Here is a 56402-nt window from a genome sequence, read left to right on the forward strand (position 1 = left end):
GCCTCGGTGGACGCGGTGGTGCGCTGCAGGCGCGGCCCGAGCAGGACGTTGCCGATCTCGACGCAGCCGTTCGCCCGGTCGATCCGCATCAGGGCGACGAGTCCGCAGGCCACACCGTCGCCGTCACGGACGACCACCTCGACGGTGTCGGCGGCCAGCCGCCCCGCGATGTACTCCGCGAAGGGGGCCGCCTCGGTGATCGGCTCCTGCCCCAGCCAGGTCCACAGGGAGGCATTGCGCCGGCCGCCGACCTCGGCGAAGAGCTCGGCGGCGTGCGCGGGCGTCAACGGCTCGAGGGTGCAGTGGTCGCCGGTGACGGTGCCCGTCTCCGGGCGCGGTGGTGGGGCCCAGTCGAGCACCTCGGGACCGATCGGCTGGTCGTGCTCATTCGTGCGCACCTCGTCCCGGCTCGCGGGCGGCAGCACGACCTGACCGATGGGCCCGGGGTTGTGGGCGACCTCCCAGCGGAACCCGTCCGGGTCGGCGAAGTACCCGGTGTAGCCGCCCCAGTCCCGCTCCTGCCCTGCGGAGACATCGCCGGATCCCGCCCGGCGGGCGAGGTCGAGGACGGCATCGACGTCGGCCGGGGTCGGGACGTTGTGCGCGAGGGTGACCGGGGCGATCCCCGACCCGCCACGGATCGCGCCGACCTCCCCCTCGAACGCGTCCTCGTCCCACAGCGAGAGCACGAGGTGCTCACCGACGCGGATCATGAGCACCTCGCCCGGGACCTCCAGCTCCGCGGTCCACCCCAGTCCGTCGAGGTAGAAGCGAAGCGTCGCCGTCAGGTCCGCGACGGCGAGGGTGACGAAGCTGATCCGCTGGTCCATGGCTCTCCTCAGGGTCCGCTGTCGCGAGCGGCCTTCTCCTGCACCTTGATCGACTGCCACTGCGCCTCGATCTCCTCGAGGGTGCCTGCGCTCGCGTCCCCGAAGACGTGCGGGTTGCGGCGCACGAGCTTGTCCACCAGGGCAGCGGCCACGTCGTCGACGTCGAAGGGGTCCTGCGCGTGGTCCGCGGCGACCCGGGCGTGGAAGAGCACCTGGAAGAGCAGGTCGCCGAGCTCGTCGGTCAGCTCCGCCCGCCCCCGCGGGTCGTCGGGGGCGGCGATGACCGCCTCGAGCGCCTCGTGGACCTCCTGCGCCTCCTCCAGGACGAAGGGGGCCAGGCTCGCGTGGTCCTGTGCCGCCACCCAGGCGCACCCTCCGGGTGCGCGCAGCCGGTCCATGACCGCGACGGCGTCGAGGAGGCGGCCGCCCTCGACGTCCCACGACCCCACGAGGACCTCGACCTCGGGTCCCTCGTCGAGCCGGGAGACCTCGGTGGCGATCGCGTCGCTCAGCCCGGGGTCCCCGTCGGCCGAGCCGAGCCAGATCGTCTCCCGCGCCCCCGCGGACTCCACGAGCAGGCGTGCCCGCTCGGTCGCCGACTCGGGGCCGACCGGTGTCACCGCGATCCCGTCATCGGCAAGCGCCAGCGCCAGGTCCTCCGTGACGTCGGCGGCCAGGACGAGGTCGGCGCCGTCGAGGGCGCGCCATGCGTCCCGGCTGAGCAACCCCGCCGGGACCCGTGGGCTCGATGCCAGCAGGATCAGGTGCGGCACCGTCAGGGCATCTCCGGCGTGGGGCTCGGGGACTGCAGCCAGTTGGGGCTCTCGCCGTCGGGGCGGTAACGCGGGCTGATGCTGACGTCGAGGTCCCGGACCTGCTGGGCGACCTCCTGCTGCTGCTTCTGGTCCAGCTGCGAGTACACGGCGTTGGCCCGGAAGAAGTCCACCGTCGTCTCGGAGGGCGTCGGGACGGCCTCGTCGAGCTGCTTCTCGATCGTCTCGCCGGACGGGACCGGGATGTCGTTCTGCTCGGCGTACTCGAGCAGCGTCGGCACCTGGATGAGGCTGCCGATCAGCTGGTCGGGCCCGACCTCCTGCGGCGGCTGCCCGCTGGCCTCGGCCTGCGCGGCGACGACCTGCCCCACCTCGCGACTGCTCTGCTGGGCCTGGGCGACGGTGATCTCGTGACCTTCGACGATGGCGGCCGGCGCGGTGATGCCGGGGTCCTCGATCCCGTCGGTGCCACCGCAGGCCCCGAGGGTCAGGGCGCCGCCGACCACCAGCACTGCGATCGAGGCGGAACGTCGTTGTCTGCTGCCGGGCACGGGCTGTCCTTTCATCACGTCCTCAGCGGGAGCGCGAGGTGTCGCGGGGCGGGTTCGCCCCAGTGTCCACGATGACATTGTCGAGCATGACCTGATTGACCAGGTCGGTGGCCCACTGCAGCACCTCCGTGTCGCGAAGGGGGCTGCCTCCGACCCGCGCGGTCATCGGCTTGGGGACGAGCACCGTCTGGGTGCCCTCCTTGTAGCTCGACTTCGGGTACAGGCGGGCCAGGCGCAGCTGCTGGCTCTCCTTCAGCTGTGCCGGGGCGAAGCGCACGTTCTTGCCCTGCACCACGACGTCGCTGAGACCCGCGGCGCGCACGACGATGCGCAACCGGGCGACGGCGACGAGGTTGCGCACCGGCTCGGGCGGCTCGCCGTAGCGATCGGTGAGCTCCTCCACGATCTCGGTGAGGTCCTCCTCGGTCTCCGCGGAGGCGAGCTTCTTGTAGGCCTCGAGGCGCAGCCGCTCGCCCGGCACGTACTCGTACGGCAGGTGGGCGTCCACGGGCAGCTCGATCTTGACCTCGGACGGCGCGGCCTCCCCTTCGCCCTTGAAGTCGGCGACCGCCTCACCGACCATCCGCACGTACAGGTCGAACCCGACTCCGGCGATGTGGCCGGACTGCTCACCGCCGAGCAGGTTGCCGGCACCGCGGATCTCGAGGTCCTTCATCGCGACCTGCATGCCGGAGCCGAGGTCGGTGTTGCTCGCGATCGTGGTCAGGCGGTCGTGCGCCGTCTCGGTCAGTGGCTTGTCCGGCGGGTAGAGGAAGTAGGCGTAGGCCCGCTCCCGGCCACGACCGACACGGCCACGCAGCTGGTGCAGCTGGCTCAGGCCGAACTTGTCCGCCCGGTCGAGGATGAGCGTGTTGGCATTGGAGATGTCCAGCCCGGTCTCGACGATCGTCGTGCACACGAGCACGTCGAAGCGCCGCTCCCAGAAGTCCAGGACCACCTGCTCGAGCCGGTGCTCCCCCATCTTGCCGTGGGCGGTCTCGACGCGGGCGTCCGGCACGAGCTCACGGATCCGGGCGGCGGTCCGCTCGATCGTGCTGACGTTGTTGTGCACGAAGAAGACCTGCCCCTCGCGCATCATCTCGCGGTGGACGGCCGCGGCGACCTGCTTCTCCTCGTACGGCCCGACGAAGGTGAGCACCGGGTGGCGTTCCTCCGGCGGCGTCGCGAGCGTGGACATCTCGCGGATGCCGGTGACGGCCATCTCGAGGGTGCGCGGGATCGGCGTCGCGGACATCGCCAGCACGTCGACGTCGGTGCGCAGGGCCTTCAGCTGCTCCTTGTGCTCGACACCGAAGCGCTGCTCCTCGTCGATGATCACCATCCCGAGGTCCTTGAACTTCACCTCGTTGCCGAGGATGCGGTGGGTGCCGATGACGAGGTCGACGGAGCCGTCCTTCATGCCCTCCAGCACCGCCTTGGCCTCCGAGTCGGTCTGGAAGCGGCTGAGTGCCTTGACCGTCACGGGGTACCCGGCGTACCGCTCGGAGAAGGTGTTGAGGTGCTGCTGGACGAGCAGGGTCGTCGGCACGAGCACGGCGACCTGCTTGCCGTCCTGGATGGCCTTGAAGGCCGCGCGCACCGCGATCTCCGTCTTGCCGTAGCCGACGTCACCGCAGATGAGCCGGTCCATGGGGAAGGACTTCTCCATGTCTGCCTTGACCTCGTCGATGGTGCTCAGCTGGTCCGGCGTCTCGATGTGCGCGAAGGCGTCCTCGAGCTCACGCTGCCACGGGGTGTCCGGCCCGAAGGTGTGGCCCGGCGTGGCCATCCGGGCGCTGTACAGGCGGATCAGCTCACCCGCGATCTGCCGGACGTGCCGCTTGGCCTTCGACTTCGTCTTCTGCCAGTCACTGCCACCCATCTTGTTCAGCGCCGGCGCGTCACCGCCGACATAGCGGGTGACCTGGTCGAGCTGGTCGGAGGGGACGAAGAGCCGGTCGCCCGGGTGGCCGCGACGGGAGGGTGCGTACTCGATGACGAGGTACTCGCGGGTGGCACCGCCGATGGTGCGCTGGATCATCTCGACGAAGGACCCGACACCGTGCTGCTCGTGGACGACGTGGTCCCCCGGACGCAGCTGGAGGGGGTCCACCTGCTTGCGGCGGCGCGACGGCATCCGCCGCATGTCACGGGTGCTGGCGCCGGCGCCGCTCGAGCCCAGGAGGTCGGCCTCGGTGAGCACGGCGAGCCGGTGGTCCTCGGCGACGAAGCCGGTGCCCAGGCTGGCGCGGGTGATGGTGACGACGCCGTCGGCGAGCTCGACCGGCTCGCCCTCCTCGGCGACCCGGGTGGGGACGTCGGCACCGCGCAGCACCTCGGCGACACGCGCGACGAGCCCGGCTCCGTCGGTGGCGATGAGCACCCGCCGGCCCGCGGCGGTCCACTCGGTGAGCTGGGCGACCGCCGCCTCGGTGTTGCCCCGGAATTTCGGCGGCTCCGCCGCGGGGACCCGCAGCCCGACGTGGTCGTGCGCGACCCGGTCGTCCATGTCGGCCGCCAGCGCGTCGAGCTCCTCGTCCACGGCGAAGGGGGTGATGCTCCACCACGGCAGGCCCAGCTCGAGTGCGTGCTCGCGGGCCTGGGCGAGCGTCCAGTGGGAGGCGGTGCCGAGGACGCCCTCGAGGTCGATCGGCACCACGTTGCCGGCCGCAGCGTTGGCCCAGCTGGCCTGGAGGAACTCCTCGCTCGTCGAGACGAGGTCGTGGGCACGGGCCCGGACCTTCTCGTGGTCGAGGACGATGACGCCGGCCTCCTTCGGCAGCACGTCGAGGATCGACTCCATCCCGTCGACGAGAGCGGGCGCCAGGGACTCCATGCCCTCGACGGCGATGCCCTCGGCCACCTTCAGGAGCATGTCGGCGACACCGGGCAGGTCCCCGGCGAGCGCGGCGGCCCGCTCCCGGACGGTGTCGGTGAGCAGGACCTCGCGGCACGGCGGGGCCCAGAGGACCTCGGTCGCGTCGAGGCTGCGCTGGTCGGCGACCTTGAACCAGCGGATCTCGTCGACGGTGTCGCCGAAGAACTCCACCCGGATCGGGTGCTCCTCCGTCGGCGGGAAGACGTCGAGGATCCCGCCGCGCACGGCGAACTCGCCGCGGCGGTCGACGAGGTCGGTGCGCACGTAGGCGGCGTTGGTCAGGGCCTCGGCGATGTCGGTCAGGGGCCGCTCGTCCCCGACGCGCAGCGCCACCGGCTCGAGGTCGCCGAGTCCCTTGGCGATCGGCTGGAGGACCGCGCGCACGGAGGCGATGACGTAGCCGAGGGGACCGTGGCCGGCCCCCTGCTCCCGCGGGTGCGACAGGCGACGCAGCACGGCGAGGCGGCGGCCGACGGTGTCGCTGCGCGGGCTGAGCCGCTCGTGCGGCAGGGTCTCCCAGCTGGGGAAGGTCGCGATGAGCTCGGGGTCGACGAACTCGGCGAGCGCGGCCGAGAGGTCGTCGGCCTCACGGGCGGTCGAGGTGATGATCAGCTGGGGTGCGTCACCGGGGGTGGCCCCGCCGATCGTGGCGACGGTCGGCGCCCGCAGGCCGGTCGGCGCGACGATGTCGAGCTGATCGGTGGCGGTGCGGTGTCGGGGGATGTCCGCGAGGCCGGGCAGACCGGCGATCGCGCTCAGGAGCGGGGCGAGGGAGGAAGGCATGCTGGGGTCGATTCTGCCGTACGTTCACGACCGGCCGTGACCGGATCAGGATGCACCTGCTCAGCGCGGGGCGTGCACGACCTGCTGGGCGTCGGTCAGCCCCTTCTCGATGACCAGCTCGACCGCGTCGGCGGCGTCGTCGAGGAGGAAGGGCAGCTCCTTGCGCTCGGTGGAGGAGAAGTCCTTGAGCACGTACGCGGCCGCGTCCATCCGGCCGGGCGGACGGTCGATGCCCACACGCACGCGCACGTAGTCCTTCGTGCCGAAGGAGGCGGTGATCGAGCGCAGGCCGTTGTGGCCCCCTTCGCCCCCGCCCCGCTTGAGGCGCACCTGGCCGAAGGGGATGTCCAGCTCGTCGTGGATGACGATGGTCCGCTCCGGGGGGACGGAGAAGAAGGTCGCCAGACCCTTGGTCGCACCACCGGAGAGGTTCATGTACGAGTGCGGGATCCCGATGATCGTGCGGGTGCCGGGCACCGGACCCAGTCGGATCGACTCGGCGCTCGCACCGGCCTTGTGCGCCCGCAGGCGGACCCCGGCGCGCTCGGCGAGCAGCTCGACGACCATGGCCCCCACGTTGTGGCGGTTGCCCGCGTACTTCGGTCCCGGGTTGCCCAGGCCCACCACCAGCCACGTCTCGTCGGTCACGGGGTCACTCTAGGCAACGACGAAGGGCGGGACCCCCGGGTGTCGGGGATCCCGCCCCTCGGGACGGTCGGGTGGGTCACTCCTCGTCGGAGGACTCCTCGCCACCCTCGGCGGCCGGGGCCTCGGCGGCCTCGGTCTCGGGCTCGTCGTGCTCGACACCGGCCTCCTCCTCGGCCTCGGCGAGCTCGGCCTCGAGCGCCTCGGCGGAGATCTGCTGGGTGACGTTGACGACCAGGGTGTCCGGGTCGGAGACGAGGGTCGCGCCCGAGGGCATGGTGACGTCGCTCGCGTGGATCATGGTGCCGACCTCGGCGTCCTCGACGGAGACGACGAGGTTGTCGGGCAGGTCCATCGGGTCGGCCTCGATCTCGAGGGTCTGGGCGTCGACGGTGACGACGGTCTCCGGGGCGGCCTCGCCCTCGACGTGGACCGGGACCTCGACGACGACCTTCTCGCCCTTCTTGACGATGACGAGGTCGACGTGCTCGATGATCGGCTTGATCGGGTCGCGCTGGACGTCCTTGGCCAGGGCGAGCTGGTCCTTCTCGCCCTCGACGGCGATCGTCAGCAGGGCGTTGGGGTTCTTCAGCGCCTGGAAGGTGTCGTGGAAGGGCAGGGCGAGGTGGGTCGGGGCCTCGCCGTGGCCGTAGAGGACGGCCGGGACCTTGTCGGCGCGACGCAGCTTGCGGGCCGCGCCCTTGCCGAACTCGGTGCGCTTGTCGCTGGCGAGACGGATCTCGTCGTGCTTGGGGGCCATGGTGGAACTCCTTGTGGGGCAGGGGTGCCCGCGCAGGGAGCGGGCGTGTCTCGTGGGGCGGTGGCCTCGACGCGGGACACGGCGCGGACGGATGTCGACGCGCGGGCGAACCCACGGGGCGGCACCGCGTCGATCACGGACAGCTGCGACCGTGCAGCGTCCCTCGCCGAGGCAACCCGTTGATCCTAGTGGACCTCCTCGGAGGCACCAAACTCGGCGAGGACGGCGGGGTCGACGTCGTCGGCGGGCACCGGCCGCGCTGCCGGGGCCCTCCCTTCGCCCAGCTTGACCGCGACGACGCCGGCGAGGATCGCCACTCCACCGAGGACCTGGACGAGGGACATGGCCTGGTCGACGAGCACCCAGGCGAAGGCGATCGAGAACAGCACCTCGCTCAGGCCGACGAAGGAGGCGACAGTGCCCCCGAGCAGGCGGGCGGACGCGATGCCCGCTGCATAGGCGACCGCTCCCGCGACGACGGCGAGCTCGACGACCGCGACCCACCACGGCGCGGACCACCCCGACAGCTCGACGGGCTCGGTCGACGCGCTCATGGGCAACCAGCCGAGCACCGCGCCGACGACGAGCACCAGCGCACCGACGGCCAGTCCGGCGCCGGCGAACCCGATCGGCGGCAGGGCCTCCTCCTCCTGTGCGGAGACGAGGAAGAAGACGACGAGGCCGACCGCCGCGAGAACACCCCACACGACGCCGACGACGTCGACCCGCGCCCCGGAGAAGACGTCGAGGACGAGCACGAGCCCGACGAGGGCTGCGACGACGCCGAAGCCGGTCAGGCCCGAGGGGCGACGCCCGTGGCGCAGCCAGATCCACGCGACGATGAGCACCGGTGCCAGGTACTCCAGCAGCAGGGCGACGCCGACGGAGAGGCGCTCGACCGCCATGAAGTAGGCGAACTGGCACCCCGCGACCGCGAAGAACCCGTAGGCGATGATCCGGCCGGCGTTGCGGCGCGCCAGGTGCCAGTGCCCGCGCATGGCGAGCAGGGCGGGGACGACCATGAGCAGCGCCGCCCCGACGATCCGGGCGGTGACGACCGCGCCGGCACTCCACCCGGTCTCCATCAGCGCCGAGCCGAAGGTCCCCGACGAGCCGAAGGTCGCCGCCGAGAGGAGGGCGACCATCAGGCCGAGGACGAAGGGCGTCTGCCGCGGGGCGGACTGGATGGATGACACGGGCGGTCCTTGGATCATGAGTGAAGTAGCCTTTTGCCCATGACGCTAGACCTACCAAGGATCAGGAGTCAACATGACTTTTGCCCATGACACGGAGGTCGCGCTGCGGACCGCCGCGGCGCTGGTGAACACGGGCGGGGACGACGTCGACACGTTGGCCACGACGGCCGAGCTGGACGAGTTCTACGTGGCGTGGGGCTGGACCGGTCGCCACGACGGGAGCCCAACCGAGCTGGCCGAGGTGCGAGCACTGCGCCCGCGGCTGCACGAGATCTGGCTCGCGGCCGGCGACGTCGAGCGCACCGTCGGGCTGGTCAACGAGCTGCTGCGCACCGGCCGGGCCCTCCCCCAGCTCGTCGAGCACGGCGACTACGGCTGGCACATCCACGCCACCGACCCGGAGGCGACGCTCGCGCAACGCATGCAGGTCGAGGCGGCGATGGCCTTCGTCGACGTCGTCCGCGTCGGCGAGCTCTCCCGCCTGCGGGTATGCGCCGCCGCCGACTGCGACAACGTGCTCGTCGACCTCTCCCGCAACCGCTCGCGCCGTTACTGCGAGGGCGGCTGCGGCAACCGGCTCGCCGCGGCCGCCTACCGCTCCCGGCGTGAGGGCTGACCTGCGGAGCGGACGACAAGGTGGGGATGGGCACGACTCAGGCCAAAGCCCGGACCGCGGGGTCGAGGTGCGCTCGAACGTCGAGTCGTCCGGGCTTTGCGCCAAGTGCCCGCCCCAGCTTGTCGGCCGCGACGCCCGGGCAGCACAGCGAAGGGGCCGGTCACCGTGCGGCGACCGGCCCCCCTTCGCGCTCGTGGATCAGGTGAAGAGGCTGGTGACCGAGCCGTCCTCGAAGACCTCACGGATCGCGCGGGAGACGAGCGGCGCGATCGAGAGCTCGGTCAGGCAGTCGAAGCGCTGCTCCTCGGTGAGCGGGAGGGTGTCGGTGACGATGATCTCCTCGGCGGCGCACGCGTCCATCCGCTCGACGGCAGGGCCGGAGAAGATGGCGTGCGTCGCGGCGATGATCACGCCGGCGGCGCCATCGGCCATGAGGGCGTCGGCGGCCTTGGTGATCGTGCCCGCGGTGTCGATCATGTCGTCGACGAGCACGCACCACCGGCCCTCGACCTCACCGACGACGCGGTTGGCGACCATCTCGTTGGGCCGGTCGATGTCGCGCGTCTTGTGGATGAAGGCCAGCGGCACTCCCCCGAGCTGCCGCGACCACTGCTCGGCCACCTTGATCCGGCCGGCGTCCGGGGAGACGACGGAGAGCTTGCGGTCGCCGTACTTCTCGTTGACGTAGCTCGCGAGGATCCGCCGGGCCATGAGGTGGTCGACCGGCCCGTCGAAGAAGCCCTGGATCTGGTCGGTGTGCAGGTCGACCGTGATCAGGCGGTCGGCGCCCGCCGTCTTGAACATGTCGGCCATGAGGCGCGCGGAGATCGGCTCGCGGCCGCGGTGCTTCTTGTCCTGGCGCGCGTAGCCGTAGAACGGCATGACCACGGTGATCCGCTTGGCGCTGGCACGCTTGAGCGCGTCGACCATGAGCAGCTGCTCCATGATCGCCTCGTTGATCGGCGTGGAGTGGCTCTGCAGCACGAACGCGTCGCAGCCGCGAACCGACTCCTCGTAGCGGACGTAGATCTCGCCGTTGGCGAAGTCGTACGCGCTCGTCGGCACCAGCTCGGTGTCGAGCTCCGCGGCCACGGCGTCGGCCAAGGCCGGGTGGGTGCGTCCGGTGAAGACCATGAGGTTCTTCTCCGGAGTCTTGTGGATGCCGGTCACTGGGTGTCCTCGCTGCTGTCGGGGGTGGGTTCGGGCGAAGGGAGCTGTGCTGCGGCCTGCGCGGCGGCCGCGGTCGAGGTGCCGGCGCGTCGCAGGTCGACCCAGCCCTCGATGTTGCGCTGGCGGCCGCGGGCCACGCCGAGCTGGCCCGGGCCGACGTCGTCGATCACGGCGGAGCCGGCCGCGACGTAGGCGCCGTCCGCGACCTCGACGGGGGCGACGAGCACGGAGTTGGAGCCGACGAAGGAGTGCCGGCCGACGACCGTGCGGTGCTTGGCGACGCCGTCGTAGTTGGCGAAGATCGTACCGGCGCCGATGTTGGCCCCCGCCCTGATGTCGGCATCGCCGGCGTAGGTCAGGTGGGGCACCTTGGCGCCCTCGCCGATCGTCGTGTTCTTCGTCTCCACGAAGCCGCCGATCTTCCCCTTGGCACCGAGCACGGTGCCGGGCCGCAGGTAGGAGTAGGGGCCGACGGTGGCGCCGGCACCGATGACGGCGAGGGCGCCCTCTGTGCGCTTGATCTCGGCCCCGTCCCCGACCTCGCAGTCGGTGAGGGTCACGTCCGGACCGACGAAGGCCTCCGCGCCGATCGACGTCGCACCCAGCAGCTGCGTACCGGGCAGGACGGTCGTGTCCCGGCCGATGCTCACGTCGACGTCGATCCAGGTGGTGTCGGGGTCGACGATGGTCACGCCGGCGCGCATGTGGCGCTCGCAGGTGCGGCGGTTGAGCTCCTTGCCGAGATCGGCGAGCTGGACCCGGTCGTTGACGCCCTCGGTCTGCCACAGGTCGGTCAGGACGTGCGCGGCCACCCGGCCGCCCGCGGTACGGGCGAGCTGGAGGACGTCGGTGAGGTACTTCTCGCCCTGGGCGTTGTCGGTGGTCACGTTGGCCAGCTCGCGACGCAGGACCGCGGCGTCGAAGGCATAGATCCCGGAGTTGATCTCGGTGATCGCCCGCTCGTCGTCGGTCGCGTCCTTGAACTCCACGATCCGCTCGACGTTGCCGTCCGCGTCGCGCACGATCCGGCCGTAGGCCTTCCCGTCGTCGAGGACCGAGGTGACGACGGTGACGGCGGCGGAGGCCTCGACGTGGGCGCGGGTCAGGTCGGTGAGCGTCTCCGCGGACAGCAGCGGCACGTCACCCATGGTGACGACGACGGTCCCGGTGAGGTCGGCGGGCAGCGCGGTCAGCCCGCACTCGACGGCGCGGCCGGTGCCCTTGATCTCGTCCTGGTCGGCGATGGTGCAGGCCCGCTCGACCCGGGCGTTGAAGTCCTCGACGAAGGCCGCGACCCGGTCGCGCTGGTGGCGGACGACGACCACGGTCTCGGCGGCCCCGGCGGCCGAGGCCGCACGCATCGCGTGGCCGAGGAGCGGAGCCCCGCCGATGGGATGGAGGACCTTGGGGAGGGTCGACTTCATCCGGGTGCCCTCGCCCGCGGCGAGGATGATGACTGCGTCGGGGCGGACGTCGTTCACGCGATGTTCTCCGGGAGGTCGGGTGTGCGGCTGGACGTCTGGGCCGCCCAAGCCACTGTATCCGCCTCTCGGCGGGTGCCGGGCCACGGGGACCGCGGCCCGGGGTCCAGCGGCTCGCCGTACCGCTCGCCGCACGTTCGGGCCGAAGGGGGTGCCCGCCGCGGCGTACGGGAGGAGACTGGCTGTGACGCGCGCAGGGGAACGCGTTCCGCAAACGGGCTCGGGGGTTCGTCATGAATGTCACGCCGTGGTACCCACTCGGCGCCGGGGACGGGCGCTCCGGGCTGGTCACCGGGGTGCAGCACCTGCTGCGTCGCGCGGGGCACCCGCTCGTCGCGGACGGGATCTTCGGCCCCGCGACCGAGTCGGCCGTGCGCGACGTCCAGACGTCCGCCGGGCTGCCGTCCACGGGCGAGCTCGACCGGGAGACCTGGAGGCAGGTGGTGGTCCCGGCCGGCCCCGGGGACTCCGGTGAAGCCGTGATGGCGATCCAGGCGACCCAGCTGGGGTCGTTCATCGACGAGCCGCTGCTGCTGGTCGACGGGGACTTCGGCCCGGTGACGGCCGAGCGCGTCCGTCGCTTCCAGGAGATGTGGGGCCTGACCCGGGACGGTATCGCGGGGCAGGAGACCTGGAGCTTCGTCTCGGCTCCGCCGCGTGATCTGTGGCCGCTCGCCAAGGTCGGGCAGACCATGGCCGACAACTGGCGGGTGCGCGCGGTGCAGCACCTGCTCGTCCAGCACGGTGCCGGCCTCACCGTCGACGGCGACTACGGGCCCCTGACCGGCGAGGCGATGCGCCAGTTCCAGCTGGGTCTGAGAGCGCGGTACGTCAGCACCACGACGGGCCAGCTCGACTGGCCGGCGTTGGTCGTCACCGTCGGTCCCGGTGACACCGGCGCCGCCGTCGCGGCGGTGCAGTCCCTGGTGTCCGTCCTCGAGGACGGCGACTTCGGCCCCGTGACCGAGCAGGCGGTCCGGGACCTCCAGTCGGTCTTCGTCCCGCCTGCCGACGGGATCGTCGGGCCGCAGACCTGGCACGTGCTCGTCGTGCCGAAGTCGGAGTGACCCTCACCGCGTCAGCGCCTCACAGGATGCTCGTCAGCTCCGCGGCCGCCTGACCGACCACGGTCGCCCGGGCCTCCGAAGCGGTCCTGGCATCCCGTGCTGCGGCAGCCAACCGCCGGCAGTCCGGCAGCGAGTGCGTGGACAGCGCGAATCGGACCAGAGCCACCCTGCTGGGCGCCATCGACAGGCTCGAGACGCCGAGCCCCACGAGGACGAGCGCCAGGAGCGGGTCGCCGGCAGCCTCGCCGCACACACCGATGGGGGTCCCGGTCACCGCTCCCCCGTCGCACGCGGCGGCGACGACGTCGATGACCGCGGGCTGCCACGGGTCGAGGAGGTCGGAGAGCGCGCCCTGCATCCGGTCCGCGGCCAGCGTGTACTGGGACAGGTCGTTGGTACCGATGCTCGCGAAGTCGACGTCGGCGAGCACGTGCCGGGAGCGCAGGGCGGCGGCCGGCACCTCGATCATCACGCCGGCCTTGGGCAGTCCGTGCTCACGGACGCGACGGGCGAACCAGTCGGCCTCCTCGGCGGTGGCCACCATCGGTGCCATCACGCGCACGTCCGCGCCGGTGTCCCTCGCCGCGAGGGCGAGGGCCGCGAGCTGGGAGTCGAGCAGGTCGGGGCGCTCGGCGGACAGCCGCAGCCCGCGCCGCCCCAGGGCGGGGTTCTCCTCCGGACCGAGGTCGGCGAAGGCGAGCGGCTTGTCGGCACCGGCGTCGAGGGTGCGCACGACGACACGACGGTCGCCGAAGGGGGTGAGGACCCTGCGGTAGACCTCCGCCTGCTCGTCAACGGTCGGGGCCGTCGCGGCCGAGAGGAAGACGAACTCGGTGCGGAAGAGGCCCACGCCCTCGACGTCCTCGGCGGCGGCGGCGACCGCGTCCTCGACGTCGCCGATGTTGGCCAGCAGGGGGACGTCGTGGCCGTCGAGGGTGCGCCCCGGGCCGGACGAGCCGGCCAGCGCGGCGGTCCGGCGCTCCCGGCGGGTCGCCAGGTCGGCGACGAAGGCCTCGGTCGGATCGATCGTCACGGCCCCGGTGTCACCGTCGACGGCCACCGGCGTCCCGGCGGGCAGCTCGAGGGCACCCTCGCACTGGACGACCGCGGGGATGCCCCGCTGTGCGGCGAGGATGGCGGTGTGGCTGGTGCGCCCACCGCCGCTGGTGACGATGGCGAGCACGAGTGCGCGGTCGAGGACGGCCGTCTCGGCGGGCGCGAGGTCCTCGGCGACGATGACGCTCGGCCCGGTCAGTGGGGGCACGCCCGGCGCCGGGACGCCGAGGACGACCGCCACGGCTCGCGCCCCCACGTCACGCAGGTCGGCGACGCGTTCGGCGAAGTAGCCGCCGAGCGCCTCGAACTGCACCACGAACTCCTCGATCGCGGCCTCGATCGCGCTCGCCGGTCCCTTGCCCGCCGTGAGGTGCTTCCCGGCGGCCTTGTGCAGGCTCTTGTCGCGGGCGATGAGGGCGGTGGCGGAGAGGATCTGGGCAGCGGTGTCCTCCGCACGCCCGGCCCGCCCCTCGAGGTCGACGGCGACCGCCTCGAAGGCCACCTTCACCTCGGCGAGGGCGGCGTCCGGGTCGTTCGCCGCCGGCTCGCCCTCGGGTGCGCGGACCGGCGGGGCCACGAGGACCACCGGGCCGTATGCGCTGCCCGGGGAGACGCCGATCCCGCGGTGGGTGCCGCGACCCCCTTCGCCCATGGAACTCACTCCTGCGAGTCGAGGTCGGTCTCGAGGAGGGTGACGAGCCCGTCGAGGACGGCATCCGCGCCCTCGCCCTCCGCCGTGAGCTCCACCGTCTCCCCGTGCTTGGCGCCGAGCGCCATGACGCCGAGGATGCTCGTCGCGTCGACCGGCTCCTCACCCGGGCGGGCGATCTCGACGTCGAGGCCCGACTCGCTGGCCTGCTCGACGAAGAGCGCGGCGGGGCGGGCGTGCAGGCCGACGGACGAGGCGATGGTGGTGGTGCGACTGGCCATGGTTTCTCCTGGTGGTGTGGTGGTGGTCGGCAGGCGCCCGGGGTCCGTCGGGGACGTCCGGGATCCCACTCTGTCAGGCAGCGACCTGCTGCGCGCCGGCGTGGGCGGACGACGTGCGGGAGCCGATGGTCTTGAGGACGACGACGACGGTGGTCATGACGAGCACCCCGACGACGAGGGCGACGACGAACATCAGGAAGTTGCCCATCAGTGGCAGCACCCAGATGCCTCCGTGGGGAGCGCGGAGGGTGACCCCGGCCGCGAGGGCGATCGCACCGGTGGCGGCCGAGCCGACGACGGAGCCGACGATGACCCGGATCGGGTCGGCGGCGGCGAAGGGGATGGCCCCCTCGGAGATGAACGACGCGCCGAGGAGCCATGCGGCACGGCCGTTCTCACGCTCCGGCTCGGAGAACAGGCGCGGGCGGACGGTCGTCGCCAGGGCCATGGCGAGCGGGGCGACCATGCCGGCGGCCATGACCGCGGCCATCACCTTCAGCTGGATCGCGTCGGTGGCCGTGCCCGCGGCGGTGAGCCCGGTGGTGGCGAAGACGTAGGCGACCTTGTTGACCGGACCTCCGAGGTCGAAGCCCATCATTGCGCCGAGAACGAGGCCGAGGAGGAGCGCACTCGTACCGCCCATCCCCTGCAGCGCCTCGGTGAGGTTGTCCATGAGCCAGGTGATCGGACGGCCGAGGACGGTGATGAAGAGCCCGGCGGTGATGAAGGTCGACAGCAGCGGGACGACCACGACCGGCATGACGCCGCGGACGCCTGCGTGCACCTTCCACCCGGAGACCCAGCGGGCGACGAAGCCGGCGAGGAACCCGGTGGCGAGACCGCCGAGGAATCCGGCGCCCATGGTCGCGGCGATCCAGCCGCCCACGATGCCGGGGACGAGGCCGGGGCGGTCGGCGATGCCGAAGGCGATGTAGCCGGAGAGGATCGGCACGAGGAAGCTGAAGGCGGCGCCGCCCATGACGAACAGGAGGGCGGCCCACGAGGTGAGGCTGAGCGGGCTGAAGCTGTTGGCGATGTCGTACTCGCCCTCGGCACCCAGCGCGTACTTCGTGATCTCGATGGCGCCCTGCTCACCGAGCGCGACCTGGGCGAGCATGAAGGACAGCGCGATGAGGATCCCGCCCGCGGCGACGAAGGGGATCATGTAGCTGACCCCGGTCATGAGCCACTGACGGACCTTCGTGGCCGTCGACGCGCGCTCCTGCTCCCCCTCCGAGCGACTCGGCTGCTCGGACGACCCGACGCTCAGGACGTGCGACCCGTCGCGCGCGGCCGTCGCTGCTCGCTCGACCAGGGCGGGGGCGTCGGACACGGCCTTCTTCACACCCACGTCGATCGTGGGCTTGCCGGCGAAGCGTCCCTTGTCCCGGACCTCGAGGTCGTGCGCGAAGATCACCGCATCGGCACGCTCGATCTCGCTGCGCGACAGGGGCGTGGAGCCGGCCGAGCCCTGGGTCTCCACGGCGATGGTGTGCCCCGCCTCCTTGGCGGCGACCTCCAGCGCCTCGGCCGCCATGTAGGTGTGGGCGATCCCGGTGGGGCACGAGGTGACTGCCACGAGGTGCAGGCCGGGTGTCGCCCCCTTCGTCTCCTCGCTCGCCGGCTGCTCGTCGAGCGAGACGCGGGAGTTGACGATCTCGACGACCTCGGCCGGTGTGTCCGCAGCCTCGAGCGATGCGCGGAACTCCTTGTCCATCAACGCCTTGGCGAGCTTCGGCAGCATCTGCATGTGCGCGTCGCCGCCGCTCGCGGGGGCCGCGATGAGGAAGACGAGCGTGGCCGGGCCGTCCTTGGCGCCCCAGTCGATCCCCTCGGTGGGCCGACCGAAGACGAGCGAGGGCTCCGTGATCGCCGCGCTGCGCGCGTGCGGGATGCCGATGCCTCCGGGCAGCCCGGTTGCCATCTTCTCCTCACGGGCACGTACGTCGTCGAGGAAGGCCTCGACATCCGTCGCACGCCCGGTCGTCGCCAGCGTCTCTGCGAGCACGCGTGTGGCCGCGTGCCGGTCCGGTGCGGCCAGATCGAGCACGACCTGGGCCTCGTTGATCAGCGCCATCTCGGTTCCTTTCAGGGGGTGCTCAGTCGCGGACGGCGAGGGAGCGGTCGGGGGTCGTGGTCAGGGTGACGGCGATGCCGTCGAGGTCCGCGGGGCCGGGGACCCGGCTGCCGGGCAGCCGCACGGCTGCGGCTCCCCACAGGACCCCGGTGCGCAGTGCGCTCGCGGTGTCGGCCCCGGCGGACAGGCCGTGGAGCAGGCCGGCGAGCATGCAGTCACCGGCGCCGACGGTCGAGCGGGGACGCTCGATCGAGGTGCGGGCATGCACTGCGGTCTCACCGTCGACGAGCACGGCTCCGTCGCGGCCGAGGCTGACGGCGACCGTGCCGACGCCACCGAGGACGAGATCAGCGGCTGCGTCGACGACGTCACCGAGTGTGGTCAGGCTCGCCCCGACGAGCTCCTCGAGCTCGACCCGGTTGGGCTTGATCAGGTCGGGCGAGGTAGCCACCGCAGGACGAAGGGGGGCACCCGAGGAGTCCACGGCGACCTTCGCTCCGACCTCGCGGGCGGACCGCACGAGTCGCGCGTACAGGTCCTCCGGCGCACCGGGCGGGAGCGAGCCGCAGGCCACGACCCACACGTCCCCGCCCACGGCGGACTCGACGCCCGTCGTGACCGCCTCCAGGAGCACACGCAGCTCCTCCTCGTCGAGCCTCGGGCCCGGCTCGTTGAGCTTGGTCGTCGTCCCGTCCGGCTCGACGGCGGTGACGTTCAGGCGGATCGACTCACGGATCGGCACCCCGATCCGGTCCACGCCGGCATCGGCGAGGAGCTTCTCCATGAGGTGTCCCTCCGGTCCGCCGACCGGCAGGACGGCCGTCGCTGCGACGCCATGGGCGGTCAGGGCCCTGGCGACGTTGACTCCCTTGCCCCCCGGGTCGACGCGACTCGACAGGGCCCTGTTGACGGCGCCGCGGCGCAGCTCGGTGAAGGCGACCGTGCGGTCGATGCTGGGGTTGGGGGTGAGCGTGACGATCATGCCCGCACCACAGCCATGCCCTCGGCGGCGAGCTCGGCCGCGGTGTCGTCGTCCAGGTCCGTGTCGGTGACGAGCAGGTCGACCGACTCCGTGTCGGCGAAGCGGTGGAAGTGGTCGTCCCCGGCCTTGGTCGAGTCCGCGAGGACGACGGTGCGCCGGGCGGCACGGACCATGGTGCGCTTGGCCACGGCCTCGGCCTGGTCGGGAGTGGTCATGCCGCGAGACGGGGAGTAGCCGTTCGCGCCGATGAGCGCGACGTCGACGCAGACATCGGCGAGTGCGGAGACGAGCCAGTCACCGACGGTCGCACCGGTCCGGCCGCGGACGCGGCCGCCGAGGACGTATAGGTCGGTGTGCTCGTGCGACTGGAGGACGGCAGCGATGTCGATCGAGTTGGTGACGACCGTCAGTCCCGAGCGGTCGGGGAGCAGCTCGGCGAGCGCCCTGGTCGTCGTGCCGCCGTCGAGGAGGACGGTGCCCTCGGTGGTCACCTCGTCGAGCGCCCGGGCGGCGATGCGGCGCTTGGCCTCGGCGTTGCGGCTCGTGCGGGTCGCGAGCGGGGGCTCGACCTCGAGGCGCTCGACGGGCAGCGCTCCCCCGTGGACACGACGGACGGCACCCCGTCGCTCGAGCGCGGTCAGGTCGCGGCGGACGGTCTCAGTCGTCACCCCGAGGTCGGTGGAGAGGGCGAGCACCTCGACACGGCCCTGCGCACGCGCGACCTCGAGGATGCGCTGCTGGCGTTCCGGTGCGTACATCGCCCTGGACTCCTTCGTCCCGTGGACGCGCCGAGCGCCCGAGTGGATGGTGGTGCACCCACTCTAGAAGCGAAAACCACACAAGTAAATAGATATGAAGTTGGTTTTATGTTGGAACTTACTCCGTGGCGAAGAGGACGTCTCTCCCACTGACCTTCTCCGGCAGGGCCGCGAGGTCGAGCGAGTCGGCCGGGACGTCGAGCACCACGACGGGCACCTGGCGCGAGATCGCCTCTCCGGCAACCTCGTCCGGCAGCGCGGCAGGGTCCCAGGTGACCATCGGATCGCCGGCGGTCACCCTCGCTCCCTGGGTGGCGTGCACCTCGAAGCCGCGCCCCTCGAGGCGCACCGTGTTGATCCCGAGGTGGACGAGGACCCCGGTCGCACCACCGGCGATCACGAAGGCGTGCGGGTGGACCTTCACGACCGTGCCGTCGATCGGTGCGGTCACGGTGACCTCGCCGTCGGGTGGGTCGATGACGACGCCGGGCCCGACGAGCTGTCCCGCGAAGACCGGGTCGACGCAGTCGGTCACCGGCAGGACGCGGCCCGCGCAGGGTGCGAGGACCTCGCTCACATCAGGTCCTCGATGTCATCGGCCAGGGTGTCCGCCTCGGGACCGACGACGACCTGGACGACCTGGCCCTGGGCCATGACGCCGTGCGCGCCCGCGGCCTTGAGCGCGGCCTGGTCGACCTTCGACCCGTCGTGCACCTCGGTCCGCAGCCGGGTGATGCACGGCTCGATCTCGATGATGTTGTCCGCGCCGCCGAGTCCGGCGAGGATCTGCTCTGCCTTGCTGGCCATGATGCTTCCTCTCGTGTGGTGCCTCAGTGTCCGTCCGTCCGGGTGCCCTTGGCCAGCACCCGGAAGTGCTTGACACCTTCCTCCCTGCCATGGATCCTCACTGGTACGGACCAGACCGTACCAACGAGGCGAGGTGAGCGGAAGTGTCCCGGGAGAGGTTCACCGGCGCCCGACCGAAGCACGCCCAGCTGCGCGACCGCCTCGCCGACCACGCCGCCGATCTCGGCCCGGAGTCGGCGATCCCCTCCGAGCGCGAGCTGATGGCGACCTACGACGTCTCCCGCGCCACCGTGCGACGGGCCATCGAGGCCCTGATCGCCGACGGCCTGCTGCACCGCGTCCACGGCAAGGGCACCTTCGTCGCCCGGCCACGGGTGGAGAGCCGGCTGCACCTGGCCAGCTTCAGCCAGGACATGCGTCGTCGTGGTCTCGAACCCTCCAGCCGCCTGCTCGGGCTGTCCCGGGAGGAGGCCCCCTCCGAGGTCGTCGATTTCCTCGGCCCGGGCCAGGCATGGCGCCTCGACCGTCTCCGCCTCGCGGACGGGCAGCCGATCGCCCTCGAGCACAGCTGGTACTCGGGCAGCCTGCTGCCGGACCTGGACGCCCACCCCCTCGGGGAGTCGCTCTACGCGTTGCTCGCCGACCGGTACGGCATCGTCATCGACGCGGCGGAGCAGACGCTGTGGGGCGAGGCCGCCGACGACCGGACCGCCGACCTCCTCGAGGCCCCCGTGCACACACCCCTCCTCGTCTTCCGCCGCCTGTCCACCAGCCGGGGGCGACCGGTCGAACACGTCGTGTCCCGATACCGCGGCGACCGCTACCAGATCCACATGTCGTTGAGCCGGGACGACCTCCCAACGCCGGCGCCACAGGAAGGGACGACGCCGTGACCACAGCAGACGGCTCCATGGACGTGCCGGCGGACAAGCCCGGCCGCAAGAAGATGAACCTCGCTCCACTGCAGAAGTTCGGTCGCAGCCTGATGCTGCCGATCGCCGCACTGCCTGCGGCCGCCCTGCTCCTGCGGCTCGGCCAGCCGGACATGCTCGGCGCGGACGGCCTTGGGTGGGAGCGCGTGGCGGCCGTCATCGGCGCGGCGGGAGGCGCCCTCTTCGACAACCTGCCACTCCTCTTCGCCGTCGGCATCGCGATCGGCATGGCCCGCAAGGCCGACGGCTCCACGGCCCTGGCCGCGGTCGTCGGCTACCTGGTCTTCAAGGGTGTCGGTGACGCGATGTCGCCCACGGTCCTCGGTACGCCGGCAGAAGGAGAGGAGCAGGCCCTGGTCAACTTCGGGGTCCTCGGCGGCATCGTCATGGGACTGGTCGCGGCGTGGCTGTGGCAGAAGTACCACCGGATCAAGCTGCCGTCCTACCTCGCCTTCTTCGGTGGGCGGCGGTTCGTGCCGATCATCACGGCCACGGTCGCCATCATCATCTCCGTACCGATGAGCTTCCTCTACATCCCCTTCGACACCGGGCTCACCGCCGTCGGCGAGTGGGTGACGGAGAACTCGGTGCTCGGCGGCTTCGTCTACGGCACGCTCAACCGGCTGCTCATCCCGCTGGGTCTGCACCACGTGCTCAACAACCCGCCGTGGTTCCTCATCGGCTCCTTCACCACGCCGGACGGCAGCACGGTCACCGGCGACATCGAGCGCTTCCTCAGCGGTGACCCGACGGCCGGGGCCTTCATGACCGGCTTCTTCCCGATCATGATGTTCGCCCTCCCCGCGGCGGCCCTGGCGATCTACCACGAGGCGCGCCCCGCGCAGAAGAAGGTCGTCGGCGGCATCATGTTCTCGGCGGCCCTGACGTCCTTCCTCACCGGTGTCACCGAGCCGCTGGAGTTCGCCTTCATGTTCGTCGCGTGGCCGCTCTACTTCATCCACGCGCTGCTCACCGGGTCGTCGCTCGCGTTGACGAATGCGCTCGGCATCAAGGACGGGTTCGGCTTCTCGGCGGGCCTCTTCGACTACCTGCTCAACTTCAACATCGCCACGCAGCCGCTCCTGATCATCCCCATCGGCCTCGCGTACGCCGTGGTCTACTACGTCCTCTTCCGGTTCGTCATCCGCAAGTGGAACCTCAAGACCCCCGGTCGCGAGGACGAGGACCAGGAGTCCATCGTCACGGCGGACGACAGCGCGTGATCCTCACCGCGGACCGCATCATCACCCCGGGGCAGGTCCTTGCCCCGGGGTGGGTGCGCGTGGAGGGGGGTCGCATCGTCGAGCTGGACGAAGGGGGGTCCCCCGCCTCGCCCCCGATGGCTGAGGAGCGAGGGTCGTCCACGGCCGCAGCCTCGAAGCCACGGCACCTGGGCGGGACCCTCGTCCCCGGCTTCGTCGACGTGCACTGCCACGGCGGTGGCGGCGCGTCGTTCACCGTCGGCGATCCGGCCGAGGCGCGGCGCGTGGCAGCGGCGCACCTGCGGCACGGCACGACGAGCCTCGTCGCCAGTCTGGTCACGGACGAGGGCGACGAGCTGGAGCGCTCGGTGCGGGCCCTCGGCGACCTCGTCCGGGACGGTCTGCTCGCCGGGATCCACCTCGAGGGGCCGTGGTTGTCCCGCGACTACTGCGGTGCCCATGAGCCGACACTGGTGCGGCCCCCTTCGCGCCGGGAGGTGGACCGGCTGCTGGCGGCCGGCGACGGGACCGTGCGGATGGTCACGCTGGCACCGGAGCTCGACGGCGCGATCGACGCGGTGCGTCGCATCCGCGAGGCGGGGGTCGTCGTCGGTATCGGCCACTCCGACGCGACCTGGGAGCAGGCGCGCGAGGCGATCGACGCCGGCGCCACCGTGGCCACGCACCTCTTCAACCAGATCCGCGGGCTGCACCACCGCCGGCCCGGGCCGATCGCGGCCCTGCTCGAGGACGAGCGCGTGTGGATCGAGCTGATCTCCGACGGCGTGCACGTGCACCCGGCGATGCTGCGCCTGGCCCGCGCGGCCGCACCCGAGCGCATCATGCTCGTGACGGACGCGATGGGTGCCGCTGCCGCAGCGGACGGGGACTACCACCTCGGGCCCATCCACGTGCAGGTGCGCGACGGCGTCGCCCGCACCCCCACGGGTGCGATCGCGGGCTCCACGCTGACCATGGCGGGAGCGGTACGACACAGCGTGGCCAGCGGCTTCACCCTCGAGCAGGCCGTGGACGCCGCCACCCGGGCCCCGGCAGCCGCGTTGGGCCTGACCGACGTCGGCGAGATCCGGTCCGGTGCACGCGCCGACCTCGTCGCGCTCGACGACGAGCTGGCGGTGACGGACGTGATGCGCTCGGGTGTGTGGGCCACGCCCCGGTGACCGCGCAGCTGCTGCGCTCACGTGTGATCAAGCACCGCCATGAGCGGTTCGGGCACCTCGTCGAGCTCCATGGCCTCGACGAAGAGCTCGGCGTACTTGGCCTTGCGTCCCGACTGCGCCGAGAGGAACCGTCGCAGCACCGCTCCGGTGGGTCGCCCACGGTGCTCTGGCATGTGCGCGAGACGACGCAGGGAGCGACCCTCGCCCGCCCGCTCGACCACCGCCACGGCGTGCCCCACCCCGAGGGAGCGCACGAGCTCGTCCTCCAGGTCCACGATGCAGGCGTGGAAGCCGACCGTTGCCAAGGCGTCGATCTCACGCTCACGCGTCACGCCTGCGGCCGCGAGCCCGACCCGCAGCTGCTGCTTCTCACCGATGTCGTAGAGGCCGGCGAGGCGGAGGTCGAGCCCGTGCGGCCCGTACCTCGTCGCGAACGTGCGGACATTGCCGATGCCACCCATGGCGATGACCTCGACCCCCTCGCGCGCCAGGTCACGTCCCAGCCGCCGGGCAAGAGCGTGCAGGGCAGCCCGGTCACTGTTCCCCTCGACGAGGACGACGGCCTGCGGTTCGCTCACCGGACCATTTGGCGTCGTCCCGCGGTGCGTGTCAATCGGACACGGGCCGAGACCATGTGGCCTCGCGGCCGTGCGGTGCGGAAGTGGCCATGCGGTCGTGAGCTATTCCGGCGCGCTCGCCGCCGCGAGTGCGAGTCCGGCGGCCCAGCCGGGAGCCCGCCCGCCCGCAGGAGGGGACAGTTCGGCGACAGGGACCCCGGAGACCAGGAGCAGCCAGGAGACCAGCGAGTTCGAGTTCCACATGTCCCTCGCCGGCGGTATCCGCCGCCCCCAGGTGAGTGCGGGGATCTCGCGGGTGTGTCGAAGTAGTGATTGTGCGGTTCCTTCGTCACCGGCGACCGTGACGGGACCGCCCACGGCCCACTCCCGGTCCGGGAGGGTTCCGTCGCGCCAACACCGCACTTCGTAGCGGAAGGGGCTCGACCGTCCGAGCACTCTCAGCCCGACGGGACCGGTTACCACGACCCCTCGGTCCTCGCCCTTCGGTCCTGCCCATTGAGGAGCCATCTCGATGATGTGGCGATGCCCTTCGGTCGACACTTCCACCGCGGCATGGAAGAGCGGTTGCGGTGCCCTGTGTGCGCGAAACGCGTCGACCAGCTCCCACCACCGGCTCGTGTGCCGGACGACATGCCCACCGGCACCGACCGGGAGCCACCACAACACGACCGCCCCCGCCTCCCCGGTGTCACGGTCATCGGAGTGCGGGGCAGCGTCGGGGGCACTCATTCGAACCAGACCCTGTGGGTGAGCTGATGAGCGGTTGGGCGAGGGCGAAACAGAGGCAGGAAGATCCACACGGCGAGGCCCGCGAAGAGGATGGCGACCGCGCCGAACATGATTGCCTGACCGGGCACAGCGTGGGGGTCGTCGTTGATGATCATGGTGGCGCTCATCGCGGCCACGCTCGGGGGGACCAGCGCGTACCACCCCATCAGCCCATACAAGGCCGTGTGTGCCAGGCGTATGCCGCGGAGCAGTCCGATGCCCGCCACCAAAGTCGCCGGCACGACGACCCCGAGGTCGAGCAGGAAGATGGACCAGAAGAAGGTGTGTGCGTCGGCGAACTCCGACGGCAACGCCCCACCCAGGACGACGGGCAGGTAGCGCGTGATGATGAACCCCCCGAGCAGCAGCAGGATCACTCCGTATGCGCGTCGCCTGCGGTTGGTCAGCTGCGGCAATGACTGCCGGGATGCCAGGACCCACGCCCACACGCCAAGGGCACCGGACAGCGTGAAGATGACGGTGTGGAAGAGGACCGTGCTGGTGTACCTGTCGTACTCGGGGCCGAGGACGTACTGCACAAACATGTAGGCGCTGTAGGCCGCAGGCCCGAAACCGAGGAACGGTGCCGCAGCACCTCCTTGGAGCGCCAACAGACCGGCGATGAGGGTGAGCGGTACGACGAGGCCAAGGGTGACCACTTCCAGGCCGATCGTTTGGTTCAGCAGTGTCCCGGTGATCGGGTACCGGATGATCTCGGTACCGAGTGGGCCGAGAACCGTGTTCATGATGAGCGCGGCGGCGAGTGTGAACAGACCAACCGCAAACATCCGAGGAGCCCCGCTCGGTGCGGCCGCACGTGGACGGGTCGTGCGGTCGGAAGAGTCGAACATGGCGTCTCGGGACATCAGGCTGCCCTCCTCTGCCCCACCCTGCGGGGCATTGCCTTCACCTTGAGGCTACGTCCGTTCCAGGGCGGGCTCTCTCCGGAGCGACCGTGAGAGCACCCGGCGTCAGCCACGGCAGGGGCCACATCGCGCTGATCTGCTCCCCGGGTAGGAGTCGAACCTACGTCGCTTGTCCTGATTCAAAGTCAGGCGGGCCCTGCCGACAGACCAACCGGGGAACGCCGCCCATGGCGGCACGGGACAGGGTAGTCCACGCACCCGCAGCGCCTGTCACGGACAATGGGTCCATGACCGATCACGAGGACGTCGAGCGCCCACGGCGAGCACGCATGACGGGGGCGGCGCGGCGCGAGCAGCTCGTGGCCGTGGGGCGTCGGACCTTCGCGGCGAAGGGGGTGGACGGCACCTCCGTCGAGGAGGTCGCCGCGGCGGCCGAGGTGTCCAAGCCGATCGTGTACGAGCACTTCGGCGGCAAGGAGGGGCTCTACGCCGTCGTCGTCGATCGTGAGCTGCGGGCGCTGACCGAGGCGGTCACCGCCGCGTTGGTTCAGGACGGCACCGAGCGCGTGACGCTGGAGCGGGCCGCGCTCGCCCTCCTGGACTACATCGAGAGCTCCCCCGACGGCTTCCGCATCCTCGTGCGGGACGTCTCCGGCACCGCACCCACCGGCACCTACGCGTCGCTGCTCTCCGACGTCGCCGCCCAGGTGTCGCACATGCTCTCCGACGCCTTCGAGCGGCGCTCGATCGCCACGACGCACGCACCCATGTACGCGCAGATGCTCGTCGGGATGCTCTCCCTCACCGGCCAGTGGTGGCTCGAGACCCGCACCCCCGCCAAGGAGGAGGTGGCCGCGCACGTGGTCAACCTCGCGTGGAACGGCCTGGGTGGCCTCGAGACCGAGCCCGACCTGCGCACCCATCGCTGAGTCAGGGCTGCTGCAGCTCCACCCGGTTGCCCACCGGGTCGTCGGTGTGGAAGCGCCGGACACCCGGGATGGAGTCGTCCCACCGGACCTCGCCACCGGCGGAGGCCACCCCCTTCGCCACCGCATCAACGTCCTCGACGAGGAAGCACGGGTGCGCCTTGCGCGCCGGCCGGAAGTCCGCCTCGACACCGCAGTGCAGCTGCCGGTCGCCTGCTTCGAACCACACGCCACCGCGGGCGGCGAGGACCGGCGGCTTGGGGATCTCGGGCATGCCGAGGAGGTCACCGTAGAAGCCACGCAGGTCGTCCTCGCTGCCGGCGGGGCAGGCTATCTGGACGTGGTGCAGACCGACGACGCTCACGGCTTGCGACCGACGGCGAAGACCCGACGGAAGGGAAGCAGCACACCGGCCGGGGTGCGCGGGTATGCCTTCTGCACCTTCGCGGCGTAGGTGGCGATGAACTCCTCCCGCTCCGCGCCCTCCTCGAGGACGTCGAGCATCGGCTTCAGGCCCGTCCCGCTCACCCAGTCCAGGACCGGGTTGTCGCTCGTGCCCTCCGGGTCGAGCACGTGCGTGTACGTCGTCTCCCACGCCTCGACGGCCAGGCCGTGCGCGCTGATGATCTGCAGGTAGGTCGCCGGCTCACCGGCGCCGTAGCGCGTGCTCGCCGCCTCCAGCTCGCCGCTGCGCGCGTGCGCGACCGCCGTCTCACGCATCAACGCGTGGGTCGGGGCATCGAAGTTGCCCGGGACCTGCATCCCGAACCAGCCGCCGGGCGCGAGCGCCTCGAGCCAACCCTCGATGAGGGGCAGGTGGCGCGGAACCCACTGCAGCGCAGCGTTGGTCACGATGACGTCCGGGGCCGCGCCGAGCTCGGTGATGTCCCAGTCGGACAGGTCCGCCTCGACCCACTCGACCCGCCCGTCGGTGTCGAGCTCGCGGGCGGCCGCGAGCATCTCCGGGCTGCTGTCGACCCCGACGACGCGGGCGTCGGGCCACCGCTGCGCGAGGGAGAGCGTCGTTGGCCCGTGCCCGCAGCCGAGGTCGACGACGAGCCCCGGGTCCTCGGCACGCACCCTGGCCATCAGGTCCTCGAACGGACGGATCCGCTCGCTCGAGAACTGCCCGTACCGGCTCGGGTCCCACGTCACTGCCATGTGTCGCCTCCTGAAGAATGGTGACCGCGAGCCTAGCCGCCACCACCACACCCACGACGGGTGGTGGGCGACATACTTCGACGTCAAGATTCACGATGATGGGTACAGTTCGGGGATGAGCAGCCGCCACGACCCCGCGGACGACGTCGACGCCATCGTCGAGGCCTGGCACCGCGAGCGACCCGACCTGGACACCGAGCCGCTGCACGTCTTCTCGCGCGTCTCCCGGCTGGCGCGGCTGCTCGACCTCGACCGGATGAACGCCTTCGCGCAGCACTCCCTGGAGGGCTGGGAGTTCGACGTGCTCTCCGCCCTGCGCCGCGCCGGAGACCCCTACCAGCTCTCCCCCGGGCGTCTCGTGCAGGAGACGCTCGTGACCTCGGGGACGATGACCAACCGCATCGACCGCCTCGCGACGAAGGGCTGGGTCGCGCGCCTGCCCTCCCCGACCGACCGGCGCGGGGTCATCGTGCAGCTGACCCGCGAGGGCCAGGACCGCGTCGACGCCGCGATGGCCGACCTGCTCACCCGCGAGCGCGAGCTGCTCGCCTCGATGCCGACCGACGAGCGTCTCGCCCTCACCGGGGCCCTGCGCCGACTGCTCGCCCCCTTCGAGGGCTGACTCAGCCGACGAGCTCGGCGGCCTCGAGCCACTCCAGCTCGAGCATCTCCTTCTCCTGCGCCAGCTCCCCGAGCGTGGCGTTGAGCTCGGCCAGCTTCTCGTGGTCGTGCACCGCGTCGGCCATCGCGTGGTGCAGCCTCTCCTCGCGCTCGCTGAGCTTGGTCAGCTGCTTCTCCACCCGCGCCATCGCCTTGCGGGCCTCCCGCTGCGCGGCGGGGTCGACCTCCGGCTCCGCCGGTGCGGGCGAAGGGGGCGCCGCTCCCCCCTTCGCCGTGGTCGCCGCAGGCATCTGCGAGCGCAGCCGGAGGTACTGCTCCACTCCCCCCGGCAGGTCGCGGATGCGCCCGTCGCCGAGGAGGGCGATCTGGCGGTCGGAGAGCCGCTCGAGGAGGTAGCGGTCGTGGCTGACGACGAGCAGGGTGCCGGCCCAGCCGTCGAGCACGTCCTCGAGCTGGGTCAGGGTCTCGATGTCCAGGTCGTTCGTCGGCTCGTCGAGGAGCAGGACGTTGGGCTCGTCCATGAGCAGCCGCAGGATCTGCAACCGGCGCCGCTCGCCCCCGGAGAGCTCGCGGACCCGGGTCTGCTGGCGCCCGCCGGAGAAGCCGAGTCGCTTGGCCAGGTGGGAGGCGGTGACCTCCTTGTTACCGAGCATCGTCACCTTGCGCACGTCCTCGACCGCCTCGATGACGGTGCGGTCGACGAAGCGCTCGAGCTCCCCGACCTCCTGGGTGAGGTGGCCGATGCGCACCGTCAGGCCCTGCTTGCGCTTGCCGGAGGTCAGCGGGATCTCCCCGGAGAGGACGCGCAGCAGCGTGGACTTGCCGGCGCCGTTGACGCCGACGATCCCGATGCGGTCGCCCGGGCCGAGGTGCCACGTGATCCGGGAGAGCAGCTCGCGCTCGCCGAGCCGGAGGGAGGCGTCGAGCAGGTCGATGACGTCCTTGCCCAGCCGCGTCGTGGCGAAGCGGACGAGCTCGACCCCGTCGCGCGGCGGCGGCTCGTCCTCGATGAGGGCGTTGGCGGCGTCGATGCGGAACTTCGGCTTGCTGGTGCGCGCTGGTGGGCCACGCCGCAGCCAGGCCAGCTCCTTGCGCAGAAGGTTGTTGCGTCGCTCGGCGGTGACCCGGGCGATGCGCTCGCGCTCGGCCTTGGCCAGCACGTAGGCCGCGTAGCCGCCCTCGTACTGCTCGACCCGGCCCTCGACGACCTCCCAGGTGCGCTCGGCGACGGCGTCGAGGAACCAGCGGTCGTGGGTGATCGTCGCGAGCGACCGGTCCGGCCGCGCCCAGCGGTTGACGAGGTGGTCGGCCAGCCAGGCCACGCCCTCGACGTCGAGGTGGTTGGTCGGCTCGTCGAGCAGCAGCACCTCGGGGTCGTCGACGAGGACCTTGGCCAGGGCGAGCCGCCGTCGCTCGCCCCCGGACATCGGGCCGATGCGGGCGTCGAGCCCACCCAGTGCGGGCGCCTCGAGGCCGCCGAGGAGGCCGGTGAGGACGTCGCGGATGCGCGCGTCGCCGGCCCACTCGTGCTCGGCCCGGTCGCCGAGGACGACCTGCGCGACGCTGGCCTCGGGGTCGAGGGTGTCTGCCTGCGTGAGCATGCCGACGCGGACGTGCCCGCCGAAGGTCACCCGCCCGTCGTCGATCTCGCGCTGGCCGGCGAGGACCTGGAGCAGGGTGGACTTGCCGCCGCCATTGCGGCCGACGATGCCGACCCGGTCGCCCTCACCGAGGCCGAGCGAGACGTCGTCGAGGATGTGTGCGGTGCCGAGCGTCAGACGTGCGCGCTCGACGGAGATGAGGTTGGCCATCAGACTCGTGTCGTCGGGATGATGTGGGCGCCGGCCACCGGACCGGTCGCACGCAGGATGTCACCGGCCACGCCGGAGGCGGTCAGCGAGACCGCGAGGTCGATCGCGCCCTCCGTCGACTCGGCGAGGACCGCGACCGTCGGGCCGGAGCCGGAGACGATCGCGGCGAGCGCACCGAAACCCATCGCGGCCTCGATGACCTCGCCGATGTCGGGGCGCAGGTCGATCGCGTCGGGCTGCAGGTCGTTGTCCAGGACCGGTGCCAAAGCCACCGGGTCGCCGGCGCGCAGGGCGCTCATCAGGGCGGCGCTCGGGGCCGGGTCCTCGATTGTCGTGCCGGCCCTCCGCTCGTCGAAGGCGCGGTAGACGGCCGGGGTGGACAGCCCCGTGTCGACGGACGGGACGAAGACCCAGTGGTAGGCCCCCTTCGCCAGCACGGCCGTGATCACCTCGCCGCGGCCGGAGCCGACGGCGGTGCCCCCGTGGAGGAGGAAGGGGACGTCGCTGCCGAGATCGGCGGCGACCTCCTCCAGCTGCTCCCTGGACAGGCCGGTCTCCCACAGCGCGTCGCAGGCGACCAGGGCCGCGGCGGCGTCGGCGGAGCCGCCGGCCATGCCGCCGGCCACGGGGATCTCCTTGCGGATCGACAGGTGGACCGGGTCCTGCCCGCCGGTGCGCTCCGCGAGGGCGCGGGCGGCCTTGAGTGCGAGGTTGCTCTCGTCGGTCGGGACGCGGTCCGCGTCGCGCCCGGAGACCGAGCAGCCCCACTCGTCGGCGTACGCGGCGGTGACCTCGTCGTGGATGCTGACGGCCTGGTAGACGGTCGCCAGGGCGTGATAACCGTCCTCGCCGCGCGGACCGACGAAGAGCTCGAGGTTGATCTTCGCGGGAGCACGCACGGTCACGGCCATGGGCGTCTCGAGCGGAGAGGTCATGTCGTCACCCTAGCCATGAGCTCGGCGGTGATCCGGGCGAAGCCGGCGACGTCGACCTGCTCCCCACGGGTGCGCGGGTCGATCCCCGCGGCGCGCAGGGCCTCCTCGGCCACCTCGCCGGAACCGGCGATCCCGCGCAACGCCGCCCGCAGCGTCTTGCGCCGCTGGGCGAAGGCGGCGTCGACGACGGCGAAGACCTGCTCGCGGGTGGCGCTCGTCTCCGGCGGCGCGTGCCGCTCCAACGAGACGAGACCAGAGTCGACGTTGGGCACGGGCCAGAAGACGCTGCGCGACACCTTGCCCGCCAGCCGCACCCGGGTCCACCAGGCGGCCTTGACGCTCGGCACCCCGTAGACCTTGCTCCCGGGAGCGGCGGCGAGCCGCTCGGCCACCTCGAGCTGGACCATGACCAGCACGCGCTCGATCGTCGGGAAGAGCTCGAGGAAGCGCAGCACGACCGGCACGGAGACGTTGTAGGGCAGGTTGGCCACGAGCGCGGTCGGAGGCGGTCCCGGGAGGTCGGTCACGGTCATCGCGTCGCCGTGGACGACCTCGAGGCGCTCCGCCGCGTCCGGCGCGAGCTGCGCGACCGTGCCCGGGAGCGCGTCCGCGAGCACCGGGTCGACCTCGACGGCGGTGACGCGGCCGGCGGTCTCCAGCAGCGCGAGCGTCAGCGAGCCCAGGCCGGGACCGATCTCGACGACGTGGTCCTGAGCGGTGACCTGACCGGCACGCACGATGCGGCGCACGGTGTTGGCATCGACGACGAAGTTCTGCCCCCACTGCTTCGTCGGCCGCACCCCGAGACGGTCGGCCAGCTCGCGCACGGCGCCCGCCCCGAGCAGGCCACGACGACCCCCTTCGCCGGGGGTGGTGGGGTCGGTGCTCATGGCATGGACTCTATGCGTGCCGGGGAGGGCGTCGGGACAGGAGCGGACCCCCGGACCAGCGAGGTCCGGGGGTCCGTTGCTGACGAAGGCGGTCAGGCCGCGTGCGCGCAGCCCCACGGCTGCGTCCCACGGTCGGCGTAGACGCGGTTGGCGACGGTGATCTGCTCCGCGCGCGAGGCCAGGTCGGCGCGCTGGGCGAAGTCGCCACCACCGGCACCGAGCCAGGTCTGGATGTCGAACTGCAGGCCGCCGTAGTAGCCGTTGCCGGTGTTGATCGACCAGTTGCCGGTCGACTCGCACTGGGCGATCCGGTCCCACATCGCGGCGTTCGACAGGTCGAGGCCGGCGCCCGACGAGCTGGAGCTGCTCGAGGAGTCGGAGGAGCTGGACGAGGACGAGCTGGTGCTGGAGGAGCTCGGCTCCGGGGCGGGCTCGGGTGCGGGCTCCGGCGTCGGCTCGGGCTTCTCCTTGGTGCCGACGACGACGATCTTCGCGAGGGGCTTCGCGGTGACCTTGCTGTCGGTCTCCTTGGTGCGGACCACGTCACCGTTCTCGTAGGTGACCTTGAGGGTGAGGGTCTCGCTGCCCGTCCTGCCCTCGCGCTCGACCGTGCGGGTCCCCTCGGTGACCGAGGAGTCGTGCTTGATCCTCGTCTTGAAGGGGATCGACTGCTTCTTGGTCGTGGTCTTGCGCTCGATGCGGTCGAGCGTGACCTTCATGTCGTCCTCGAGGCGGGCGTCCCCGCCGGGCTTGAGCTCGTCGTCGGAGTCGAACGCGATGTCCGCCTCCTTCAGCGCGGCCTCGACGGTGCCCGCGGTGACGGTCTCCGTCGACTTCTTGCCCGCGACGACGAAGGTGACGTCCTTGGGGGTGTTGACCTTCAGCTCGAGTCCCTGGCGACCGATCGACTGGCTGCGCGAGGCGGACAGCTTCGCGTCCTCGCCCCCGCGGATGCCCAGCTCCTTCAGCGCGGCGCCCACGGTCGTGGCGGTCGTCCAGTAGGTGCGCTCCTGGCCGTCCACCGTCAGGGTGAGCTTGCGGCCGTAGCGCACGACGATGGTCTGGTCGTTCTCGACGGGGGTGTCCGCCGAGGGCGTGACGACGTCGTGCTTGTCGAGGTCGATGCCCTGCTTGTCGAGGACGTCGCCCACGGTGCCGCCGAAGGCATGCACGGTCGACTTCTCACCGTCGACGGACAGCGCCACGGACTTGTCCATGGCGACGACCCCGGAGACGCCGAGCGCGAGGGCTCCGACGACGCCGGCCTGGGTGATGCGGCGGATGGCGGGTGAACTCACTGTGCTCCGTTTGATAGCTCTTCCCGGGCTCCGGCGTGCTCGCACAGGATCCCCCCAGTGAGTGGCGGGTCCGGTGTCGGCGAGTACTTCAGGGGAACCGGTCCCGGCCAACGGCGCACCACAATGCCTGACAGGAAACGCTCAGGTCAATTTTTGATAACGGAGGCGACGCACGTCACCACGCTCCGTACACTCGCGCGGCGTTGTCCGAGAGCGCCCGGCACATGGTCGGGACGTCCACTCCGCGGGCCTGCGCCATGCCACGGACGGTGTGCGGCAACAGGTACGGCGCGTTCGCGTTGCCCCGCTCGGGGGCCGGGGTGAGGTAGGGCGCGTCGGTCTCGGCGAGCACCTGGTCCAGCGGCGCGATCGCGAGCGCCTCGCGCAGGTCGCGGGCGCTCTTGAAGGTCACGGTCCCGGCGAAGGAGAGCAGGTAGCCGCGGTCGATGCACTCGCGCGCCATCGCGACGTCACCGCTGAAGCAGTGCAGGACGGTCACCTCGGGGGCACCCTCCTCGGCCAGGACCCGCAGCACGTCGTCGTGGCTGTCCCTGTCGTGGATCTGCAGCGGCTTGCCGGTGCGTTTGGCCAGGTCGATGTGCCAGCGGAAGGACTCCTCCTGCACCGCGTGGCCCTCCGGCCCGGTGCGGAAGTGGTCGAGACCGCTCTCCCCGATCGCGCGGATGCGCGGGTGCGCGGACAGGCGCTCGATCTCGTCCCACGCGGCCTGGAGTTGCCCGGCCTCGGCGAGCGCGGGGACCTCGTTGGGGTGCAGCGCGATCGCGCCGAGCATGCTCGGGTGGCGGTCGACCTGGTCGACGGTGAAACGGGCTCCCTCGAGGTCGCAGCCGACCTGGACGACCCGGTCGACACCGACCGTCGCGGCCTCGGCCAGGGCCGCGGCCACGTCCTCGGTGGTGCGCTCGTCGGGACCGTCCGGGGCGATGACGTCGGGGACGTCCCGGCGTCGGATGTCCAGGTGGGTGTGGTTGTCGACGACCGCGACGGGAAGGGGGTCGGGCCGGGCGGGCACGACGCCTCGGCCACCCATCAGTCCTCTCCCGCCATGGCCGCGCGCTCGGTCGCGACGACGACCTCGGGGTCGAGCTTGGTGAAGACCGGCGTCGGCTTGCCGATCGCCCTCCCGGCCGTCACCGGGGTGCTCTCCCAGGCGGGGAAGCCCGTGTAGTCGCCGGTGATGATCTCGTAGCCGGGGCCCCCGTCGAGGTCCTCCACCGCCTCGACCCTGGGCATCGGCACGAGCTCGCCGGACCCGCCGAGCACCGCGTGGACCCGGTTGGCCGCGTGCGGGAGGAAGGGGGCCAGCAGCAGGTTGCAGTCGCTGACGCACTGGAGCAGCGTGTGCAGGACCGTCGCGAGCCGCTCGCGCTGGTCGTCGCCCTTCAGCCGGAAGGGCTCGGTGTCGGTGACGTACTTGTTGACGTCGCCGACGACGCGCATCGCCTCGGCCAGGGCCGCCTTCTGGCGGTGCCGTCCGAGCAGACCGCCGACCTCGTCGAAGGCGTCACGCACCCGGGCGAGGACGGCCTCGTCGACCTCCTCGAGCGGTCCCGGCTGCGGGATCTCGCCGAAGTTCTTGGCCACCATCGACGCCGTGCGGTTGACGAGGTTGCCCCAGCCGCCGACGAGCTCGGAGTTGTTGCGCTGGACGAAGTCCGGCCACGTGAAGTCCGCGTCGTGGTTCTCCGGGCCGGCCGCGCAGATGTAGTAGCGCAGGGCGTCCGGGCCGTAGTTCTCGAGCACGTGCCGCACGTGGATGACGTGGCCCCGGCTGGAGGAGAAGGCCCTGCTCTCCATCGTGAGGAACTCGCTCGAGACGACCTCGGTCGGCAGGTTCAGCTCCCCGTACTCACCGGGGGAACCCCCCTTCGTCCCCTTGCCGGCGTAGGCGAGCAGCTCCGCCGGCCAGATCTGGGAGTGGAAGGTGATGTTGTCCTTGCCCATGAAGTAGTAGCTGACCTGAGTCTCCGGGGTTGCGTCTGCCACCCACCACTGGCGCCACAGGTCGGGGTCGCCCTGGCGGCGGGCCCACTCGATCGACGCCGACAGGTAGCCGATGACCGCGTCGAACCACACGTAGAAGCGCTTGGTGGGGTACTTCTCGCCGAGGGCGCCGGGCAGCGGGATGCCCCAGTCGATGTCGCGGGTCATCGCCCGCGGACGGATGTCGTCGAGGATGTTCAGGCTGAAGCGGATGACGTTGGGGCGCCACGTGCCCGTCGCCTCACGGCCCTCGAGGTACTCGCGCAGGGCGTCGGCCAGGGACGGCAGGTCGAGGAAGAAGTGCTCGGTCTCGCCGAACTGCGGGGTGGAGCCGTCGATCTTGCTGCGCGGGTCCAGCAGGTCGCTCGGCTCGAGCTGGTTGCCGCAGTTGTCGCACTGGTCGCCGCGGGCCTCGTCGTACCCGCAGATCGGGCAGGTGCCCTCGATGTAGCGGTCGGGCAGCGTCCGGCCGGTGCGCGGGTCGATCGCGACCTGCTGCGTCTGCTCGATGAAGTAGCCGTTGGCCCGGCACTGCTCGAACATGTGCTGCGCCACGCGGTAGTGGTTGCGTGCCGTGGTGCGCGTGTAGAGGTCGTACGAGCAGCCCAGGTCGGACAGCTCGTGGGCGATCGTCGAGTGGTGGATGTCGACGAGCTCGCGCGCGGTGGTTCCCTGCTTGTCGGCGAGCACGAGGATCGGGGTGCCGTGCTCGTCCGACCCGCTGACCATGAGCACGTCGTGGCCGGCCATGCGCATGTACCGGCTGAAGACGTCCGAGGGCACCCCGAAGCCGGCGACGTGTCCGAGGTGGCGGGGACCGTTGGCATACGGCCAGGCGACGGAGGAGAGAACCTTCATGGTTGCTCATCCTAGGTTCTGGCCGATCACGGCCTCGCCGCAGCCGAGCACCGTGGACCGGCGGCCGGCGAAGGGGGCGGCTCCCCTCGTCGCGAGCCGCTCACCCCTGCGGGATGAAGGCGGTGATGATGCGGCGGCCGATGTCGCGCACGAAGGCCTCGCGCTCGGCCTCCGGCCGCAGGAGCGCGGCATCGAGCACGCCCTCCATCGCGGCGATGATCGCCTGCGCCGCCGTCGGGACGTCGTCGACCTCGGCGAGGGTGAGGATCCGGCCGACGATCCCCTCGATGCGCGCCCGGGCCGGCTCCATCGCCGCGGCGATCTCCGGCTCGCGGGCCACCTCCCGGGCGAGCTCGGCCTTGGCGATCAGGGCATCCGGCTCGCGCAACCAGCCGGCGAAGACGTCCAGGGCGTTCTCGATGACCGCCTCGTCGTCCTCCCCCGCCTGCTGCTGACCGGCCAGGACCTCGACGCTGTCGATGAGGCCGGCCGCGATGAACTCCGTCAGTGCGGTCACGAGGGCCATGCGGGTGCGCAGGTAGCCCGAGGTGCTTCCCTGGGGCAGCCCTGCCTCGGCGTCGACGGCGCGGTGCGTCAGACCGCGCATGCCCCGAGCGGCCACGACCCGCGTCGCGGCCTCGAGGATGCGCTGCATCCTCGGCGACAGGCCGGAGTGCTCCTTCACGCTCATTGCGGTCACGGTACCCGTCGCGCGGGTCTCCCTCCCCCCTTCGCCCGTCCGCCCGGCTGCGGTGCCGTCCGGAGGGCGCGCCCCATCCCTAGAGTGGGGACATGCTGGCAGCCACCGAGCGCGCGGAGCCCTTCGGGCCCGGCGGGCAGCTCTCCCCCCGAACCGCGCTGACCGAGTCCGTGCTGGTCCTCGGGGTCTCCCTCGGGGCCTCGGCCCTGTGGTCGGCGCTGTCGCTGGTCCGCAAGTTCACCGAGCAGGAGTCACTGTCCGGCCAGGTGACCGCGATGAACCAGTCGGTCACCCCGGACCGCCCCTGGCTCGACCTGACCCACCAGCTGGTCGGGATCGGTCTCGCGCTGGTCCCCGTCGTCCTGGCCCTGCACCTGCTCGCCCGCCAGCACCCCCACCCCGCCCGACTCATCGGGCTCGACCGCCGCGCCCCCCTGCGCGACCTCGGCCAGGGCCTCGCGCTCGCCGCCGTGATCGGCATCCCCGGGCTGGGCCTCTACCTCGCCGCCCGCGCCCTCGACCTGAACACCACGGTCGCCGCGGCCGACCTGACGACCGTGTGGTGGACCATCCCCGTGCTCGTCCTCGCCGCCGGCCAGAACGCCGTGCTCGAGGAGGTCATCATGCTCGGCTACCTCTTCACCCGGTGGCGCGAGGCCGGCTGGTCGCCCGTCACCATCGTCGTCGTCAGCGCCCTCGTTCGGGGCAGCTACCACCTCTACCAGGGGCTGGGCGGCTTCGTCGGGAACATCGCCATGGGCCTGCTGCTGGGCGCCGTCTACCTCAGGGTCCGCCGCACCGCGCCGATGATCATCGCCCACTGGGTCATCGACATCGTCGCCTTCGTCGGTTATGCGCTGCTCGTCACCCGTGTCGACTGGCTGGGCTGACCCCTACCGACGGAGACGGCGACGGGCCCGCACCGAGTCGGTGCGGGCCCGGCGCTGCCGGTCTGCCGGTGCTCAGCGGCTCCTGCTGGCCGCCTTGCGCAGGTCCGCGTTGAGCGTGCTGATGACGTCCAGCGGGATCTCCTTCGGGCAGGCGTTCGAGCACTCACCGATGTTGGTGCACCCGCCGAAGCCCTGGAGGTCGTGCTCGTCGAGCATCTTGACGACGCGCGAGTCACGCTCCGGCTGGCCTTGCGGCAGCTCACCCAGGTGGGTGACCTTGGCGCCGAGGAAGAGCATGGCCGAGGCGTTCGGGCACGCCGCGACGCAGGCGCCGCAGCCGATGCACTTGGCGGAGTCGAAGGCGCGGTCGGCGTCCTCCTTCGGCACGGGCACCGAGTGCGCCTCGGGGGCCGCACCGGTGTTGACCGAGACGTAGCCGCCGGCCTGGATGATCCGGTCGAACGACGTGCGGTCGACCACCAGGTCACGGATGACCGGGAAGGCGTTGGCCCGCCACGGCTCGATCGTGACCGTCTCGCCGCTGCTGAACGAGCGCATGTGCAGCTGGCAGGTGGTCGTCCGCTCGGGCCCGTGGGCCTCGCCGGAGATCATCAGCCCGCACATGCCGCAGATGCCCTCGCGGCAGTCGCTGTCGAAGGCGATCGGCTCGGTGCCCTCGGTGATGAGTCGCTCGTTGAGGACATCGAGCATCTCGAGGAAGGACATGTCCGGGGAGATGTCCTTGACCTCGTAGGTGGCGAATTCGCCCTTGGCGGTGGGTCCGGCCTGTCGCCAGATCTTCAGGGTCAGTTCCATGCTCACTTGTAGCTCCGCTGCTTCAGCTCGATGAACTTGTAGTTCAGGTCTTCCTTGTGCAGGACGGGGGCGCCGTCCTCTCCGCCGAAGCCCCAGGCCGCGACGTAGGCGAACTCGTCGTCGTGACGCAGCGCCTCACCGTCCTCCGTCACCGACTCGGCCCGGAAGTGCCCGCCGCAGGACTCGCGACGGTGCAGTGCGTCGATGCACATCAGCTCGCCCAGCTCGAAGAAGTCGGCGACACGGCCGGCCTTCTCCAGACTCTGGTTGAGGGTGTCGGCGGCGCCCAAGACGCGGACATTGCGCCAGAACTCGTCCTTGAGGGAGCGGATGAGGTCGATGGCCTTGCGCAGACCCTCGTCCGTGCGCTCCATGCCGCAGTACTCCCACATGATGTTGCCGAGCTCGCGGTGGAAGGAGTCGACGGTGCGCTCGCCGTTGATGGAGAGCAGCGCATCGATGCGCTCGGTCACCGAGTTCTTCGCCGCGACGACCGCGGGGTGGTCCTCGGTGATCCTGGCCTGGGGCTTGGCCAGGTAGTCGCGGACGGTGTTCGGCAGGACGAAGTACCCGTCCGCCAGGCACTGCATCAGCGAGGACGCGCCGAGACGGTTGGCCCCGTGGTCGGAGAAGTTGGCCTCCCCGATGGCGTACAGCCCCTTCACGGACGTCTGCAGGTCGTAGTCGACCCACAGGCCACCCATCGTGTAGTGCACGGCCGGGTAGATGCGCATCGGCACCTGGTAGGGGTCCTCACCGGTGATCCGGCTGTACATGTCGAAGAGGTTGCCGTACTTGGCCTCGATCGCCGGGCGGCCCAGGCGCTCGATCGCCGAGGCGAAGTCGAGGTAGACGCCGCGACGGAAGTCGCCGACCTTGGGGCCGACGCCGCGGCCCTCGTCGCACATGTTCTTCGCCTGCCGGGAAGCGATGTCACGCGGCACGAGGTTGCCGAAGGCGGGGTAGATCCGCTCCAGGTAGTAGTCGCGGTCCTCCTCCGGGATGTCGCGCGGGTCCTTCTCGCAGTCCTCGGCGTTCTTCGGCACCCAGATCCGGCCGTCGTTGCGCAGCGACTCCGACATCAGGGTCAGCTTCGACTGGTGGTCGCCGCTGACGGGGATGCACGTCGGGTGGATCTGCGTGTAGCACGGGTTGGCGAAGTGGGCGCCCTTGCGGTGGGCGCGCCAGGCCGCCGTGACGTTGCAGCCCATCGCGTTGGTCGAGAGGAAGAAGACGTTGCCGTAGCCGCCGCTGGCCAGGACGACGACGTCGGCCAGGTGCGTCTCGATCTCGCCGGTGACCATGTCACGCGCGATGATCCCGCGAGCGACGTCGTCGACGATGATCACCTCGAGCATCTCGTGGCGGCTGTACTCCGTCACCGTGCCCTTGGCGACCTGGCGCTCCATGGCCTGGTAGGCACCGATGAGCAGCTGCTGACCGGTCTGGCCGGCGGCGTAGAAGGTGCGCGCGACCTGGACGCCACCGAAGGACCGGTTGTCCAGCAGACCGCCGTACTCGCGGGCGAAGGGCACGCCCTGGGCCACGGCCTGGTCGATGATGTTCGCACTGACCTCGGCCAGGCGGTAGACGTTGGTCTCGCGGCTGCGGTAGTCGCCGCCCTTGACCGTGTCGTAGAAGAGGCGGTACGTCGAGTCACCATCGTCGTTGTAGTTCTTCGCGGCATTGATGCCACCTTGCGCGGCGATCGAGTGCGCGCGCCGGGCGCTGTCCTGGTAGAAGAAGCTCTTGACGTTGTAGCCGGCCTCTCCCATCGTCGCGGCCGCAGAGGCCCCCGCCAGACCGGTGCCGACGATGATCACGTCGAGCTTGCGGCGGTTGTTCGGGTTGACCAGGGCGCTGTCGAACTGGTGCTTGGTCCACATCTGCTCGATGGGGACGTCCGGCGCCTTCGTGTCGGCGATCGGGTCGCCCACGGTGAAGTACTCGCTGAGCGTGTCAGTCATGTGTGTCAGTGCTCCAGAATCAGGCGATGAGGTTGAAGAAGATCGCGAACGGCGGGATGAGGAAGCCGACGACGATGACGATCCCCACGATCGCCCCGAGCGTCTTGGCCCGCTTGCGCGAGGCTGCGGTGCTCGTCAGGCCCATCGTCTGGGACGCGCTCCAGACGCCGTGGTACAGGTGCATGCCCAGGGCGATCATGGCCAGCGTGTAGATGAGGACCATCCACCACAGCTCGAAGCTCGCCTGGACCATCACGAAGGGGGACTCCTCGACTGCCGCAGCGGAGACCGAGTCGTTGATGGCCGGCTTGACGAGCGTGAAGTGAATCAGGTGCCAGATGACGAAGATCAGGATGGCCAGCCCGCCCCAGCGCATCGTGCGGGAGGAGAGGGTGGAGCCGAGGTTCTTCTTCACCGCGTACTTCTGCGGACGGGCGGACCCGGCCATGGCCCACAGCTTCATCCCGGCGTAGACGTGCGCGATGATCGACGCGATCAGCAGGACGCGCACGATCCACAGCATCCCGCTGTACGGGAGCATCGGCTCCCCGAACGTGCGCAGATGGTGTGCGTACGTGTCGAACGTCTCCTGGCCACCCAGTGCCATGAGGTTGCCGTACATGTGCAGGAGCACGTACAGGAGGAAGATGACGCCGGAGCCCGCCATGAGGAACTTGAGCCCGATGGTGGACGACGTCACCCCCTTCTTCTTCGCGGGGAGAGTCGTAGTAGCCACGGGCTCAAGGTACCTCCTCGTGACCCGCCGCACTGTGGTGCCCCCGCAGTTCGGAATGTGACATGTGCCCGGTTACCGTGACGTAATAGACAACACATTTGTCGCAGAAATATCCCGCGCCGACCGGAAGCAGGTCATGGACAGCACCCCCGAGACGATCGCCGCCGCCGAGACACCTCGAGGTCAGATCGCCCTGCGCGAGCGTCCTGCCGCCGACGGCTCGGTGGTGCACGAGCTGGTCGTCGCCGGTGTCTTCGCGATGGACTCGGCGGACACCTCGACCGAGACGGCCCTCGCGGAGCGCTCCCTGGAGCGGGTGGAGGCGCCCACGCGGGTCCTCGTCGGCGGCCTGGGCCTGGGCTTCACCGCGTGGCAGGTGCTCAAGGACCGGCGGGTGCAGGACCTGCACGTCGTCGAGATCGAGGAGGACCTCGTCCAGTGGGCCCGGCTGGGCCTGACCCCGACGCTGGGCGTGCTCGCCCGCCACCCGCGGGTCACCCTCCACGTGCAGGACGCGGCCTCCCCCGTCACCGACGACGGTGAGCCCGTCGGCCCGTGGGACCTCGTCCTGCTCGACGTGGACAACGGGCCGAGCTTCCTCGTGCACCGGGAGAACGAGCGGCTGTACTCCGCGCCCGCCCTGTCCTCGATCCTGGCTCAGCTGGCGCCGGGGGGTGCCCTGGCGATCTGGGCCGCCCAGCGCGAGCCCGACCTGCTTGCCACGCTGACCGGCCTGGCCACGACCGAGGAGGTCCTGCTCCCCGTCGAGCGCCAGGGCCGCTCCCTCGAGTACGCGCTCTACATCGCCCGCCCCTGATCATGGAGGCGACTCGGGCGGTCTGCTGACCAGCTCCGACCCGAACCAGAGATAGGCCGTCCCGAACATCGCCCGTTGCAGGAGGCCCGCCAGCTCAGGCACCACCATCATGCCGAGCGGCAGCAGTACCGATGCGGCCACGGAGGCAACGTCGAGGGCCCGTCGCCGTCGCTGCGCCACGGCTACGGTGACGACTCCGAAGGCGAATGCGAAACCCATGACCGTGGCCGCGATCGAGTGCAGCGTGTCGAGCGTGGGGTCGAACGCGGCAGTCTTGACCCACGAGCGCGTCGGAAGGACGGCCGAGGCGACCAGACACCCGCCGAACAGGCCGTGCAGCACTCGTCCCCCGGGCCCCCAGCGGTCGGCCCACCCGGCCAGCACGAGCACGCCCGCTCCCAGGAGGGCCAGACCGACCCGGGCCACCCACGCGCCCGGCACGCCCTGCGCAGCGGCCTCACTCAGCGTGTGGGCGTTCCAGGAGTAGTCGTCGGGCAGGCCCGTCGGGGCCAGGAGCAGAGCGAGGACCGACGCGCCCAGCAGGCCTGCGGCGACCTGGCGACCGCCCACCGGACCACCACCTCCACTCTGCCCGACACGACCCTGCGGGGAGACCACGTGTGCACGAAGGGGGAACCGGCTCAGCCGGCCGCGGCGGCCTTCGCAGCGGCGGGGAGGGCCGCCAGGATCGTCTCGACGGCCGTGTCGTCGTGGGCGCCGGAGACGAACCACGCCTCGAAGGCGCTCGGCGGCAGGTGCACACCACCCTCGAGCATCGCGTGGAAGAAGCGACCGTACGCCGACGTGTCCTGCTGCTGGGCATCGGCGAAGGACCGCACCTCGCCGTCACGGAAGAAGATCGAGAACATCGACCCGGCCCACTGGACGCGGTGCGCCACCCCCTCCGCGGACAGCGCGGCCGAGGCGGCGTCGGCGATGCGAGTGGCCGTGGCCTCGAGGCGGGGGTAGAGCTGCGGGGTGCAGGCGCGCAGCGTCGCGATCCCGGCAGCCGTCGCGACGGGGTTGCCCGAGAGGGTCCCGGCCTGGTAGACGGGCCCCTCGGGAGCGAGCTTCGCCATGAGATCGGCCCGACCGCCGAAGGCCGCGGCCGGGAAGCCACCACCCATGACCTTGCCGAAGGTGAAGAGATCGGGCGCGCCCCCCTCGTACCCTCCGGGGTGCGCGCCGTCGGGGCCGGTCTCGTGGCCGTACCAGCCCGACCGGCTGGAGCGGAAGCCGGTCATGACCTCGTCGCTGATGAGCAGCGCGCCGTGGGCGGCCGTCACCCGACGCAACCCCTCCGTGAAGCCGGGTGCGGGCGGGACGATGCCCATGTTGCCGGGTGCCGCCTCGGTGATGACCGCGGCGATCTCCTCACCCCGGGCGGCGAAGAGCTCCTCGACGGCGGCGAGATCGTTGTAGGGCAGCACGACCGTCTCGCCCGCCGCCGAGGCGGGGACGCCGGCGGAGTCGGGCAGCGCGAAGGTCGCCACCCCCGAACCGGCCTGCGCGAGAAGGGCGTCGACGTGACCGTGGTAGCAGCCGGCGAACTTCACGATGACCGAACGACCGGTCGCTCCCCGCGCGAGGCGCAGGGCCGACATCGTCGCCTCGGTCCCGGAGGAGACGAGTCGGACCTGCTCGAGCGGCTCGACGCGGTCGACCACCTCGGCGGCCAGCACGACCTCGTTCTCGCTCGGCGTCCCGAAGGAGAAACCACGCTGTGCGGCCTCGGTCACGGCCGCGAGGACGTCGGGGTGGGCGTGACCGAGGATCATCGGCCCCCACGAGCAGATGAGGTCGACGTAGCGGTTGCCGTCGACATCGATCAGCCAAGCTCCCTCGGCTCGCTCGATGAACCTCGGGACGCCACCGACCCCGCCGAAGGCGCGCACCGGGGAGTTGACTCCCCCGGGCGTCACGGCGCGGGCGCGGTCGAACAGGGCCTCGGATCGGGTCGTCGTCTGCGTCATGGCCCCAGTCTCCCCCACGACCCCGACCCGGCCGAGCCGAGGGAGGGGGCGGAGGCGACCGACCCCCTTCGCCCGATCAGGCCTGGTCGTCCAGGCCGATCTCGTGGTGCTCGGGCGCCAGCCGGTCACGCACCGCGGCCATCGCCTCGCCCAGCGCGGTGAACTGCTCGGGGGTGAGGACGTCGACGAGGTGCTTGCGCACCGACTCCACGTGGACGCCGGCGAGCTCGTCGAGGATCGTGCGACCGGCGTCGGTGAGCACGATCTCGACACCACGCCCGTCGTCCGAGGCCCGGCAGCGCTCGACCCAGCCGCGCTTCTCCAGCCGCGCGGCGGTGTGGGTCACCCGCGAGCGCGACTGCACGATGTCGTCGGCGAGGTGGGACATGCGGGTGCGCTGCCCGGGGGACTCGGAGAGCATCGACAGCAGCTCGTACTCGGTCAGCTGCATCTTGTACGGCGCCAGGTCGTCGACCAGCGCCCGCTCGAGCAGACGCGTGCCGCGCAGGTAGGCGCGCCAGTGCTGCTGCTGCTGCGCATCCAGCCAGTTCGTCCCGCTCACAGTCGTCCCGCCACCTCGAGTGCGAAGTACGTGAGGATCATCTGGGCTCCGGCCCGCTTGATGTGGAGGAGCGACTCGAGCACGGCGGCGTCACGGTCGATCCAGCCGCGGTCGGCGGCGGCGACGATCTGCGCGTACTCACCGGAGATCTGGTAGGCCGCGACCGGCACGGTGGAGATCTGCGCCGTGGCGGCGAGGACGTCCAGGTGCGGCTGGGCGGGCTTGACCATGACGATGTCGGCGCCCTCGGCGAGGTCGAGCTCGACCTCGCGCAGGGCCTCGACGGCATTGGCCGGGTCCTGCTGGTAGGTCGCCCGGTCACCGGTGAGCGAGGACTGCACGGCCTCGCGGAAGGGGCCGTACAGCGCGGAGGTGTACTTCGCGGCGTAGGCGAGCACGAGGGTGTCGGTGTACCCGGCGGCATCGAGCGCAGCGCGCACGTGGGCGACCTGCCCGTCCATCATCCCGGAGAGGCCGAGGACGTGGGCTCCGGCGGCGGCCTGGGCGAGCGCCATGTCCGCGTAGCGGGTGAGGGTGGCGTCGTTGTCCACCACCGTGCGCCCCGCCCGGTCGGTCGTGAGCACCCCGCAGTGACCGTGGTCGGTGAACTCGTCGAGGCACAGGTCGGTCATGACGACGAGCTCGTCACCGACCGCGTCGACGACCGCCCGGGTGGCGACGTTGAGGATCCCCTCGGGGTCATCGGCACCGGAGCCGCAGTCGTCCTTGGTCTGCGGCACGCCGAAGAGCATGATCCCGCCGATACCGGCGGCCACGCACACCCGCGCCTCCTCCACGAGGGAGTCGACGGTGTGCTGCACCGTGCCCGGCATGGAGGAGATCGGCACCGGCGCGTCGACGCCCTCACGGACGAAGACGGGCAGGACCAGGTCGGCCGGGTGCAGCCGCGTCTCCGCGACGAGACGACGAAGGGGGGCGCTGCCCCGCAGTCGCCGCGGCCGCACGACGGGTCCGTTCGGACCGCGGGACGCGGGGGTCACCCCTTCGCCTTCGTGCGGCGCGTCGCCGCCTTCTTGCGGCGGGCACTCGGGCGCTGGGGCTCCTCACCCGCTTCGATGGCCGCGGTGACCAGCTTGCGACCGTGCTCGGCCAGGGCCTCGACGAGGCTCGCGCCGGTGGCCTCGGGGGCCATGACGTCGACCCGCAGGCCGGCCTCCTCCGCGGTCTTGACGGTGGCCGGGCCGATGCAGGCGATGACCGTGGACGGGTGCGGCTTGCCGGCGATGCCGACGAGGTTGCGCACCGTGGAGGAGGAGGTGAAGACGACGGCGTCGAAGGCACCCTGCTTGATCGCGTCCCGCGTCGGCGCGGGCGGCGGGGTGGCACGCACCGTGCGGTACGCGGTGACGTCGTCGACCTGCCAGCCCATCTCCTGCAGGCCGGCCACGAGGGTGTCGGTCGCGATGTCGGCACGGGGCAGGAAGACGCGGTCGATCGGGTCGAGGACCTCGTCGTAGGGCGGCCACTCCTCGAGCAGGCCGCGGGCGGACATCTCCCCGGTCGGCACGAGGTCGGGCTCGATCCCCCACTCACGCAGGGCGTCGGCCGTGACGCCGCCGACCGCGGCGATCTTCAGCCCCGAGAACGCGCGCGCGTCCAGGCCGAACTCCTCGAACTTCTCCCGGATCGCCTTCACGGCGTTGACCGAGGTGAATCCGATCCACTGGTAGCGGCCCGTGACGAGGCCGCGCACCGCGCGCTCGACGGCCTGGGGGGTGCGGGGCGGCTCGACGCTGATCGTCGGCACGACCTCACTCGTCGCCCCGTGGCCGAGCAGCTGCTTGGTCATCGGGCCGGCCTGGTCCTTCGTCCTCGGGATGAGGACGTTCCAGCCGTAGAGCGGCTTGGTCTCGAACCAGGACAGCGTGCTGCGCATGGCCACGGTCGGACCGACGATCGCCAGCGTCGGCACCTCGAGCCCGACGACGGCATCGGCGGCCTCGGCGAGGGTCGTCCCGTGGGTGACCTGCGAGGTGGTGGTCCCACCCTGGGTCAGTGCGACGGGCGTGTCGCCGTCACGGCCGTTGGCCAGCAGGTCGGCGAAGGCCGGGACGAGGTGCTCGGGCAGACCGAGCAGCACGAGCGTGACGTCGTCGCGCACGGAGGCCGAGAGGTCCGGGCGCTTGGACCCGGAGACGCTCACGACGTGCAGGGCACCGGTCGAGCGGTTCGTCAGCGGCACGCCGGCGTAGGAGGGCACGGCGCTCACGGCGGAGACGCCGGGCACGACGTCGAAGTCGATGTCCGCCTTGGCGAGGGCGGCGGCCTCCTCGGCGAGGCCGTTGAAGGTCGCCGGGTCGCCGTCCATGAGTCTCACGACGAGGCCGCCCTTGTGCGCCTTGGCGGTCTTGACGACGAGCTTGGCGCGCGAGGCGTGGGTCAGTTGCTGGCCGTGCTCACCGTGGCTGGCGTCGACGATCTCGACGTCCTCCCCGGTCATCGAGGCGACGATCTCCTCGTTGGTCAGCTGGTCGGTGATGACGGCATCGGCGCGCGCGAGCAGCTCGACGGAGGCGACGGTCATCAGTGATGCGTCACCCGGTCCGGCGCCGACGAAGGCGACTCGGGCCGGTCGGCGTGCTGCGGTGGTGGCGTTTGCGGTCGAGCGCTGGGGGGTCACTGGGCATGCTCCGAAGCGGTCGTGGGGTGGGTGGCTGACAGGTCGGCGAGCGCGGGCGCGCCGTCGGCGACAAGGGTCCGGGCGAGACGGCGACCGAGGTCCTCCGCCTCCCCGATGGGGCCGGTGATGGACCGGCGCAGCTCCCCGGAGCCGTCCGTCGCAGCGACGACGGCTCGCAGGGAGATGATCGGGCCGTCGATGTCCTCGACGACCTCGGCGAGTGCGCCGACGGGTGCGGCGCAGCCGGCCCCGAGCTCGGCCAGGACACCGCGCTCGGCGGTGGTGGCTGCCCGGGCGTCGGCGTCGTCGATCGGGCGAAGGGCGGCGCGCGCCTGCTCGTCCTCCTCACGGCACTCGACGGCCAGGGCTCCCTGACCGGGGGCGCAGATCATCTGGATCGGCTCGAGCACCTCGGTGACACGGTCCTGCAGACCCGATCGCGTCAGGCCGGCGTGGGCCAAGATGACCGCGTCGAGCTGGTCCTCGCCGGAGCCGACCATGTCGAGCCGGGTACCGAGGTTGCCGCGGATGTCGCGGAACTCGAATCCCCGGCCGAGGCAGGCCAGCTGGGCGCGGCGGCGGGGGGAGCCGGTCCCGATGACCGCTCCCTCGCCGAGCTCGCCGAGGGTCAGTCCGTCGCGGGCGCACAGGGCGTCGCGGGGGTCGACCCGGGTCGGGATGGCCGCGACGACCAGACCGGGCTCGGGCCTGGTCGGCAGGTCCTTGAGCGAGTGCACGGCGATGTCGATCTCGCCGGCGAGGAGGGCCTCGCGCAGGGCGCTGGCGAAGACGCCGTGGCCGCCCATGCTGGCCAGCGAGGCGCGACTGGTGTCGCCCTCGGTGACGATCTCGACGATCTCGACGTCGTGGCCCTCGGCCCGCAGTGCGTCGGCGACGTGCCCGGACTGGGTCATGGCGAGCTTCGAGCGACGGGTCCCGAGACGGAGCGTGGTCACAGGGCACCTCCTTCCGCATGCAGGTCGAACAGCTGGCGCAGGGCGTCCTCGTACTCACCGAGACGCCCGTCGACGGCGAGCTCCTTGGCCCGCACGGTCGGCTGGTGCAGCAGCTTGTCCACGATGCGGTGCACGGCCCGGCCGACCTCCTCGCGCTCGGCGGCCGACATGTCCGGGACGCGCTGGTCCATCCGGGCCAGCTCGGACTCGACGACCTGCTGCGCCGCCTCGCGCAGGGCGCGCACGGTGGGCGCGGCGATGCTCGCGGCCCTGGCCCCGAGATGACGGGTCACCGCATCGCCAACGATGGAGCGGGCCTGCGCGACCTCCGGCATCGCCCCATCGGCACCGAGCATCTCGCCGAGCTCACCGAGACCGAGGAGCGTGACCTCGCTCAGGTCCGCGACCTCGCGGGCGATGTCGTGGGGCAGGGCCAGGTCGACGAAGGCCTGCCGGCGGCCGGAGCGCGCGATCTGCGCGTCGGCGACGTCGGCGAGGGAGATCGCCACCCCGGTCGAGCCGGTGCAGGAGATGACGACGTCGGCGTCCGCGAGGGCGTCACCGAGCTCGTCGGTGGGCCGGGCGCTGCCCCCGAGCCGCTCCGCCAGGGCGACGCCGCGCTCGTGCGTGCGGTTGACGACGGTGAGGCGGGCGACCCCGCGGCGCACCGCGGTCGTCGCCGCCAGCGCACTCATGGACCCGGCGCCGATGACGAGGACGTGGGCGTCGGCCAGCCGGCCGACGTGCTGCTCCGCGGAGTCCAGCCCCGCGGTCACCAACGAGCGGGAGACCTCGTCGAGACCGGTCTCCGAGTGCACCTGCTTGCCGGTGCGCAGTGCCTGCTGGACGAGGGAGTTCAGGTGGGTGCCCACGTGCCCGTCGGCCTGGGCCCGGGCGAGGGCATCGCGCAGCTGGCCGAGGATCTGGGACTCCCCGACCGCCATCGAGTCCAGCCCCGCGGCGACGTTGAAGACGTGCGCGACGGCGGCATCGCCGTAGTGCAGGTCGAGGTGCTCCTTGAGGTCCTCGTGGGTGATCGAGGTGCTCGACGTCAGGGCGTCGGTGAGGTCGGCGACCGCGCCGTGGAAGGCCGAGACCTCGGCGTAGACCTCGGTGCGGTTGCACGTGGCGATGACGAGGAGCTCGGAGATGTCCGGGCTGGCCTGTGCCGTGGCGACGATGGCCTGGCGGCTGGACTCGTCCAGGGCGGCCCGCTCGAGGACGGAGATGGGCGTGCGGCGGTGGTTGAAGCCGAAGCTGAGCAGACTCATCGACCAGCTCCCTCCAACAGCTCGTCGGAATCGATGCCGACGCGTTGTTGCTCGTGGAAGGCCAGGATCTGCAGCTCGGTGGAGAGATCGACCTTGCGCATGTGCACCCCTTCGGGGACCCGGATCGCGGTGGCGGCGAAGTTGAGGATGGAGCTGGCCCCGGCCGCCACGAGCAGGTCGGCGACCTGCTGGGCGGACGCGGCGGGGGTGGCGATGACGCCGATGCACGCCTCCCCCGGTGTCACGAGCGCCTCGAGCGCGGCCATGGGCTGGATGACGAGGTCGTCGACCTTGTGGCCGACCACGGCGGGGTCCCGGTCGAGCAACGCCACGACCTGGAAACCCTTGGTCGCGAAGCCGCCGTAGGAGGCCAGGGCGCGACCGAGGTTGCCCATGCCCACGATGACCACGGGCCAGTCGTGGGTCAGGCCCAGCGCCCGGGAGATCTGGTAGCTCAGGTGGGCCACGTCGTAGCCCACGCCGCGCACCCCGTAGGAGCCCAGGTGGCTGAGGTCCTTGCGCAGCTTGGCCGAGCTGACACCCGCGCTGTGGGCGAGCTCCTCCGAGGAGACGGAGAGCACGTCGACGGCGGCGAGCTGACCCAGTGCGCGCAGATAGCCCGGGAGCCGCGCCACCGTCGCATCGGGGATGTCCCGCTTGGCGGCCTGGTCGACGGACACGTTGGGCACGGCTCCTCTCCACGGTCTCCGGCGGGCGGCGCCGAAGAACCGAACATCTCGAGATTACGCTCTTGTGAACAAATGCACAAAGTCACGGCCCACCCGCCGGACCGCGTCGGAGCGCGCCGGGCGAGGGTGACTCAGCGCCCGAGAGCAGCGCGCAACCGCCCTTCGTCCACGCGCCAGTAGTCGTGCTGGCGCCCGTCGACGAAGGTCACCGGGATCTCCTCGGCGTACCGGGCGAAGGCCGGGTCGGAGTCGAGAGTGACCTCCTCGAAGGAGTCGCCGGTCTCCGCGACGACCCGCTCGATGACCGAGCGGGCCTCCTCGCACAGATGGCAGCCGGGCTTGCCGATCATCACCACGCGAGACGTTGGGAGTGGCACGGATCCTCCTAGAAGAAGACGGAGCGGCGGGTGACCAGGACGGAGTAGAGCGTCTGCTGGATCGTCTCGCGCACCTGGTCGGTCAGCTCGAAGACGAGCATCGGGTCGTCGGCCGCGGCCGGCCCCAGCGAGGCGGTGTCGACGGGCTCGCCGAACTCGATGATCCACTTGCTCGGGAGGGGGACCAGCCCCAGCGGACCGAGCAGGGGGAAGAACGGGGTGATCGGCGCGTACGGCGCCCCGAGGAGGCGCGCCACCGTCTTCATGTTGCCGATCATCGGGTAGACCTCCTCGGCACCGACGACCGAGCACGGGATGATCGGCACCTCCGAGCGGATCGCCGCGGAGACGAAGCCGCCCCGGCCGAAGCGCTGCAGCTTGTACCGCTCCCGGAAGGGCTTGCCGACGCCCTTGAACCCCTCGGGCCACACGCCCACGAGCTCGCCGCCACGCAGCAGCCGCTCGGCGTCGGCGTTGGAGGCGAGGGTCGCGCCGGTCTTGCGGGCGAAGTCCCCGACGACGGGCAGCTGGAAGACCAGGTCCGCACCGAGCATCCGCAGGGAGCGGGCACGCGGGTGGGCGTCATGGATCGCGAGCTGGGTGATCACCGAGTCGAGCGCGACCGTGCCCGAGTGGTTGGAGACGAGCAGCGCACCGCCCTCGTCCGGGATGTTCTCGATCCCGCGCACCTCCACGCGGAACCACTTGTCCTTCAGCAACCGCAGGACCGGGAAGACCGTGTGGGTCGTGAAGTCCTCGTCGTAGCCGAAGTCGTCGACGTCGTAGTCACCGCGCACCCGGCGCTGCAGGAACTCGATCGTGTCGGCGAAGCGCCGCTCCCACTCCTGCCCCGCTGCCGCACCCGCGGCCTGCCCGATGGTCCGGGAGGTCAGCTGACCCGCCGACAGCAGCACGGAGAGCAGCTCGGCCAGCCCCGGCACGATGGCCTGGCCGGCGTCCGGCGTCCCGCCGGTGCCGCGGTCGCGCGCGCCGGCGGACGGCGTCGGTGCCGCGGACACGGGCCGTGCGGCGGTCGAGGTGGAGCGACGGGCCGGGGGCTTGCGCCGGCCCGTGGAGCCGGACGTCGACGAGCGTTGGGCCGCGGGCGGGGACCCGTCGGGACCGGACACGACGCGCAGCGCGGGCTTGCGGGAGGCGAGCTTCGCCCCATTCGCCCCGGCCGTGGGTGGGGTGTCGGTGGGCGACGAGGCGCCGATCAGGGGCGTGCTGCGCCGGCGGGCACGCTCGCCACCGGCGCGGTCGGCCGCTGCGGCGACGGCGCTCGGTCGCGACGTCGTCTTCTTCTTCGTCGAGGACGTCTTCTTCGCGGCGGCCTTCTTCGCGGGTGCGGCCTTGGTCGGCGACGTGCGAGCCGTCCTCGTACCGGCGGCCTTCTTCGCGGACTTCCCGGCGGGGGCGGACGACGTCGTCTTCTTCGCGGTCGACCGTCGGGTGCTGTCGGCCATCACTTCTCGCTCTCGCTGGTGGGCGTCACCGCGCGCATCGCGGCCTCGGCCGCCTGCACGGCAGTCCATCCGGGCTGGGCGAAGGGCAGGCGGTCCATGACCCGGCCCTTCGTCGCCCGGGCAAAGTCCTCGTAGGCGGCACGCGTGGAGTACACCGGCTCGAAGCCGAGGTCCTCGCGCATCCTGGTGGTGTCCAGCCCGCGGCCGAAGGTCATCATGTCCAGCTGGTCGGAGCCGATGTCCACCAGACCGAAGCGCTTGGCCAGGTCGGCGATCGCCCCGGTGGTCATCCGCGGCACGAGCACGTAGGGGCGACCGGCGATGTTGGCGGCCTGGCAGGCGGTGATGATCCCGTCACCGGCGACGTTGACCGGGCCGAGCCCGGGTGCGTGCACGGCATGGGTCATCGCTGCGACGCAGTCGTCCTCGTGCACGAACTGCAGCCGCGCGTCGTAGCCGAAGGGGATCGGGATGACCGGCAGCGAGAAGTGGTCGGTGAAGGCGGTGCGGATCCGCGGACCGATGACGTTGGCGAAGCGCAGCGTCGTGATCTCCATGTCCGTGCGCCGCCGGGAGAGACCGCGGACGTAGCCCTCGACCTCGACGCTGTCGCGGGCCCACCCGGAGCCGGGCATCTTCTTCGCCGACATGTCCTCGGTGAACATCGCGGGGTCGCGCGGGCTGGAGCCGTAGACGCCCGCCGTCGACTTCACGACGAGCTTGGTCACCGACTCGGCGCGCTGGCACGCAGCGAGCAGCTGCATCGTGCCGATGACGTTGATCTCCTTCTGCGTCGAGCGTCCGCCGCCGGCGCGGGGAGTCGCGATGACGCCCATGTGCACGACCGTGTCGACGTCGTTGCCGGAGATGATCCTGCTGACCAGGGGGCTGCGGATGTCCGCGCGCATGAACTCGGCGCGTCCGATGCCGTGCCGCGGGGGGACGACATCGACGCCGATGATGCGCTCGACGCTCTCGTCGCGGCTGAGGCGCCGGGCAAAGGCACCACCGAGGTGGCGGGAGACACCCACCACGAGCACGGTCCTGGGCACGGAACACCTCCTGTCGGCAGCGGCGGGAAGCCGCATTGTCCGCAGCCTAACGAGCAGTGCGCACTCGTGGCGCCGGGAACGGCCCCATGGAGATGGGGATCACCCGCACCCGGGGCGGGACCGGGTCCGGGGACGGCGAAGGGGGCCGCACCGGTCTCCGGTGCGGCCCCCCTCGCGCTGGGTCACTTCTTGTTGCGACGCTGGTGGCGCGTCTTGCGCAGCAGCTTGCGGTGCTTCTTCTTCGCCATGCGCTTGCGTCGCTTCTTGATGACAGAACCCATGCGGTCTTCCTTCGTGTCGTCTTCGGGACTTCGGTGACGGCTCGAGCGATGCCGGCCCTGCGGCAGGCCCCACCGAATGCGAGTCAGGCGGGAAGTCTAACGCCTCGCGAGCGGTGGCTCGTACCCGCGTGCGGGATCCGCCCGGCCGCGGACAGCCGACAGGTCCATGCCTCGCGGGGTCGGGCTGTGCTCAGGCCGTCTCGATGAAGGAGGTCTCGAGGTACGTGTGGACCGCGTCCTCGGGGACGCGGAAGCTGCGGCCGACACGAACGGCCGGAAGATCGCCGTTGTGCACCATCCGGTACACCGTCATCTTCGAAACCCGCATGATCGACGCGACCTCAGCCACGGTGAGGAAGCGCACCTCACCCAGAAGATCGTTCGACATGACCACCTCGATCTCTGCAGGATCGCACCGCCGGCCGATGTGCCAGCAGTCCTCGACGAGCCCTTGCAGATGTCCACCATAGGTGCTGATGTGGCGGCTGGGAAGACGGAACATGAGGGCAATCACCAAAAGTCCATCCGACACGCCGCCCGGCGGGGGAAAATCGGGGCTCAGTCGAACCAGACGTCGAGACCGTGGAAGGGGAAGACCGCCTCGCGGGCGGCCATGATCGCCCGGTCGACACCGTGGTGGGGGTTGTACCCCATGGCCCACGGCTGCACCCAGATCGGCAGATCCTTGTCCGGCAGGTCCCCCATCGTGGCCGGGCCCTGCTGACCGGCGACGAGCTCGCAGTGGTCCCGCCACTCCTGCGGCACCTCGGTGGCCGCCGGCACGGGACGGTGGGCGGCGATCGCGGTCAGGTGGGCCCAGGCCCGGGGGACGGCGTTGGTGAGGTCGTAGCCGCCCCCGCCCAGGGCGACCCACCGGCCCTCGGCGACCTCGTGGGCGAGGCGGTGGAGGTTGACGGCGGCCTGGCGCTGCGCGTCGAGCGAGATCGACATGTGCGCCAGTGGGTCGTCGCGGTAGGTGTCGCACCCGTGCTGGGTGACCAGCACCTGCGGCTCGAAGGCGCGCACGAGCGGCATGGCGACCGAGGTGATGGCCCGCAACCACGGCCCGTCGACGACGCCGGGGGGCAGGGCGACGTTGACCGCGGTCCCCTCGGCGCCGACGCCTCCGGTGTCCGCGGGCCAGCCGGTGCCGGGGAAGAGCGTGCGACCGGACTCGTGCACCGAGATGGTGAGCACGCGGGGGTCGTCGTAGAACATCGCCTCGACACCGTCGCCGTGGTGGACGTCGACGTCGACGTAGGCGACCCGCTCGGCGCCGTTGTCGAGCAGCCACTGGATCGCGGCGCCGATGTCGTTGTAGATGCAGAAGCCGGCCGCCCGGTCCGCCATGGCGTGGTGCATGCCTCCGGTGAAGTTGACGCCGTGCTCGACCTCCCCGGTCCACACCCGGCGCGCGGCCTCGACCGAGCCGGCGACGATGCGGGCGCTCGCCTCGTGGACACCGGCGAAGGCAGGCACGTCCTCCGTCCCGATCCCCCAGCGTCCGTCGGCGACGTCCGGGTCGGCCGAGATCGCCTTGACGGCCTCGATGTACTGGGGGTCGTGGACGGTGGCCAGGACGTCGTCGCCCGCGATGTCGACGTCGATGACGTCGACGTGGTCGAAGACCCCGAGGGCTCGACAGAGACGCGCGGTGAGGTCCAGTCGCACCGGCGCCATCGGGTGGCCGACGCCGAAGTCGTACTTCGTGAAGTCCTCGCCCCAGATGGCGCACGCCTGTGTGCTCATGCGAGTGACGGTACCCCGGCTAGGGTCGTGATCGGACGACGACCCGACGACCGGAGGAGAGCTCGTGGCCCGCACCCGACTGCACAACGAGGACGTGCTCGTGATCGGCCTGGGCCGCTTCGGCGGCGCCGTGGCCACCGAGCTGCACCGTCTCGGCAACCGCGTCACCGCGCTGGAGCTCGATCCGATGCTCGCGGAGACCTTCCTGGGCCGGGTCGGCCGGATCGTCCAGGGCGACGCGACCTCGGTCGCGATGATCGAGGAGCTGAAGCCGCACACCTTCTCCGCGAGCGTGCTGGGGGTCGGTTCGTCCATCGAGGCATCGGTGCTCGCGGCCGTCAACCTCATCGACAACGAGTCGCCCAAGGTGTGGGCCAAGGCCGTCTCACCGGCCCACGCCCGCATCCTCAACCGCATCGGGGTCCATCACGTCCTCTCCCCCGAGATCGAGTCGGGCCAGCGGCTGGCGCACCTCATCGGCAGCCGCCTGATGGACTACATCGAGTTCGACGACGGCTTCGCCATCGTGAAGATGACCCCGCCGCAGGAGGCCGTCGGGTTCACCCTCGAGCAGACCCAGATCCGGCAGAAGTACGGCGTGACGGTCGTCGGCGTGAAGTCCCCCGGTCAGGACTTCACCTACGCCAAGCCGGACACGAAGGTCCGCAGCGGCGACCTGATCATCGTCAGCGGCCCGACCTCGCTCATCGAGCGGATGGCCGCACGCCCCTGACGCGAACCAGCCCTCGCAACTGCTTAGGCTCCTGCGGAGACTCGACCCCAGCCCTCGCAACTGCTTAGGCTCCTGCGAGGACCCGAGTCCAACCCCGTCGCACCGCTCAGGCGCGGTCCTCGCCGAGGGCGAGCACGAGCGCGATCTCCTCCTCGGGGCCGCTCTCGCCGACGACGCGCATCGGGCGACGCTCGTCGGTGGGGCGGAAGCCGAAGCTCGAGGCGAAGGCCACCGCGCGGCCGTTGTCGGAGCCGACCCAGTAGAACAGGCGGGCGAAGCCCTGCTCCTCGGCGATCCTGGCGCCCTGGCTCACGAGGTTCGCCGCGACTCCGGCGCCGCGCAGCTTCGGGTTGACCCAGAGGCCGAAGAGCTGGCCGCCGTTCTCCGACTCGCTCTCCGTCGCGTCACCGAGGCTGGCGACGCCCACGTACTCACCGTCGACCTCGGCGACGAGGCGCGCGCTGCGACGCATGCGCGCCCGCCAGAACTCCTCCGGCTGGTCGGCCTCGTCGGCGTGGTCGGCGACGAACGCCTCGGGAGATTCCTGCAACGCTTCCAGCCGAAGGGTGCGGTAGATCTCCCACTCGTCCTCGGTCAGCGCGCGCACAGTGATCTCACTCATGGCTGCACTCTCTCATCCCCGAGGGCGGATTGTGGGTCCGGTCCTCGGAATCGTGGTGACAGTTCATGCATTCTTCGCCTTCATGGTCGCGGAATCGCCGCTCGGGCGCCAGTGCATGCAGGCGCACCCGTCGGCCCCACTGGCTCCCCCGTCGAAAGCGAACCCCAGGCGGGTGTAGCAGGCCACGGCGCGCGGGTTGTCGAGCATGACGTGCATCCGCACGCGCTCCGCACCCTCGGCGACGGCCCGGTCACGACAGGCGTCCACGAGCGCGTCGGCGACGCCCGTACCCCGGGCGTGGCCGGCGACCCACATCGCGACGATCTCCGGGTCGTCCCCCGGATCCAGCCGCAGCAGCGTCGCCGTGCCGAGCGGAAGCCCGTCCTCGCGCTCGGCGAGGAAGACCGCCTGCCCCGTGCGCTGGCGCCAGGTCTCCTCCGTGAAGGCCACCTCGCGGGCGTAGGTGCTGCCGTACGCGCCGGGGGCATCCAGGAGCATCGCCAGCCGCACCGCACGCAGCACCTCCCAGTCCTCCTCCGTGAGGAGGCGGACCGAGCACCGGCTCATCGGCCGGCGGAGCGGTCCGCGCAGGCCTTCACCGCGTCGGCCACGGCATGGCGCATCCCGTGCGCCTCGAGCCGGGCGAGGGCGGCCGCCGTCGATCCCCCGGGTGAGGTGACCTGGGTGCGCAGGATCGCGGGGTCCTCGCCGGT

57 protein-coding genes and 1 tRNA gene (2 of these 58 cut by a window edge) are annotated in these 56402 nt (G+C 71.4%); 10 read left to right on the plus strand and 48 right to left on the minus strand.

What is annotated here, in order from left to right; all coding sequences use genetic code 11:
- The 7 genes from O9K63_RS08495 to O9K63_RS08525 all read right to left on the minus strand — a co-directional run.
- Nucleotides 1-830, minus strand: the 5' portion of a protein-coding gene (locus tag O9K63_RS08495; RefSeq protein ID WP_277237024.1) for a GNAT family N-acetyltransferase. It extends 298 nt beyond the left edge of the window; the window shows 830 of its 1128 coding nt (coding positions 1-830); it begins with the start codon at nt 828-830; its stop codon lies beyond the left edge, outside the window.
- Between the two features lie 8 nt (nt 831-838).
- Nucleotides 839-1603: a MazG nucleotide pyrophosphohydrolase domain-containing protein gene (locus tag O9K63_RS08500; RefSeq protein WP_277237026.1), complete on the minus strand. Its 765-nt coding sequence runs from the start codon at nt 1601-1603 to the stop codon at nt 839-841.
- 2 nt (nt 1604-1605) lie between these two features.
- A complete protein-coding gene (locus O9K63_RS08505; protein ID WP_277237028.1) occupies nt 1606-2154 on the minus strand; it encodes a hypothetical protein in 549 nt (182 codons plus the stop codon).
- Nucleotides 2155-2176: 22 nt separating this feature from the next.
- Nucleotides 2177-5815 (minus strand): transcription-repair coupling factor, encoded by a 3639-nt coding sequence (gene mfd / locus O9K63_RS08510; RefSeq protein ID WP_277237029.1) that lies wholly within the window; start codon nt 5813-5815, stop codon nt 2177-2179.
- A 60-nt stretch (nt 5816-5875) separates the two neighbouring features.
- Entirely contained in the window at nt 5876-6463 is a 588-nt protein-coding gene (gene pth / locus O9K63_RS08515; protein ID WP_277237030.1) for an aminoacyl-tRNA hydrolase, read from the minus strand.
- A 76-nt stretch (nt 6464-6539) separates the two neighbouring features.
- Nucleotides 6540-7220 carry a 50S ribosomal protein L25/general stress protein Ctc gene (locus O9K63_RS08520; RefSeq protein WP_277237032.1) on the minus strand — a complete coding sequence of 227 codons (681 nt, stop codon included), beginning with the start codon at nt 7218-7220 and terminating at the stop codon, nt 6540-6542.
- A gap of 185 nt (nt 7221-7405) precedes the next feature.
- The gene (locus O9K63_RS08525; RefSeq protein WP_277237033.1) at nt 7406-8416 is read right to left on the minus strand and encodes an EamA family transporter; all 1011 of its coding nucleotides are present in this window, start codon (nt 8414-8416) and stop codon (nt 7406-7408) included.
- A gap of 73 nt (nt 8417-8489) precedes the next feature.
- On the opposite strand from O9K63_RS08525, the gene O9K63_RS08530 reads away from it, so the two are divergent.
- Nucleotides 8490-9032 (plus strand): CGNR zinc finger domain-containing protein, encoded by a 543-nt coding sequence (locus O9K63_RS08530; protein WP_277237035.1) that lies wholly within the window; start codon nt 8490-8492, stop codon nt 9030-9032.
- A 198-nt stretch (nt 9033-9230) separates the two neighbouring features.
- Here O9K63_RS08530 and O9K63_RS08535 read toward each other — a convergent pair whose 3' ends face one another.
- On the minus strand, nt 9231-10202 hold the full coding sequence (locus O9K63_RS08535; RefSeq protein ID WP_277237036.1) for a ribose-phosphate diphosphokinase: 972 nt from the start codon (nt 10200-10202) through the stop codon (nt 9231-9233).
- Nucleotides 10199-11683 (minus strand): bifunctional UDP-N-acetylglucosamine diphosphorylase/glucosamine-1-phosphate N-acetyltransferase GlmU, encoded by a 1485-nt coding sequence (glmU, locus tag O9K63_RS08540; protein ID WP_277237037.1) that lies wholly within the window; start codon nt 11681-11683, stop codon nt 10199-10201. Before glmU ends, O9K63_RS08535 begins: the two co-directional genes overlap by 4 nt.
- A gap of 233 nt (nt 11684-11916) precedes the next feature.
- On the opposite strand from glmU, the gene O9K63_RS08545 reads away from it, so the two are divergent.
- The gene (locus O9K63_RS08545; protein ID WP_277237039.1) at nt 11917-12750 is read left to right on the plus strand and encodes a peptidoglycan-binding domain-containing protein; all 834 of its coding nucleotides are present in this window, start codon (nt 11917-11919) and stop codon (nt 12748-12750) included.
- Between the two features lie 19 nt (nt 12751-12769).
- On the opposite strand, the gene ptsP is transcribed toward O9K63_RS08545, so the two are convergent.
- The 7 genes from ptsP to O9K63_RS08580 form a co-directional block, all read right to left on the minus strand.
- On the minus strand, nt 12770-14458 hold the full coding sequence (ptsP, locus tag O9K63_RS08550) for a phosphoenolpyruvate--protein phosphotransferase (RefSeq protein WP_277242293.1): 1689 nt from the start codon (nt 14456-14458) through the stop codon (nt 12770-12772).
- Between the two features lie 5 nt (nt 14459-14463).
- Nucleotides 14464-14736: an HPr family phosphocarrier protein gene (locus O9K63_RS08555; RefSeq protein WP_277237040.1), complete on the minus strand. Its 273-nt coding sequence runs from the start codon at nt 14734-14736 to the stop codon at nt 14464-14466.
- 73 nt (nt 14737-14809) lie between these two features.
- Nucleotides 14810-16813, minus strand: coding sequence for a PTS fructose transporter subunit IIABC (locus O9K63_RS08560; protein WP_277237042.1), 2004 nt, complete (start codon nt 16811-16813; stop codon nt 14810-14812).
- A gap of 22 nt (nt 16814-16835) precedes the next feature.
- Nucleotides 16836-17795 (minus strand): 1-phosphofructokinase, encoded by a 960-nt coding sequence (gene pfkB / locus O9K63_RS08565; protein ID WP_277237044.1) that lies wholly within the window; start codon nt 17793-17795, stop codon nt 16836-16838.
- Complete coding sequence (locus O9K63_RS08570) at nt 17792-18553, minus strand: DeoR/GlpR family DNA-binding transcription regulator (protein ID WP_277237046.1); 762 nt, start codon at nt 18551-18553, stop codon at nt 17792-17794. The genes pfkB and O9K63_RS08570 overlap by 4 nt, the downstream gene beginning before the upstream one ends.
- A gap of 118 nt (nt 18554-18671) precedes the next feature.
- Entirely contained in the window at nt 18672-19130 is a 459-nt protein-coding gene (locus O9K63_RS08575) for a PTS sugar transporter subunit IIA (RefSeq protein ID WP_277237048.1), read from the minus strand.
- Nucleotides 19127-19360 (minus strand): glucose PTS transporter subunit EIIB, encoded by a 234-nt coding sequence (locus O9K63_RS08580; protein WP_277237050.1) that lies wholly within the window; start codon nt 19358-19360, stop codon nt 19127-19129. Before O9K63_RS08580 ends, O9K63_RS08575 begins: the two co-directional genes overlap by 4 nt.
- A gap of 143 nt (nt 19361-19503) precedes the next feature.
- Here O9K63_RS08580 and O9K63_RS08585 point away from each other — a divergent pair, with 143 nt between their 5' ends.
- Genes O9K63_RS08585 through nagA form a run of 3 tightly spaced genes read left to right on the plus strand, consistent with a single transcriptional unit; the run spans nt 19504 to nt 22675 of the window.
- Nucleotides 19504-20253, plus strand: coding sequence for a GntR family transcriptional regulator (locus O9K63_RS08585; protein WP_277237052.1), 750 nt, complete (start codon nt 19504-19506; stop codon nt 20251-20253).
- Nucleotides 20250-21515, plus strand: coding sequence for a PTS transporter subunit EIIC (locus tag O9K63_RS08590; protein ID WP_431190312.1), 1266 nt, complete (start codon nt 20250-20252; stop codon nt 21513-21515). Before O9K63_RS08585 ends, O9K63_RS08590 begins: the two co-directional genes overlap by 4 nt.
- A complete protein-coding gene (gene nagA, locus O9K63_RS08595) occupies nt 21512-22675 on the plus strand; it encodes an N-acetylglucosamine-6-phosphate deacetylase (protein ID WP_277237054.1) in 1164 nt (387 codons plus the stop codon). Before O9K63_RS08590 ends, nagA begins: the two co-directional genes overlap by 4 nt.
- 17 nt (nt 22676-22692) lie before the next feature.
- Here nagA and O9K63_RS08600 read toward each other — a convergent pair whose 3' ends face one another.
- The 3 genes from O9K63_RS08600 to O9K63_RS08610 form a co-directional block, all read right to left on the minus strand.
- The gene (locus O9K63_RS08600) at nt 22693-23253 is read right to left on the minus strand and encodes a TOPRIM nucleotidyl transferase/hydrolase domain-containing protein (protein WP_277237056.1); all 561 of its coding nucleotides are present in this window, start codon (nt 23251-23253) and stop codon (nt 22693-22695) included.
- 725 nt (nt 23254-23978) lie between these two features.
- Nucleotides 23979-24887: a hypothetical protein gene (locus tag O9K63_RS08605; protein ID WP_277237057.1), complete on the minus strand. Its 909-nt coding sequence runs from the start codon at nt 24885-24887 to the stop codon at nt 23979-23981.
- A gap of 139 nt (nt 24888-25026) precedes the next feature.
- A tRNA-Gln gene (locus tag O9K63_RS08610) sits at nt 25027-25105 on the minus strand.
- A gap of 69 nt (nt 25106-25174) precedes the next feature.
- On the opposite strand from O9K63_RS08610, the gene O9K63_RS08615 reads away from it, so the two are divergent.
- Nucleotides 25175-25816 (plus strand): TetR/AcrR family transcriptional regulator, encoded by a 642-nt coding sequence (locus O9K63_RS08615; RefSeq protein ID WP_277237059.1) that lies wholly within the window; start codon nt 25175-25177, stop codon nt 25814-25816.
- A 1-nt stretch (nt 25817) separates the two neighbouring features.
- Here the strand turns inward: O9K63_RS08615 and O9K63_RS08620 are convergent, their stop codons facing one another.
- Together O9K63_RS08620 and O9K63_RS08625 are read right to left on the minus strand one after the other, a co-directional pair.
- The gene (locus tag O9K63_RS08620; protein WP_277237061.1) at nt 25818-26177 is read right to left on the minus strand and encodes a VOC family protein; all 360 of its coding nucleotides are present in this window, start codon (nt 26175-26177) and stop codon (nt 25818-25820) included.
- Nucleotides 26174-26974: a methyltransferase domain-containing protein gene (locus O9K63_RS08625; protein WP_277237062.1), complete on the minus strand. Its 801-nt coding sequence runs from the start codon at nt 26972-26974 to the stop codon at nt 26174-26176. Before O9K63_RS08625 ends, O9K63_RS08620 begins: the two co-directional genes overlap by 4 nt.
- Nucleotides 26975-27089: 115 nt before the next feature.
- Here O9K63_RS08625 and O9K63_RS08630 point away from each other — a divergent pair, with 115 nt between their 5' ends.
- Complete coding sequence (locus O9K63_RS08630; protein WP_277237064.1) at nt 27090-27596, plus strand: MarR family winged helix-turn-helix transcriptional regulator; 507 nt, start codon at nt 27090-27092, stop codon at nt 27594-27596.
- 1 nt (nt 27597) lies between these two features.
- On the opposite strand, the gene O9K63_RS08635 is transcribed toward O9K63_RS08630, so the two are convergent.
- From O9K63_RS08635 to O9K63_RS08665, 7 genes are all read right to left on the minus strand, one after another.
- Complete coding sequence (locus tag O9K63_RS08635; RefSeq protein ID WP_277237066.1) at nt 27598-29406, minus strand: ABC-F family ATP-binding cassette domain-containing protein; 1809 nt, start codon at nt 29404-29406, stop codon at nt 27598-27600.
- The gene (locus tag O9K63_RS08640; protein ID WP_277237068.1) at nt 29406-30341 is read right to left on the minus strand and encodes a 4-(cytidine 5'-diphospho)-2-C-methyl-D-erythritol kinase; all 936 of its coding nucleotides are present in this window, start codon (nt 30339-30341) and stop codon (nt 29406-29408) included. The genes O9K63_RS08635 and O9K63_RS08640 overlap by 1 nt, the downstream gene beginning before the upstream one ends.
- A complete protein-coding gene (gene rsmA, locus O9K63_RS08645) occupies nt 30338-31231 on the minus strand; it encodes a 16S rRNA (adenine(1518)-N(6)/adenine(1519)-N(6))-dimethyltransferase RsmA (RefSeq protein ID WP_277237070.1) in 894 nt (297 codons plus the stop codon). Before rsmA ends, O9K63_RS08640 begins: the two co-directional genes overlap by 4 nt.
- A 92-nt stretch (nt 31232-31323) precedes the next feature.
- A complete protein-coding gene (locus tag O9K63_RS08650) occupies nt 31324-32529 on the minus strand; it encodes a resuscitation-promoting factor (RefSeq protein ID WP_277237072.1) in 1206 nt (401 codons plus the stop codon).
- A gap of 175 nt (nt 32530-32704) precedes the next feature.
- Entirely contained in the window at nt 32705-33580 is an 876-nt protein-coding gene (locus tag O9K63_RS08655; RefSeq protein WP_277237074.1) for a TatD family hydrolase, read from the minus strand.
- Nucleotides 33580-35391 (minus strand): methionine--tRNA ligase, encoded by a 1812-nt coding sequence (metG, locus tag O9K63_RS08660; RefSeq protein WP_277237076.1) that lies wholly within the window; start codon nt 35389-35391, stop codon nt 33580-33582. Before metG ends, O9K63_RS08655 begins: the two co-directional genes overlap by 1 nt.
- A gap of 100 nt (nt 35392-35491) precedes the next feature.
- On the minus strand, nt 35492-36082 hold the full coding sequence (locus O9K63_RS08665) for a TetR/AcrR family transcriptional regulator (RefSeq protein ID WP_277237078.1): 591 nt from the start codon (nt 36080-36082) through the stop codon (nt 35492-35494).
- 101 nt (nt 36083-36183) lie between these two features.
- Between O9K63_RS08665 and O9K63_RS08670 the strand changes: the two genes are divergently transcribed.
- Nucleotides 36184-36981 (plus strand): CPBP family intramembrane glutamic endopeptidase, encoded by a 798-nt coding sequence (locus tag O9K63_RS08670; protein WP_277237080.1) that lies wholly within the window; start codon nt 36184-36186, stop codon nt 36979-36981.
- Nucleotides 36982-37053: 72 nt separating this feature from the next.
- Here the strand turns inward: O9K63_RS08670 and O9K63_RS08675 are convergent, their stop codons facing one another.
- From O9K63_RS08675 to O9K63_RS08685, 3 genes are read right to left on the minus strand one after another with little or no spacing between them, the layout of a single operon-like run.
- Nucleotides 37054-37797, minus strand: coding sequence for a succinate dehydrogenase/fumarate reductase iron-sulfur subunit (locus O9K63_RS08675; protein WP_277242295.1), 744 nt, complete (start codon nt 37795-37797; stop codon nt 37054-37056).
- A gap of 2 nt (nt 37798-37799) precedes the next feature.
- Nucleotides 37800-39764: a fumarate reductase/succinate dehydrogenase flavoprotein subunit gene (locus tag O9K63_RS08680; protein ID WP_277237082.1), complete on the minus strand. Its 1965-nt coding sequence runs from the start codon at nt 39762-39764 to the stop codon at nt 37800-37802.
- Nucleotides 39765-39783: 19 nt separating this feature from the next.
- Entirely contained in the window at nt 39784-40500 is a 717-nt protein-coding gene (locus tag O9K63_RS08685; RefSeq protein WP_277237083.1) for a succinate dehydrogenase cytochrome b subunit, read from the minus strand.
- Between the two features lie 136 nt (nt 40501-40636).
- Here O9K63_RS08685 and O9K63_RS08690 point away from each other — a divergent pair, with 136 nt between their 5' ends.
- A complete protein-coding gene (locus O9K63_RS08690; RefSeq protein WP_277237085.1) occupies nt 40637-41317 on the plus strand; it encodes a hypothetical protein in 681 nt (226 codons plus the stop codon).
- Here O9K63_RS08690 and O9K63_RS08695 read toward each other — a convergent pair whose 3' ends face one another.
- From O9K63_RS08695 to O9K63_RS08760, 14 genes are all read right to left on the minus strand, one after another.
- The gene (locus O9K63_RS08695) at nt 41318-41887 is read right to left on the minus strand and encodes a DUF998 domain-containing protein (RefSeq protein ID WP_277237086.1); all 570 of its coding nucleotides are present in this window, start codon (nt 41885-41887) and stop codon (nt 41318-41320) included.
- Nucleotides 41888-41958: 71 nt separating this feature from the next.
- Nucleotides 41959-43290, minus strand: coding sequence for a glutamate-1-semialdehyde 2,1-aminomutase (hemL, locus tag O9K63_RS08700; protein ID WP_277237088.1), 1332 nt, complete (start codon nt 43288-43290; stop codon nt 41959-41961).
- Nucleotides 43291-43366: 76 nt separating this feature from the next.
- Nucleotides 43367-43852 carry a MarR family winged helix-turn-helix transcriptional regulator gene (locus tag O9K63_RS08705; RefSeq protein WP_277237090.1) on the minus strand — a complete coding sequence of 162 codons (486 nt, stop codon included), beginning with the start codon at nt 43850-43852 and terminating at the stop codon, nt 43367-43369.
- Entirely contained in the window at nt 43849-44817 is a 969-nt protein-coding gene (gene hemB / locus O9K63_RS08710; protein WP_277237092.1) for a porphobilinogen synthase, read from the minus strand. Before hemB ends, O9K63_RS08705 begins: the two co-directional genes overlap by 4 nt.
- A 32-nt stretch (nt 44818-44849) precedes the next feature.
- Complete coding sequence (locus O9K63_RS08715; RefSeq protein ID WP_431190313.1) at nt 44850-46493, minus strand: uroporphyrinogen-III synthase; 1644 nt, start codon at nt 46491-46493, stop codon at nt 44850-44852.
- Nucleotides 46490-47449 (minus strand): hydroxymethylbilane synthase, encoded by a 960-nt coding sequence (gene hemC, locus O9K63_RS08720; protein ID WP_277237095.1) that lies wholly within the window; start codon nt 47447-47449, stop codon nt 46490-46492. Before hemC ends, O9K63_RS08715 begins: the two co-directional genes overlap by 4 nt.
- Nucleotides 47446-48720, minus strand: a complete 1275-nt coding sequence (locus O9K63_RS08725) for a glutamyl-tRNA reductase (RefSeq protein ID WP_277237097.1) — start codon at nt 48718-48720, stop codon at nt 47446-47448. The genes hemC and O9K63_RS08725 overlap by 4 nt, the downstream gene beginning before the upstream one ends.
- Nucleotides 48717-49400 (minus strand): redox-sensing transcriptional repressor Rex, encoded by a 684-nt coding sequence (locus O9K63_RS08730; RefSeq protein WP_277242296.1) that lies wholly within the window; start codon nt 49398-49400, stop codon nt 48717-48719. Before O9K63_RS08730 ends, O9K63_RS08725 begins: the two co-directional genes overlap by 4 nt.
- Nucleotides 49401-49540: 140 nt before the next feature.
- Nucleotides 49541-49786 carry a glutaredoxin family protein gene (locus O9K63_RS08735; RefSeq protein WP_431190314.1) on the minus strand — a complete coding sequence of 82 codons (246 nt, stop codon included), beginning with the start codon at nt 49784-49786 and terminating at the stop codon, nt 49541-49543.
- Nucleotides 49787-49794: 8 nt separating this feature from the next.
- Nucleotides 49795-51252, minus strand: a complete 1458-nt coding sequence (locus O9K63_RS08740; protein WP_277237099.1) for a lysophospholipid acyltransferase family protein — start codon at nt 51250-51252, stop codon at nt 49795-49797.
- Nucleotides 51252-52304 carry an NAD-dependent epimerase/dehydratase family protein gene (locus O9K63_RS08745; protein ID WP_277237101.1) on the minus strand — a complete coding sequence of 351 codons (1053 nt, stop codon included), beginning with the start codon at nt 52302-52304 and terminating at the stop codon, nt 51252-51254. Before O9K63_RS08745 ends, O9K63_RS08740 begins: the two co-directional genes overlap by 1 nt.
- 182 nt (nt 52305-52486) lie before the next feature.
- Complete coding sequence (locus O9K63_RS08750) at nt 52487-52585, minus strand: 30S ribosomal protein bS22 (RefSeq protein ID WP_003792170.1); 99 nt, start codon at nt 52583-52585, stop codon at nt 52487-52489.
- Between the two features lie 190 nt (nt 52586-52775).
- Nucleotides 52776-52973 carry a helix-turn-helix domain-containing protein gene (locus O9K63_RS08755; protein WP_277242298.1) on the minus strand — a complete coding sequence of 66 codons (198 nt, stop codon included), beginning with the start codon at nt 52971-52973 and terminating at the stop codon, nt 52776-52778.
- A 170-nt stretch (nt 52974-53143) separates the two neighbouring features.
- Entirely contained in the window at nt 53144-54334 is a 1191-nt protein-coding gene (locus tag O9K63_RS08760; RefSeq protein ID WP_277237103.1) for an acetoin utilization protein AcuC, read from the minus strand.
- Between the two features lie 64 nt (nt 54335-54398).
- On the opposite strand from O9K63_RS08760, the gene O9K63_RS08765 reads away from it, so the two are divergent.
- Nucleotides 54399-55067, plus strand: coding sequence for a potassium channel family protein (locus tag O9K63_RS08765; protein ID WP_277237104.1), 669 nt, complete (start codon nt 54399-54401; stop codon nt 55065-55067).
- Nucleotides 55068-55173: 106 nt separating this feature from the next.
- On the opposite strand, the gene O9K63_RS08770 is transcribed toward O9K63_RS08765, so the two are convergent.
- The 3 genes from O9K63_RS08770 to proC all read right to left on the minus strand — a co-directional run.
- The gene (locus tag O9K63_RS08770) at nt 55174-55689 is read right to left on the minus strand and encodes a GNAT family N-acetyltransferase (protein ID WP_277237106.1); all 516 of its coding nucleotides are present in this window, start codon (nt 55687-55689) and stop codon (nt 55174-55176) included.
- A gap of 63 nt (nt 55690-55752) precedes the next feature.
- Nucleotides 55753-56256 carry a GNAT family N-acetyltransferase gene (locus O9K63_RS08775; protein ID WP_277237108.1) on the minus strand — a complete coding sequence of 168 codons (504 nt, stop codon included), beginning with the start codon at nt 56254-56256 and terminating at the stop codon, nt 55753-55755.
- A protein-coding gene (gene proC / locus O9K63_RS08780) for a pyrroline-5-carboxylate reductase (RefSeq protein ID WP_277237110.1) crosses the window boundary here: on the minus strand, nt 56253-56402 show its final stretch. It continues 645 nt past the right edge of the window; only the last 150 of its 795 coding nucleotides appear in the window; its start codon lies off the right edge, out of view; its stop codon occupies nt 56253-56255. Before proC ends, O9K63_RS08775 begins: the two co-directional genes overlap by 4 nt.

The sequence above is a fragment of the Janibacter cremeus genome, from assembly GCF_029395675.1.
In the GTDB taxonomy this organism is placed as follows: Bacteria; Actinomycetota; Actinomycetes; order Actinomycetales; family Dermatophilaceae; genus Janibacter; species Janibacter cremeus_A.

Coding starts and splice junctions, on each gene's coding strand:
- rsmA (WP_277237070.1), bottom strand. CDS start 31,231: ATGAGCACCGACCCCACCACCCCCGGCGAAGGGGGTCGTCGTGGCCTG.
- O9K63_RS08640 (WP_277237068.1), bottom strand. CDS start 30,341: ATGACCTCTCCGCTCGAGACGCCCATGGCCGTGACCGTGCGTGCTCCC.
- O9K63_RS08760 (WP_277237103.1), bottom strand. CDS start 54,334: ATGAGCACACAGGCGTGCGCCATCTGGGGCGAGGACTTCACGAAGTAC.
- hemL (WP_277237088.1), bottom strand. CDS start 43,290: ATGACGCAGACGACGACCCGATCCGAGGCCCTGTTCGACCGCGCCCGC.
- pfkB (WP_277237044.1), bottom strand. CDS start 17,795: ATGATCGTCACGCTCACCCCCAACCCCAGCATCGACCGCACGGTCGCC.
- O9K63_RS08675 (WP_277242295.1), bottom strand. CDS start 37,797: ATGGAACTGACCCTGAAGATCTGGCGACAGGCCGGACCCACCGCCAAG.
- O9K63_RS08545 (WP_277237039.1), top strand. CDS start 11,917: ATGAATGTCACGCCGTGGTACCCACTCGGCGCCGGGGACGGGCGCTCC.
- metG (WP_277237076.1), bottom strand. CDS start 35,391: ATGAAGGTTCTCTCCTCCGTCGCCTGGCCGTATGCCAACGGTCCCCGC.
- ptsP (WP_277242293.1), bottom strand. CDS start 14,458: ATGGGCGAAGGGGGTCGCGGCACCCACCGCGGGATCGGCGTCTCCCCG.
- O9K63_RS08670 (WP_277237080.1), top strand. CDS start 36,184: ATGCTGGCAGCCACCGAGCGCGCGGAGCCCTTCGGGCCCGGCGGGCAG.
- mfd (WP_277237029.1), bottom strand. CDS start 5,815: ATGCCTTCCTCCCTCGCCCCGCTCCTGAGCGCGATCGCCGGTCTGCCC.
- O9K63_RS08630 (WP_277237064.1), top strand. CDS start 27,090: ATGAGCAGCCGCCACGACCCCGCGGACGACGTCGACGCCATCGTCGAG.
- O9K63_RS08755 (WP_277242298.1), bottom strand. CDS start 52,973: ATGTCGAACGATCTTCTGGGTGAGGTGCGCTTCCTCACCGTGGCTGAG.
- O9K63_RS08690 (WP_277237085.1), top strand. CDS start 40,637: ATGGACAGCACCCCCGAGACGATCGCCGCCGCCGAGACACCTCGAGGT.
- O9K63_RS08605 (WP_277237057.1), bottom strand. CDS start 24,887: ATGTCCCGAGACGCCATGTTCGACTCTTCCGACCGCACGACCCGTCCA.
- O9K63_RS08655 (WP_277237074.1), bottom strand. CDS start 33,580: ATGGGTGGCCGAGGCGTCGTGCCCGCCCGGCCCGACCCCCTTCCCGTC.
- O9K63_RS08740 (WP_277237099.1), bottom strand. CDS start 51,252: ATGGCCGACAGCACCCGACGGTCGACCGCGAAGAAGACGACGTCGTCC.
- O9K63_RS08520 (WP_277237032.1), bottom strand. CDS start 7,220: ATGGCCCCCAAGCACGACGAGATCCGTCTCGCCAGCGACAAGCGCACC.
- O9K63_RS08570 (WP_277237046.1), bottom strand. CDS start 18,553: ATGTACGCACCGGAACGCCAGCAGCGCATCCTCGAGGTCGCGCGTGCG.
- O9K63_RS08530 (WP_277237035.1), top strand. CDS start 8,490: ATGACTTTTGCCCATGACACGGAGGTCGCGCTGCGGACCGCCGCGGCG.
- O9K63_RS08725 (WP_277237097.1), bottom strand. CDS start 48,720: ATGAGTCTGCTCAGCTTCGGCTTCAACCACCGCCGCACGCCCATCTCC.
- O9K63_RS08665 (WP_277237078.1), bottom strand. CDS start 36,082: ATGAGCGTGAAGGAGCACTCCGGCCTGTCGCCGAGGATGCAGCGCATC.
- O9K63_RS08625 (WP_277237062.1), bottom strand. CDS start 26,974: ATGGCAGTGACGTGGGACCCGAGCCGGTACGGGCAGTTCTCGAGCGAG.
- O9K63_RS08770 (WP_277237106.1), bottom strand. CDS start 55,689: ATGAGTGAGATCACTGTGCGCGCGCTGACCGAGGACGAGTGGGAGATC.
- O9K63_RS08615 (WP_277237059.1), top strand. CDS start 25,175: ATGACCGATCACGAGGACGTCGAGCGCCCACGGCGAGCACGCATGACG.
- O9K63_RS08680 (WP_277237082.1), bottom strand. CDS start 39,764: ATGACTGACACGCTCAGCGAGTACTTCACCGTGGGCGACCCGATCGCC.
- O9K63_RS08635 (WP_277237066.1), bottom strand. CDS start 29,406: ATGGCCAACCTCATCTCCGTCGAGCGCGCACGTCTGACGCTCGGCACC.
- O9K63_RS08750 (WP_003792170.1), bottom strand. CDS start 52,585: ATGGGTTCTGTCATCAAGAAGCGACGCAAGCGCATGGCGAAGAAGAAG.
- O9K63_RS08580 (WP_277237050.1), bottom strand. CDS start 19,360: ATGGCCAGCAAGGCAGAGCAGATCCTCGCCGGACTCGGCGGCGCGGAC.
- O9K63_RS08560 (WP_277237042.1), bottom strand. CDS start 16,813: ATGGCGCTGATCAACGAGGCCCAGGTCGTGCTCGATCTGGCCGCACCG.
- O9K63_RS08555 (WP_277237040.1), bottom strand. CDS start 14,736: ATGGCCAGTCGCACCACCACCATCGCCTCGTCCGTCGGCCTGCACGCC.
- O9K63_RS08775 (WP_277237108.1), bottom strand. CDS start 56,256: ATGAGCCGGTGCTCGGTCCGCCTCCTCACGGAGGAGGACTGGGAGGTG.